Raw genomic sequence first — 57001 nt, 5'->3', positions numbered from 1 at the left:
CTTCTCGGTCGCCGGCACCCCCGCCGCCCCGGGCGTCCCGCTGGCACCGGGCGGCGGCGCGCTGCTGACCGGCTGCTCGGTGTACACCGGCGTCGACGACGACGGCGCCGGCACCCGCTCGCCCGCGTACGGCGTCAGCGCCTCGCTGCTGGCCTCCTACCACCTGGTGACGGTGACCGGCGGCCAGTTCATGGGCACCGTGCGGCCCTTCCGCGACCAGGCCGCGGCGGTGGTGCGGCACAGCGGCGCCACCGGCATCACCGACCTCGGCCCGGCCGGCGGCGGCTGGCAGCAGGACCGCTCCGACACCCACGTGGTCAACGGCGCCAAGGGCACCGACCGGGACGTGCAGTTCTGGTCCCGCGGCGCGGCCCCGCGCTGGACGCTGCGGGTGGACTCCGCCCCGGAGTCCGGCGGCAACAGCGGCTCCGACCTGCGACTGCTGCGCCACGACGACGCGGGCAACGTGCTGGACGCCCCGCTGTCCGTGGACCGCGCCACCGGCCAGGTCGCCCTGGGCCAGGGCCTGCGGGTGCGGGAGGGGGCGAACGCCCGGCTCGGCACCGTCACGCTCTCCGGCGGCCGGGCCCAGGTCGCCACCACCGCGGTGACCGCGAACAGCCGGATCCTGCTGACGGTCCAGCAGCCGGGCGGCACCACCACCGGCGCGGTCTGGGTGGCCGACCGCACCCCGGGCAGCTCGTTCACCGTCCAGGGCGCGCCGGGCGACGCCTCGCTGGTCGCCTGGATGATCGTCGAACCGGCCTGAGCACGGCGCGCCGGGGGCCGCGGCCGTCCGCGGCCCCCGGCGTCCGGTCAGTCGTTCGGGACGGTCGCGTACTTGGGGGTGCCCTCGGCCATCTGCCGCAGCGCGTCCTTGCGGTCGCGCTTGGAGAGCCGGTCGATGTACAGGTATCCGTACAGGTGGTCGGTCTCGTGCTGCAGGCAGCGGGCGAAGAAGCCGGTGCCCTCGACCCGGATCGGGTTGCCGTCCTTGTCCTGGCCGGTGACGGCCGCGTAGTCGGGGCGGGCCAGCTCCTGGTACGCGGTCGGGACGGACAGGCAGCCCTCCTGGCCGTCGTCCAGCACCCGGCGCCCGGCCGGGAGCTCCTCCAGCACCGGGTTGACCACGTGCCCGATGTGCCGGACGCCCTCGTCGTCGGGGCAGTCGTAGACGAACACCTTCAGGTCCACGCCGATCTGGTTGGCGGCCAGGCCCACGCCCTCGGCCGCGTACATCGACTGGAACATGTCGTCGATCAGCGCGGACAGCTCGGCGTCGAAGGCGGTGACGGTCCTCACCTCGCGGTGCAGCACCGGGTTGCCGACCACGGTGATCGGCCGCGCGGTGCCCTTGGACAGGTCCGGCTCCTCGCCGACCACCCGCTGGGGCTTGGTGTCCTCGTGCGCGTGGTCGTGTCCGTGGTCGTGCTCGTGGTCGTGGTGCTCGGCCATCGCTCGGTTCCGCTTTCGTCCGCATCCGCCTGGTGTACCGGTCCAGGGTACGGGGCGCGGCCCGGCCCGGGGCGCCCGCCCGGGCGCCCCGGGGTCAGCAGACCTCTTCGAGGTCCCGGTAGGCGCGGGTCGCCGGGGAGGCCGCGACCCAGCGCTCCAGCAGCGCCCGGACCAGGCCCGCGGGCGCGGCGATCCCGCACTCCCGCTCGACCTGCCAGGGGCCGCCCGCCGAGCCCTGGCTGAGGTGGCTGAGGTGGCCGGGGTGCAGCGGGTCGCCGTCGTCGTGCGGGTCGTGGTGGGCGGTGTGGCCGTCGTCGATCGCCATCCGGGACTCCGAACAGGTGCGGCACAGCAGCCGCACCGAGGACGTCCAGTCCTCCGCCGCGTACCCGGCGTCGGCGACCGTCTTCTCCAGCGCGTCGCGGTCCGCGGCGGTGGCGGCCTGCAGCAGCACCACCCAGGTCGGCACCGGCGAGGGCGCCCACAGCTCGATCTCGTCGAAGACCGGGTAGGCGACGCCGTCGGCGACCCGCTCGCCGTGCGGGGCGCCGTCGTGCAGCACCACCTCGCCCCAGCGGCGGCCGGAGGACGGCAGCGGGATGGACAGCACCTCGACCCGGGCCGGGTCCAGCCGCCGCCCCCACACCACCTCGGACTCGCCGTCCGGGGACAGCCGCACCGGGGTGGTGCCGAGGTCGAGCTCGATCGGCCCGTCCAGCGCGGGCCCGCCGGGCAGCCGCAGCCCGTACGCCTGCCAGGCGCGGCGGGCCAGCGGCCAGTCCTGCAGGGCGGTGGCGGTGATGCCGAGGTTCCACCAGTCCGGGGCGCCGTGCTGGCGGTCGAGCAGCGCGACGGCGCGCAGGCCGGCCGAGCGGGCCTGCTCCCAGTCGCGGCGGAACTTGTGCAGCAGGGCCAGGTTGAACCAGGAGTCGGACAGCCACGGCTCCAGGTCCGCGGCCATCACCAGCAGCGCCCCGGCGTCCTCGTAGCGGCCGTCGCCGATCAGCGTGAACGCACGGTCGGTGGTCTGCCGCCAGGTCGCCGACGGACGGTGCCGTGCGCGGTGGAAGATCCTCACGTTGGTCCCTTGCCGTCGGTCGTCACCGGGTCGCCCCGCCTCCGGGTCTTCCCGCCACGACCGCATCCAACCACGCCCGCCCCCGGCCGCGCGCCCCGCGCGGCCATTCAGGCCGCCGGGCGGCAGTGGCCCGCCGGACCGCGGGCCGCCCGGTGCCCGCGGCGGCCGAGCCGGGCCAGCGCGTCCAGCACCACCGGGTCGTAGCCGTGCCCGGCGTCCAGCCGCAGGTGCTCCAGCGGGTCCAGGGCGCCCGCCCGGGGGCGGTCGGCGGCGGCGGTGCGCAGGTCGTCGTGGGCGTTGGCGACCCGGATGATCCGGGAGGCCAGCGGCAGCGTCGGGTCGTGGCGGCCGTCGGCGAGGCGGCACGGGTCGGCCAGCCGGGCGACCTGCTGCCACACCTGCCGGGGCACCCCGGTGCGCTGGATCACCTCGCTGCCCAGCCGGGCGATCCGCTGCTGCTCGGCGTCCGGCAGCAGCGCCGTCGCCCCGCCCGGCACCGGTTCGACCAGCGACAGCTGCCCGATGTCGTGCATCAGCGCGGCGTACTCCAGCAGCGTCAGTTCCCGGCTGCCGAGCCCGAGTTCGCGCCCCAGCGCGCACGCCGTGTCGGCGACCCGGCGGGCGTGCCCGGGGGTGGTGTACCCGGCGATCTCGGTGGCCCTGGCCAGCGTCTCGATGGTCTGCCCGGTGGTGGCCCGGACCGCGACCGCCCGCCGGAACGAGGCCTGCGCCAGCAGCAGCGGCAGGCAGAACACCGGCAGCGCCCACAGCCCGGCCTCCCCGGCGAGCAGGCTCAGCAGCAGCCCGGTGGCGACCTGCGCCGAACCGATGCCGAGCAGCGCGTGCAGCTGGTCGTCCAGCGCGGCGGCGTACCGCAGCCCGGTCCGGGTGCACTGCTGGGTGGCCGCCAGCACCGCGTCGGCCAGTGCCGCCAGCGCCGCCACCCCCGCCAGCAGTCCCCCGTACGCGGGGCCGGGCAGCCGGTCGGTGACGCCCGCGTCGTACAGCGGCTGGAACAGCAGCGCGGCGAAGCCGACGGTCACCAGCCGTCGGGCCGCCGCGTCGAAGGGCTGCCCGGCCGCCCCGGTCGAAACGGTCCGCGCCCACGGCCGCCCGGCCGGACGGGGCGCCCCGGGCCGCGGGCGGCGCGGGCGGCGGCGGGCCGCGGCCAGCGCCGCCTGCCCGGCGCGCTGCACCGCCAGGCCGACCAGCGTGCCGCCCGCGGCGACGGCCACCACCTGCAGCGCCCCGTGCGTGGTGGGCAGCCCGTGCAGCGGCCCGAGCAGCGCGTACGCCAGCGCGACGGCGGTGGCGACCGGCGCGGGTTCGCGGTCGCCGGGCAGCGCGGGTCCGGCGCACTGGCCGAGCGCGACCAGCCCGGCGAAGGCCAGCGCCACGCCCCGCTGGGCGACGCCGTCGAGCAGGGCGTGCAGCAGGCCCGCGGCGCCGAGCGCGACGGCCGCGCCCAGCAGCAGGTCGGCCGGGACGGGGCGGCGGCGGGTGATCACGCCGCTCCCCCGGTCGGCAGACCGGTGCCGGACTGCTGCGGCAGCCGGGCCGGTTCGGGCACGCCCAGCGGGATGTCGGGCACCTCGCCGTCCCAGCCGCCGGGCGGCGGCGGCTCGGGCTGCCAGCCGTGCTCGGCGACGGCCTCGACCAGCGCCGTGACCATCACCGGGTCGAACTGGCTGCCCGCGCACCGCTCCAGCTCGGCCACCGCCTCCGGGACGGGCCGGCCGCGCCGGTAGGACCGGGTCGAGGTCATCGAGTCGAAGGCGTCGGCGACCGAGATGATCCGGGCGAACTCGGGGATCCGCTCCCCCGCCAGCCCGTACGGGTAGCCGCGGCCGTCCATCCGCTCGTGGTGGTGCAGGATGCCGTCCCGGCCCTCGCCGAGGAAGTCCAGCTGCCGCACCAGCTCGTGCCCGAACACCGGGTGGACCTCCACCGCGCGCCGCTCCGCGTCGGTCAACGGCCCGTTGCGGCGCAGCAGTTCGGTGGCCACGGCGAGCTTGCCGACGTCGTGCAGCGTCCCGGCGAAGTGCAGGGTGCGCACCCGGTCCTCGGCCAGGCCGAGCTGGCGGGCGATCAGCACCGAGGCCCGGCCGACCCGTTCGCTGTGGCCGCGGGTGTACGCGTCCTTGATCTCCACCGCCTGCACCAGCGCCTGCACGGTGGCCCGGTGCGCGGCCCGCTCGCGGTGGCCCTGCGCGGACAGCCAGGCGGTGATGGTCAGCGGCAGCAGCCCGAGCACCGCGGCGAACGCCCCGTACGGGCCCTGCCACAGCACCGCGATCATCAGCCCGCCCGCGCCGTGCAGCAGCGCCGCGGGCGCGGCCCGGCGCAGCCCGTGCAGCACGCCCGGGCCCGCCGTGCCGCAGCTCAGCCGGACCATCCCGGCCACCAGGGCGCCGTTGACCAGGCAGAACGTCAGGATCGCCACCAGCGCGCCGAGCGCCGCCCCGGGGAAGCGGGTGCCGAGCAGCAGTCGGACCCCGCCCAGCAGCCGGAACACCTCCGCGGCGGCGGCCGCAGCCAGCGCCAGCTGGGCGCCGTTCCACACCCGGCGCAGCCCGCGGGGGTGCGCGGCGGGCCCGAGCAGCGCCCCCGGCAGCGCGACCAGCGCCGCCGCGGCGGGCGGCAGCATCAGCACGCCCGCGAACAGCACCGGGAAGAAGCCGCTCCCCCGCGGGTCGGCCGCGCCCTCGTCGACGCCGCGGCCGCGCAGTCGGCGCCAGAACCGGGCGCACGGGGTGCGGGCGCCCTGGGCCAGCGACTCCAGGCACATGTGCAGCAGGGCCAGCAGCCCGATCCGCGGCCAGTCCCACCGCGGTCCGGTCACGGCCAGCGGCAGCAGCACCGCGAACGCGGCCACCAGCACGGCGGCCAGGTAGCCCACGGCCCGCCCCGGCAGGACGGCGCGGCGCTCGCGTTCGCTCTCGCTGGCGATCTCGGCCTCCCCCGCCCGTCCCGGGCCCTCCGACGTGAGGACTCGTCAGAGAATAGGGCCCGCCCGGACGGACGCGGCGCACGATCGCGCATCACCGCAGCCGGAGCAGCGGCAGCTCACCCGATCGAGTGAGCGCTACTCGGCGGTCGCGACCGCCGAGCCGTGCTCGGCCGCCCCCTCGACCGTCACCTCCACGCTCACCGCGGACACCTCGATCACCGAGGTGTCCACCTCCCCCGAGCGCTGGGTGCGGATCGAGTCGATCCGGGCCAGCACCTTCGCCCGCAGGTCGGTCGGCGTGTCGTCGCAGCCGCAGGAACGCTTGATCAGCGCCTTGATCGCCTGCTCCAGGCCGTACTTCTCCAAGCACGGCGAGCACTCGTCGAAGTGCACCCGCAGCTTGGCGCAGTCGCCCTCGGCCATCTCGTTGTCGAGGAATTCGTAGAGGTGGTCGAGCACCTCACCGCACTCGGTCTCGTGCGGATCTCCGCAGCTCATGAGCCCGCGCCCTTCGCTTCCTGCCCTGCACCGGTACCGGCCGGGACCAGCCCCCGCTCGCGGGCGTAGTCCTCCAGCATGCCGCGCAACTGACGGCGACCACGGTGCAGTCGGGACATCACCGTACCGATGGGTGTACCCATGATGTCCGCGATCTCCTTGTACGCAAAGCCCTCGACGTCCGCGAGGTACACCGCGATCCGGAACTCCTCCGGGATCGCCTGCAGCGCGTCCTTCACGTCGCTGTCCGGCAGGTGGTCGAGCGCCTGCGCCTCGGCCGACCGCAGGCCGGTCGACATGTGCGACTCGGCACGCGCCAGCTGCCAGTCCTCGATCTCCTCGGCCGCGGTGCGCTGGGGTTCGCGCTGCTTCTTGCGGTACGAGTTGATGAACGTGTTGGTGAGGATGCGGTACAGCCAGGCCTTGAGGTTGGTTCCCTCGCGGAACTGGTGGAACGACGCGTACGCCTTGGCGAACGCCTCCTGGAGCAGGTCCTCCGCGTCGGCCGGGTTGCGGGTCATCCGCAACGCCGCCGAGTACATCGGGTCCAGGTAGCCGAGCGCGTCGCGCTCGAAGCGCTCGCGCCTGGCCTCCTCGCTCTCGTTCTCGGACACCCGGAAGGTGTCCTCACCGATCGCCTCGGCCAGTTCGTCGCCGGTGAGCTGTTCGCCCTCCGGACGGCCCTGGTCGGCGCCGGCAGCGCCCGACACGGCCGCGTCATCCGTCCCGACGACCGGACCCACCTCCTCGGAAACCCGCACACGGCCCACCTCGGGCCGACCCGCAAGCGAGGATATCGGGCTGACCGGCTTCTCGCCCGCGACAACCCACTCCGACCAGTCCGGCAGGAGCGCAGACTGCGCAGCCCGCTCTTCCGGCCGCTCGCGGCACGCGATCGAACCCATGGACGCTGCCTTTCCACCGGGGGCATGTTCTGACGACTCGTGCAACCCCGCCCGCCGCCCGGACATTCCCCGGCTCCGGCCACGAGGCGCAACTCACCCGCCCGGCCGCACGATCCAGTCGGTGACCGCGGCGACCACCAGGTCCAGGGCGGCCTCCTGGGTCAGCGGGGCCCGCTTGGGGACCTTGAAGCCGTGCGAGGCGTGCGGGACCTCCACCAGGCGGTGGGTGGCGGGGAGGGCGGGGAACTCGGCCGGGGTGCCGAAGGTGTCGGCCCCGCCCTGGACCACCAGCGTGGGCAGGCCGGTGTCGAGCAGTTCGGCGGACCGGGCCTTCTCCGGCCTGCCCGGCGGGTGCAGCGGGAAGGCCAGCGCGAGGACGCCCGCCGCGCCGAGGGCCGCGGAGGTCCGGCAGGCGACCCGGGCGCCAGCGCTGCGCCCGCCCGCGTACACCGGCAGGCCCTCCTCGGCAGCGGCGGCGAACTGCGCGGGCCACCCGGCGTCGAGCGCGGCCGGGGCGGGGGCGAGCCTGCGCCCGGCCACCCGCCAGGGCTGCTCGGCCAGCACCACGCTGACCCCGGCCGCCGGGAGCGCCGCCGCGAGCGCCTGCAGGTCCGGCGCCTCGACGCCGCCGCCCGCGCCGTGCCCGAGGAGCAGGAGCGCCCGGGGACGGGCGGCCCGGAAGTGGTGGAGCCGGGCGTCCCCGGCGGGGGTGTCGACGATCCGCTGCATGGCGCCGAGCGTATAGAGGACCAGGCCCCGCCCCGGCTCCCCGCCCGGTCTCAGAACAGCGTGGTGAGGTCGTCCTCGGTGAGCGGGCGGGTCAGGCCCGGGTGGTTGTTGCGGATGCTGCCGACCTCGTCGGGGACGGCGTGGATGCGCAGGTCGCCGGGCGGGGGCGGGGTGAGGTCGGCGGTCTCGGCGTGCGGGTCGAGCCAGGCGTCCCAGCGGTCGGGGCCCAGGTAGAGCGGCATCCGCTCGTGGACGGGGGCCAGCAGCGGTTCGGCGGCGGTGGTGACGACGGTGCAGGTGACCAGCCAGGCGTCGGGGTGGTCGCCGGGGAGCCCGCGGTCGCGCCAGAACTCGTACAGCCCGGCGAGGGCGAGCGGAGCGCCGTCGGCGCGGTGCACGAAGTAGGGGCGGCGCGGCGGGCGGGAGAGGTCGTCGGTGGGGGCGGTCTGCCACTCGTAGTAGCCGTCGACGGGTATCAGGCAGCGCCGGGAGGCGTAGGCCTGGCGGTAGGCGGGCTTCTCGTGGACGGTCTCCGCCCGGGCGTTGATCATCTTGACCGCGGTGTCGGGGCTGCTCGCCCAGCCGGGCACCAGTCCCCAGCGCAGGACGTGCAGTTGGCGCACGGGGCGGCGCTGCCCCCGCGGGGCGCGGTCGAGGACGGCGTAGGTCCGCGCGGTGGGGGCGACGTTCCAGCTGGGGGCGATCGTCTCGGCCGGGTCCCACTGCCGGACGCCGAAGAGGCGGACCAGTTCGGCGGGGTCGGTGGAGGAGGCGAAGCGTCCGCACATGGCGCCCAGCTTGCCAGAGCGCGGCGGAGCAGAACCAGCGGCTACCGCGGGCCCGTCCTTCCGTGGGAGGCTGCCCGCCCCGGGCAGGGGAGGCGACGGCGAGCGGAGGTCGGCGGCGATGGACTTCGTGGGGCTGTGGGAGCGGGCGACGGCCGTGCAGCCGGACCCCCCGCACTGGCTGGTGTGGGGCACGGCGGCGGTGGCGCTGCTGGCGGTGGCGGTGCGCCCGGTGTGGGCGTGGAGCCGCACGGTGGTGACGATCGCGCACGAGGGCGGGCACGGGCTGACCGCGCTGCTGACCAGGCGGCGGCTGTCGGGCATCCGGCTGCACTCGGACACCTCGGGGCTGACCGTCTCCTCCGGGCGGCCGACCGGTCCGGGCATGGTGCTGACCGCCGCGGCCGGGTACCCGGCGCCCTCGCTGCTGGGCCTGGGCGGGGCGGCGCTGCTCGCGGCGGGCCGGACCACCGCGCTGCTGTGGATCGGCACCGCGCTGCTGGCGGCGATGCTGCTGACGCTGCGCAACCTGTTCGGGGTGGCGGCGGTGCTGGTGACCGGCGGGGCGTTCGTCGCGGTGTCCCGGTACGGCACGGCCGAATGGCAGGGGGCGTTCGCCTACCTGGGGGTGTGGTTCCTGCTGCTGGCGGGGGTCCGCCCGATGCTGGAGCTGTGGGTGACCCGGCGGCGCGGCGGCGCGCCCGGCTCGGACGCCGACCAGCTGGCGCGGCTGACGGGCGTGCCGGGGGCGCTGTGGGTGCTGGCGTTCCTGGCGGTGGCGCTGGCCTGCCTGGGGCTCGGGGCGGCCTGGCTGCTGCCCCGGTAGCGGCGCCGCGCCTCATAGACTTGGCGCCATGACCGACTCCCTGTGGCCCGCTCCCGTCGCCACCGCCGCCGTGGACGCGACCGTGACCATCCCCGGCTCGAAGTCCGCGACCAACCGCGCGCTGGTGCTGGCCGCCCTCGCGGACGGCCCGGGCTGGGTGCGCCGCCCGCTGCGCAGCCGCGACTCGCAGCTGATGGCGGACGGCCTGCGGGCCCTGGGCGTGACGGTCGAGGAGACGGTGAACGCGGCGTCCGGCGGCACCGGCGGCGGCGAGGCGTGGCGGGTCATCCCGGCCGAGCGGCTGCTCGGCCCGGCCCGGGTGGACGTGGGCAACGCGGGGACGGTGATGCGCTTCCTGCCGCCGCTGGCCACCCTCGCCGACGGCCCGGTCCACTTCGACGGCGACCCGCGCAGCCACGAGCGTCCGCAGCACGGCGTGATCGACGCGCTGCGTGCGCTGGGCGCCCGGATCGAGGACGGCGGCCGCGGCGGCTTCCCGCTGACCGTGCACGGCACGGGCGGGCTGGACGGCGGCGCGGTGGAGGTGGACGCCTCGTCCTCCTCGCAGTTCATCTCGGCGCTGCTGCTCTCCGGCGCCCGGTTCAACCACGGCGTGGAGATCCGCAACACCGGCGGGTCGGTGCCCTCGCTGCCGCACATCCGGATGACCGTGGACATGATCCGCAAGGCGGGCGGCCAGGTCGACGCGCCGGAGGACGGCGGCGAGAAGGACGTCTGGCGGGTCACCCCGGGCGCGCTGATCGGCCGCGACCTGGTGGTCGAGCCGGACCTGTCGAACGCGGCCCCGTTCTTCGCGGCGGCGCTGGCCACCGGCGGCCGGGTGACCGTCCGGGACTGGCCGAAGCACACGTACCAGCCGGGCGACCAGCTGCGCGAGATCTACACCGCGATGGGCGGTTCCTGCGAATTCACCGACGAGGGGCTGGAGTTCACCGGCACCGGCAAGATCCACGGGATCGAGGCCGACCTGCACGACGTCGGCGAGCTGACCCCGGTGATCGCCGCGGTGGCGGCGCTGGCCGACTCCGAGTCGCACCTGTACGGCATCGCGCACCTGCGCCTGCACGAGACCGACCGGCTGGCCGCGCTGGCCCGGGAGATCAACGCCCTGGGCGGCGACGTCTCGGAGACCGGGGACGGCCTGCGGATCCGGCCCCGCCCGCTGCACGGCGGCGTCTTCCACACCTACGAGGACCACCGGCTGGCCACCGCCGCCGCCGTCCTGGGCCTGGCCGTCGACGGCGTGCTGGTGGAGAACGTGGCGACCACGGCCAAGACCCTGCCGGACTTCCCGCAGATGTGGGCCGACCTCCTCGGCCAGGGCTGACGGGGGAAGGGCAGCATGCGCCGCTACGACAAGAACGCCGACGAGGACGACATCCGCAGCCGCCCGGGCCGCCGGGGCTCCCGCCCCCGCACCCGGATCCGGCCCAAGCACGAGGACGCCGCCGAGGCGATGATCCTCACCGTGGACCGGGGCCGGATGACCTGCCTGGTCGACGGCGGCACGAAGGACGAGCGCCAGGTCGTCGCCATGAAGGCCCGCGAACTGGGCCGCAAGGGCGTCGTCGTCGGCGACACCGTCAGCGTGGTCGGCGACCTGTCCGGCGAGCCGGACACCCTGGCCCGGATCGTCCGGGTCGAGGAGCGCAGCTCGGTGCTGCGCCGCACCGCGGACGACGACGACCCGTACGAGCGGATCGTGGTCGCCAACGCCCAGCAGATGGCCATCGTCACCGCGCTGGCCAACCCCGAGCCGCGGCCGCGGCTGATCGACCGCTGCCTGGTGGCCGCGTACGACGCCGGGATGGAACCGCTGCTGGTGCTCACCAAGTCGGACCTGGCGCCGGCCGACGAGCTGCTGGAGTCGTACGCGGCGCTCGGCATCGACTACGTGGTGACCCGGGCCGACGAGCTGGAGACGGTCGGCGCCGAGGCCGTCCGGGCGCACCTGCGGGGGCGGACCACCGTGTTCATCGGGCACTCCGGCGTCGGCAAGACCACCCTGGTCAACGCGCTCGTCCCGGACCGGCAGCGCAGCACCGGCCGGGTCAACGCGGTCACCGGCCGCGGACGGCACACCACCGTCTCCGCGCTGGCCCTGCGGCTGCCGCCGCCGCCCGGCGCCAGGCCCGGCTCGAAGAAGGCGCTCGACCCCGGCTGGGTGATCGACACCCCCGGCTTCCGCTCCTTCGGCCTGTCCCACGTCGACCCGTCCCGGGTCATCCACGCCTTCCCCGACCTGGAGCCCGGCACCGTCGACTGCCCGCGGGCCTGCTCGCACGACGAACCGGACTGCGCGCTGGACGCCTGGGTCGCCGACGGCCACGCCGACCCGGCCCGGCTCTACTCGCTGCGCCGCCTGCTGGCCACCCGCGAGGCCCCCGAGGGGGACTGAGCGGCGCCCGGGGTTCCCGTCGATTCCCGGCGATCACGAGTAGCTCGGGCCGCTGCACTGGGTAACGATAGGAAGGTCACACCGTCCTACCTGACAGGGAGTCAACCCGATGGCATGGGCCATGGTGATCCTCGCCGGTCTGCTGGAAACGGGATTCGCGGTCAACCTCAAGCTCAGCCACGGCTTCACCAAGCTCTGGCCCACCATCAGCTTCGCGCTCTTCGCGCTGGGCTCCTTCGGCCTGCTCACCCTCTCCCTGAAGTCCCTGCCGGTCGGCAGCGCCTACGCGGTGTGGACCGGCATCGGCGCGGCCGGCACCGCCGTGTACGGGATGGTCTTCCTCGGCGAGTCCTCCTCCACCCTGAAGCTGGTCTCCGTCTCCCTGGTCATCGCCGGGGTGATCGGTCTGCAGCTCAGCGGCTCGGGACACTGAGTCCGCTAGGGTTCCGTGCATGGCCGATTACCACGACGACCTCCGACTCGCCCACGTCCTCGCCGACTCGGCCGACTCGATCACGATGGAGCGCTTCCGCGCGCTCGACCTCAAGATCGAGACCAAGCCGGACCTGACCCCGGTCAGCGACGCCGACAAGGCCGCCGAGGAACTCGTCCGCTCCGTCCTGCAGCGGGCCCGCCCGCGCGACGCGGTGCTCGGCGAGGAGTACGGCCTGCAGGGGTCCGGGCCGCGCCGCTGGGTGATCGACCCGATCGACGGCACCAAGAACTACGTCCGCGGCGTCCCGGTCTGGGCGACCCTGGTCGCCCTGCTGGAGGAGCAGCCCGACGGCGAGCACGTCCCGGTCGTCGGCATCGTCTCCGCCCCGGCGCTCGGACGCCGCTGGTGGGCCGCGAAGGGCCTCGGCGCGTTCGCCGGGCGCAGCCTCGCCAAGGCCCAGCGCATCCACGTCTCCAAGGTCTCCCGGCTCGCCGACGCCTCGCTCTCCTTCTCCTCCCTCAGCGGCTGGGAGGAGCGCGCCCGCCTCGACGCCTTCCTCGACCTCACCCGGATCTGCTGGCGCACCCGCGCCTTCGGCGACTTCTGGTCCTACATGATGGTCGCCGAGGGCGCCGTCGACATCGCCGCCGAACCCGAGCTCTCCCTCTGGGACATGGCCGCCCCCTGCATCATCGTCCAGGAGGCCGGCGGCCGCTTCACCGGCCTCGACGGCATCGACGGCCCCACCGGCGCGGACGCGGTCGCCACCAACGGCGTCCTCCACGAAGCCGCCCTGCGCTCGCTCAGCGTGTAGCGAGCGCAGGCCAGGGAGCGCACCGCCAGGGGCGCGGGGAACTGCGCGGCCGACCGAGCACGCACAGCCGGATCGCGGCACAGGACAGTGACCTGCACCATCCCGCGACCACGCTGACGTGCGACTCCCGCAGCGCGCAGTTCCCCGCGCCCCTGCTCGCCCTTACGCGGAGAGCTCCGCGTTGAGCGCCCCCAGCAGCCGTCCCGCCCGCTCCGCGACCTCGGCCGGGCCGTACTCCGCCGCGCGCTTGCACCAGTTCTCGGCCTGGACGGCCTCGCCCCGCCGCAGCGCCAGCAGCGCGAGCCGGAGCGCCGCGCGCCCGTGGCCGGCGTCCGCGGCGCGGGTGTACCAGAGCATGGCCTCGGCCTCGCTGTCCTGGCGGGCCAGCAGCAGGCCGAGGTTGAACGCGGCGCTGCGGCTGCCGCCCTCCGCGGCGCGGCGGTACCAGCTCTCGGCGATCTCCAGGGCGCCGCGCTCCGCGGCGCGGACGCCCATCCGGACCTGGGCGCGGCGGTGTCCGGCGTCCGCCGCGGTCGCGTACCAGTGTTCGGCCTCGGTGTCGGCGTCGCCGCGGCGGTCGAGCAGCGAGGCGAGCCGGAAGGCGCCCTCAGCGGAGCCGCCGTCGGCGGCCTGGCGGTAGCGGTCGAGGGCGCCCGCGAGGTTGCCGCGCTGCTCCTGGGCGACGGCGAGTTGCAGGGCGGCCTCGCCGTGGCCCTCGGCGGCGGCGCGGGCGTACCACTCCTGGGCCTGCCGCATCTCGCCGCGGCCGGCGTGCAGGACGCCGAGGTTGAAGGCGCCGTCGACGGAGCCGGCCTCGGCGGCCTTGGAGAACCAGGGTTCGGCGCCGGACTCGTCGCCGCGCTGGAGCAGGACGATCGCGAGCGCGTTGCAGGCTTCGCGGTGCCCGGCGTAGGCGGCCCGGCGGTACCACTGCTCGGCCTGGGCCTCGCGGCCGGCGCCCGCGCACAGCAGGCCGAGGTTGAAGGCGCCGTTGTGGTCGCCCGCGTCGAGGGCGGCGCGGTACCAGCGTTCGGCGACGGCGTTCTCGCCGCGGCCCGCGTGCAGCGCGCCGAGCGCGTTGGCGGCGGTGCCGTCGCCCGCTTCGGCGGCCTCCTGCCACCACTCGGCGGCGGCGGCGAGGTCGCCGGTGTCGCGGAGCAGGAAGCCGAGGGCGCAGGCGGCCCGGGCCTCGCCGTTCTGGGCGGACTGCCGGTACCAGCGGGCGGCCTCGTCGAGGTCGCCGCGGGCCTCGAGCAGGACGCCGAGGCGCAGGGCGGCGCGGGCGTGGCTGCGGGCGGCGGCGGTGCGGTACCAGGTCTCGGCGGTGTCCTTGTCCCCGGCGGCCTCGCGCATCCGGGCGAGCCGGTAGGCGGCCTCGCGGTGGCCGGAGTCGGCGGCGGCCTTGAACCAGCGTTCGGCGCGGACGTCGCGGCGGTGCTCCATCAGGTCGCCGAGGGCGTAGGCGCCGAGCGGGTGGCCCTGTTCGGCGGCGAAGTGCAGCCAGTACTCGGCGGCCTCCTCCTCGCCCTGGTCGCGCAGTTGCAGGCCGAGGGCGTGGGCGGCCGGGGCGGACCCGGCGACGGCGGCCTGGCGCCACCACTGGGCGGCCTCGGTGCGGTGGCCCTGCTGGTGGAGCAGGACGCCGAGGTTGTTGGCGGCGGCGCGCAGGCCCGCGGCGGCGGCGGAGCGCAGGTACGGCTCGGCGTCGCGCAGGTCGCCGCGGCGCAGCAGCAGGGCGCCGAGCTGGCTGGCGGCGTTGGGGTCGCCGGCGTCGGCGGAGCCGCGGTGGCGGGCTTCGAGAGCGGCCTGTTCGCGGGCGGCGAGGGCGGTCTCGAAGCTGTCCTCGCCGTCGTCGGCGCCGTCGGCGGGGTCGGTGAGGTCGCGGGTGGAGGCGGCGGCGACCCGGTCGGCCGTCAGGTGGACCAGGCGCTCCGGGCCGTACCCGGTCACGTCGACGTCCCCGCCCGCGGTGCTGCGCTGGGCGGGCAGGTTGCCGGTGGACGGGTCGCTGGACTGGTCGGTGGGGCGGACGCCGGTGTCCGCGGTGGTGCCGGCCGCCAGTCGTTCTCCCGTCCCGCTGTTGCCGATGAGCTTCATGCCGACTCCCGCTCCCCCCGAGTGTCGCGGCATCCGCCCCGGGCCGTCGGCCGGGGGCGCGTCCCCCGAGGGGCGCGTCGCAGCGGACGGCCGGTCAGTGGCCGTGCCGCGTCCCCCTCGTGGTCCATCGTCGCATCACCCGCACACCGCGTACACCTGCTCCGTCCGTTTTGGCGGAGCGGGGCCGAAGCGCGGCGAGATCGCTTCGGCTCTTTGTCGATTTCCCGACACTTGAGCCCCACAAACCCCGGCCACGCATCGTACCGGAGTCGATCAACTCCGCGCGCCCGCAAGGACGAAGGCCCGACGGACGGAGTCCACCGGGCCTTCCTCAAAACGGTGTTGACGCAGGCTCAGCTGAGGCTGAAGTCATCGGCCTGGTAAGCACCCTGTCCGTACCAACCATGCACCCAGACCGTCACCGAGGTGACCGAGGCGCCGGTGGTGAACTTGGTGGACAGCTGCGTCCACGCGCTCCCGCCGGGGGTCCAGGTCGAGCTGTCCGCGCCGGAGCCGGTGACGCCCAGGTAGGTGTAGTTGCCCTTGACCCAGGCGGACAGCGTGTAGGTGGTGTTCGGCTTGACCGTCACCACCTGCTGGCACTGCGCGGTGTCCCCGGCGCTGACGTTGCCCTGCAGGGCGTACGAGCCGGTGTGGCCGCCGCCGACCACCGCACCGCCGCTGCCCGCGCAGGTCCACGGGCTGAGCGCGCCGGACTCCAGGCCCGGGTTGGCGACGCTGCCGCCGCCGGGCGAGCTGGGCGAGGAGGACGGGCTGGTGGACGGCGAGGTCGACGGGCTGGTCGACGGGGAGGTCGACGGGCTGGTCGACGGCGACGGGGAGGTGGACTTCGTCGGCGAGGCGCTGGCGCTGGGCGAGCCGGTCGGCGGGGCCGGGCAGGAGGCGGCCGAGCCGCTGGTGGCCGTCATCAGCGGGTTGAGCAGCGCCGCGTTCGGGTCGTCGTACAGCGAGAACACGAAGGAGCCGCCGAGGCCGTTGCAGTGCGCGTAGTCCATCTTGGCCTGGATGGACCTGGCGTTCTCGCCGGACCAGAAGTTGTTCCCGTCGTAGAAGTACGCGGCCTGCGACGCCGGGTCCCAGTAGGTGTAGCTGGGGTTGTCCACCGTCCCGAGCAGTTCCTTGTACATCCGCACGCCGTTGACGTTGCCGGAGTTCGGCGCGCCCTGGGCCGGTCCGCTGGCGGGCTGGAACAGCCCGTGGTTGGCGCCCGCCGCCACGCCCGTCCAGCCGCGGTAGTACAGCGGGACGCCCATGTTCAGCTTGTTCGCCGGGAACCCGCCGGGGATGCCGTACGAGGAGTCGCCGACCGTGTACGCCTTGACCGCCTCGTCGATCGAGTACTTGGCGTTGCCCGGCGGCACGTTGTTCATCGGGTCGTTCGGGTTCTGGTAGACCGGCGTCTGGTGGTTGGTCGGCCCCTGGGCCTCCCAGCCGCCGTGCATGTCGTACGTCATCGGGTCCGCGAAGGTCAGGTACTGCCCGATCTTGTCGGTCTCGATGTACTGGATCTTGTCCTGGCCGGCCGGGAGCGCCGCGCTCAGCGCGTAGGTCTTGCCGTCGGCGCTGCCCTGGGTGTTGAGCTGGTTGCGGAACTCGGCCAGCAGGGCGGTGAAGTTCTGCTTGTCGTTCGGCGAGGCGTGGTTGCCGAGGTGGCCGCCGCCGCCCGGGTACTCCCAGTCGATGTCGAAGCCGTCGAAGATGCCCTTGCCGGTGCCCGGACCGCCGTAGCCGCCCTGCGCGGGCAGGTTGCCCTTGATGAACATGTCGACGCAGGAGGAGACGAACTTCTTCCGCGCGGCGTCGCTGGCGGCCACGTCGGAGAAGTACTTGGAGTACGTCCAGCCGCCGATCGACATCAGCACCTTGAGCTTGGGGTACTTCGCCTTCAGCTCCTGGAGCTGGTGGAAGTTGCCCGCCAGCGGCTGGTTCCAGGTGTCGGTGGAGTTGTCGACGCTGTTGCCGTTGGCGAAGGTCTTCGCGTAGTCGGCGTAGTAGTCGCCCGCGCCGTCGCCCGCGTTCGGGTTGTTCTCGTCCTGGGAGGCCGCCGAGTTCGGCTCGAAGCAGGTCAGGTTGTTCGGGTCGATGTTGGCGAAGTCGTACAGCAGGTAGTCGAGCTTCCCGGCCATGCCGTTGGTGTCGACGTTCTTCAGGTAGAAGGCGTTCTGGTAGATCGACCACTGGTCGAAGTACGCGACCTTCATGCCGCCGCTGGTGGCGGGGGCCCCGGTGGTGTTGCCCGGTCCGGCGCTCGCGCTGGGGGCCCCCAGCAGCGACACCGCCCCGGCGAGCAGCGTGGCGGCCGCGGCCGTGACGGCCCAGGCCCTGCGGTTGTTGCGATGCATGCGGATGTGCCTCTCTCCTGTCACGTGGGGATGCAGGAACGCCGTCCGACACCCGGTCGGGGAGAGCGGCAGACGGAGCCAGAACGCGATCGACTCCCGTTGCTGGCATGCGAGTTGCAGCGCATCAGACGGGCGGTGGGGGCCGCCCGTCATGGGCATGACTCAGATTGGACTGGACCACAGGGGGTGTCAATCACCCGGAGTCCCAAGGAATGGCAAAGGCCCGGAGGCTGATGCCTCCGGGCCTTTCGCTACTGAGTAGCGGGGACAGGATTTGAACCTGCGACCTCTGGGTTATGAGCCCAGCGAGCTACCGAGCTGCTCCACCCCGCGTCGGTGAAACCACTGTATCACGATCACGGGGTGGACCAACAAACCGGTTGCCGCAGCTCAGCCGGTGGGCGACGCCGACGGCGAGGCGGGCGGCGAGGCGGGCGGCGACGCGGGTGGCGAGGCACCGGGCGAGGCCGACGGTGCGGCCGAGGGCGAGCCGCCCGGCTGGGCGCCGCCCTTCTGCTCGGCGGCCACCGCGTCGGCGATCGCCTTCTTCAGCGCCTCCTGGGCCTTGCCGTACGCCGTCCAGTCGCCGTTCTTCATGGCGGCCTGGCCCTCGTCGAAGGCCTTCTGGGCGTCCGCGAGCGCCTTCTGCAGCTCCGGGCTCTCCGGGGTGGTGGGCGTCGTCGGGGTGGTGCCGGTGCCCGGGGTCTCCGGCTGGGCCGGGGCGGTGGGCGTGGTGGCCCCGGCCGCCGCGTTGCCGAGCACCTTGGCCAGCGCCGCGTCCAGGGTGTTCTCCAGCGCCACGTTGTGGTCGCCGTACACCGCCAGCACCTTCTTCAGCACCGGCACCTTCGTGCCGCGGGCCACCAGGTACACCGGCTCCACGTTGAGGATGCCGCCGCCGACCGGCAGGGTCAGCAGGTTGCCGTACACCAGGCCCGCCTCGTTGCCGTTGCTCAGCAGGTTCAGCTGGTAGGCGACGTCGGAGTCGGAGTTGAACTTCGCCTGCGTCAGCGCCGGTCCGAGCGCGCCCGAACCGGACGGCATCCGCAGGATCCGCAGCTTGCCGTAGTCCGGGCCCGGGTCGGCGTCCACCGCCACGAACGCGGCCAGGTTCTTGCGGCCCGCGGGCACGAAGGAGGTGGTCAGCGAGAAGCTGGCCTCCTGCGCGTCCGGCATCCGCAGCGTCAGGTAGTACGGCGGCTGCACCTCGTGGGTGTTGACCGTCGGGTCCTCCGGCACCTCCCAGATGTCGGTGCCGTTGAAGAACGCCGTGGCGTCGGTCATGTGGTACTGCCCGAGCAGGTCGCGCTGCACCTTGAACAGGTCCTGCGGGTAGCGCAGGTGCGGCAGCAGGGCGGACGGGATGTCCGCCTTCGCCCTCACCGTGCCCGGGAACGCCTTCATCCAGGTCCTCAGCACCGGGTCGGCCTCGTCCCACTGGTAGAGCGTCACCTCGCCGGTGTACGCGTCCACGGTGGCCTTCACCGAGTTGCGGATGTAGTTGACCTGGTTGGCGGTGGTCAGGGTGCGGCCGCGCTGGTCGGTCAGCGAGTCCTTGGTGGCGTCGCCGAAGGTGGTCTTCGAGGAGAACGGGTAGCCGTCCGAGGTGGTGTAGCCGTCCAGCACCCACACCAGGCGGCCGCCCTGCACCACCGGGTACGGGTCGGCGTCGATCGACAGCCACGGCGCGACCTTCTCGACCCGCTCCTTGGGGGTGCGGTCGTACAGGATCTTCGCGCCGTCCTTGATCGCCCCCGAGTAGAGCAGCTGCGGCTCGGCGAACTTCACCGCGTACGCGGCCCTGGTCAGCGGGTTGTCCATCGAGACGCCGCTGCCGCCGCCGTACTGGGAGGTCTGGTCCGGCTGGCCGTCCCGGGTGTAGTCGATCTCGTCCATGCCGGGGCCGACGACCGAGTACATCGTGGTCTTCTCGCCGTAGTACACCCGCTGCTCGTAGTCGCCCAGGTCGCCGGTGGTCGGCAGCGACTGCTCGGTGTAGACCGGGTTGCCGTTCTGGTCGACCTGGTTGCCCCTGGCGGCCACCACGCCGTACCCGTGGGTGTACTTGAAGTGGTCGTTGATGAAGTTGCGCTGCTGCACGCCCGCCATGTCCAGCTCGCGCACGCCCAGCACGGTGTCCTGCTTGCCGTACCGGTCGACGTCCAGCGTCTTGGGGAAGGCGTAGTAGTTGCGCAGCGCCTGGTTCTGCTGGAACGTCGGCATGACCACGTTCGGGTCCAGCAGCCGGATGTCGGCGATGGTCTGCGCGTCCTGCTTCAGCTTCTCGGCGTCCGTCGAGTCGGTCGGCGCGTACTGCTGCTCGGCCGCGCCCGCGATGCCGTACGCCTGCCGGGTCGCGTCGATGTTCTGCTGGATGTAGCGGGTCTCCTTGGCCTGCTCGTTCGGCTTGACCTGGAACTGCTGCACCAGCGCCGGGTACACCCCGCCGACCAGGATCGCCGACAGCGCCATCAGCCCGAAGCCGATCAGCGCCGGGGCCCAGGTCCGCCGGATCGGCGTCAGGAAGAACAGCAGCGCGCAGATGACCGCCACGAAGAACAGGATCGTCTTGGCCGGCAGGAACGCGTTCGCGTCCACGTAGCGCAGGCCGGTCCAGCCGTCGACGTTCTTGTACGACTCGCTCTTCACCGCCAGCGCGTACCGGTCCAGCCAGTACGCGACCGCCTTCAGCAGCACGAACACGCCGAGCAGCACGGCCAGGTGGCCCTGCGCCCCGGCGCTCGCCCGCCGCCCGGGCCCCTGCAGCCGCAGGCCCCCGTACAGGTAGTGCACGGCCGCCGCGGCCAGCAGCGAGACGATCACCGCGCTGAACGCGAAGCCCAGCACGAACTCGTACCAGGGCAGCTTGAACGCGTAGTACGAGACGTCCTTGTGGAACTGGCTGTCCTTCACCCCGAACGGGGTGCCGTTGACCCACAGCATCCACGTCCGCCACTGCGCGCCCGCGGCGGCGCCCGCCGCCAGGCCGACCAGCAGCGACAGGCCGATCAGCAGCCACTTGCGGAACGGCGCGACGCCCATCCGGTAGCGGTCCAGGCTCTGCTGCTCCACCGACATCGCGGCCAGCGGGGGCCGCAGCCGGTGCGCCAGCCACAGGTTGAAGCCGACCACCAGCGCCATCAGCAGCCCGAACACCGCGAACAGGCCGACCTTGGCGCCCAGTTGCGAGGTGAACACCGAGCCGTAGTGCACCGAGTCGAACCACAGCCAGTCGGTCCACAGCCCCGCGAACATCACGAACAGCAGGAACAGCGCCGCCAGCACGCCGAACGTCAGCAGCAGCACCTTCGCCCGGCGCGACGGCGGGCCGACTCTCGCTCGGGAGCCCGGACCTGAGCGGTCCGGCATCTGGAAGGTCAAGGCGCCACCTCAGCTGTCGTCGTCGGAGTTGCGTGCCGCCGCACCATGGCGGACAGCGGTCTCCCATGCAACTTAATCAGTCTTTACCTGAGTTCCCGGACGCTGCGTCGGAGTTGGAGGGCGGCCCCTCGGGCATGTGAGGATTGGCCCATGTCCGACTCCCCTGACCTGACCGCCGCCGCCTCCGGCCTCCCCGCGGCCACCCCCCTGACCCGGGCCGCCCTGGAGATCGACGAGCACGTCGCGACCCTCGGCTGGGACCTCCCCGCCCGCCTGTTCGCCCTGGTCGACAACGCGCAGATGCGCAGGGCCAACCCGCGGCTCGCCTCGCAGCTCGGCCTGGACGACAACCCGACCGGCCTGACCCCGGTCGAGCAGGAGGAGATCCCCCCGGGCACCGAGCTCGACCGCTTCCTCGGCACCATCGCCTGGCCCGACGGCGTGGTCGGCTGCGCCCTGGTGGTCGAGCGGCTGATGCTCCCGCCCGGTGCGGAGGCCTCCCGGCCGAAGAACGCCACCGAGAAGGAGATCAACGAGTGGGTGGCCTCCCACCCGCAGCGCCAGGAGGTCCGGATCACCGCGGCCGTGCTGCGCGACGGCTCCAAGGAGGTCGCCCTGCGGCTGCGCGAGAAGGACGTCGCCCGCGAGGTGCTCACCGGCCCGGAGCTCGTCCCCAACCTGACCGACGCCCTGCTGGCGACCTTCTCCTGAGCGTCCCGCCACACCCGCCGCCGCTGCGCTGCCGCTACTTGCCGCAGCTGGGCAGGGCCGCCCTGTCGCCGCTGCGGATGCTGTCGAGCGCCTTCACCGCGCCGTCCAGGTTCTCGACCTTGACCAGGGTGAGGCCGGAGGGGGTGCCCTTGGTCGCCTCGGCGCAGTTGTCCGCGGGGGTGAAGAAGTACTCGGCGCCCTTGTCGCGGGCGGCGATCAGCTTCATCTGGATGCCGCCGATCGGGCCGACCGCGCCGTCGTCGTCGATGGTGCCGGTGCCTGCCACGAACTTGCCGCCGGTGAGGTCGGTGGGGGTCAGCTTGTCGACGATGCCGAGCGCGAACATCAGCCCGGCGCTGGGGCCGCCGACGTCCTGCAGACCGATGTCGATCTTGAACGGGTAGACGTGGTCGACGCTGGGCGTGATCCCGACGACCGCCCGCTCGGGGCCCTCGTCGTCCGACTTCGCGGTGACCACCGGCACCTGCACCTCGTCCGCCGGGTCCGGCGTCGCGCTGGCCTTGGCGTGCGGGACGACGGTGAAGACCACGCTCTCGCCGGGCTTGTGCCTGGTCACCTGCTCGGCGACCTGCGCCCGGTCGGTGATGGCGACCCCGTCCACCGCGACGATCTGGTCGCCGGCGTGCAGCTTGCCCTCGGCGGGCCCGCCCGCGCTCACCGCGGAGACGATGACCTCGGTGCCGACCGGGATGTTCAGCTGCTTGAGGGCCGCGGTCTTGGCGCTGTCCTCGGAGGAGGCGAACTGCTCCGCGTTCTCCTGCTGGGCCTCCTGGTCGGTCTGGCCCTGCGGGTAGACGTTGTCGTGCGGGACGACCAGGACGTCGTCCCGGACCCAGCCGACGATCGCCGAGACCAGGCTGGGCTGGTAGTTCGCCCCGGTGACCTGGACGGTGGTCATGTTCAGGTGCCCGCTGGTCGGGTAGGTCTCGTGCCCGGTGATGGTGATCACCGGGGTGCCCGTCTTGTCCTGCACGCCGAGGGTGTTGTACGTCGGCCCGGGGCTCATCTCGGTGAACGGCACCTTGAACAGGACCGAGGCGCAGAGCAGACCTATCAGCAGCAGGGTGGCGGCGAGCATCGTCGCCGATCGGCGTGGCATGCCACGACAGTACGGGAAGTGCGGGACGGGGTGTAGCGCCGGACCGCGCCCCGCACCGCCGATCGGGGCGGGGGCGGGACGGGGCCGCGACGGGCCCGTCCCGCTCCCCCGCGGTCAGTCGCGGACGCCGGTACTGCGCTCCATCGCGGCGCGGAAGCGCTCGTGCTCGGCGAGCGAGGACGGGTCGGTCATGGCACGGGGCGGGCGGGCGGCCCAGGTGGCCCAGACCGCGGCCAGGACCCCGGCCACCACAGGAATGATCAACCAGGCGAGCGCAGCCATCTTCGAACTCCCCACAGGCTCGTCATGCGTATCAGCAGATTAACCGCCTGCAGAGGGAACGGCGCGCCCGGCATCCGGGTTACGGGACGGGCCCGGTCTTCACCGTGAGGAGGTACCGCCGAACGGGGAACGAGCGGCGCCCCGCACGGACACGGGGGCCTCAGCAGGAGCCCGCGCCGACCCACTCCTCCTCGCCGTCGGTGAAGACCTGGTGCTTCCAGATCGGCACCTCGTGCTTGAGGTCGTCGATCAGCCGCCGGGAGGCCGCGAACGCCTCGCCGCGGTGCGGGCAGGACACCGCGACGATCACCGCGACGTCCCCGATCTCCAGCCGGCCGGTGCGGTGCACCGCGGCCAGCGCCCGGACCGGGAAGTCCGCGCAGACCTTCTCGGCGATCCGGCGCAGCTCGCGCAGGGCGGTCGGGTGGGCGCTGTACTCCAGCGCGGCGACCGGCTTGCCGCCGTCGTGGTCGCGGACCGTGCCGACGAACAGGGTGGTGCCGCCGGCCGCGTCGTCGCCGACCGCGGCGTGGACCTCGTCCAGCGAGAGCGGGGTCTCGCGGACGGCGAGCAGGCGGATCGGGTCGTGGTTCTCGGACATGCCCACCATCATTCCGCATCTCCGTCGACCGGCCGCAAGGATTTTCGTATCACGATGCGGTAATTCCGTGATGCGAAAAGACGGTGATCAGATCCGGCGGTGCCTGCGGGCCCGGCGCACCAGCGCGGCGGTGCCGATCAGCGCGACCGTCGCCCCCGCCGCGCCCAGGCTGGTCGCGGCCTCCTTGCCGCCCAGCCGGCGCCCGGCCACCGCGTGCTTGCCCGACACCTGGGCCAGCAGCTCGGCCAGCACCTCCTCGTTGGTGTACCGCGGCCGCCAGCCCGCCTCGTGCAGGCGGCTGCCGGACACCACCCACGGGTACATGGTGTACGCCAGGTCCCCGGCCGGGGCCGGGGTCAGGCCCAGCCGGTGCAGCCGGGCCGCGGTGCCCAGGGCCAGCGAGGCGGGCAGCTCCATCCGGCGGATCCCGGACAGCTCCTCCACGTCCTCCTGCTCCAGCCAGCCGTCGCAGCCGACCGTCACCTCGCCCTCCACCAGCCCGAGCGCCGCGTACTCCAGCGCCGCCGCCAGGTCGTCCAGGTGGCAGAACTGCCAGCACGGCCGGGAGCCCGCCACCACCAGCAGCCGCGGGGCCTCGAAGTGCCGGGTCAGCACGGTGTCGATGCCGGGGCCGACCACCACCGCCGGGCGCAGCACGGTGATCTGCAGCCCGGGGTGGGCGCGCGGGGCGCGCCGGGCGAGGCGCTCGATCTCCAGCAGGTCGCCGACCAGCGAGGCCTCCTCGGTGGCCCGCAGCTCGGAGTCCTCGGCCAGCGGGACCTCGTTGTCGGGCAGCGCCCCGTAGACCATCGCGGAGGTGCACAGCACCACCCGGTGCACCCCGGCGGCCGCGGCGGCGGTCACCACGGTCTGCGCGCCGCGCACGTTGTACGCGCTGCGGGTGCGCGGGTCGGACTCCATGCCGAGGTCCATCGCCAGGTGCACCACCACGTCCACCCCGGCCAGCCGCTCGGCCACCGCCGGGTCGCGCACGTCCAGCACCCGCCACTGCACGCCGGGCACCTCGCCGCGCCGCTCGTCCACCGCCAGCACCCGGCGCACGTGCGGGGAGTCCACCAGGCGCTGCGCGACGCGCTCGCCGAGCACGCCCGCCGCCCCGGTGACGGCCACGGTCAGCGGCCTGCCGCCGTAGGCTGGAGTCGGCGATCCGGCGTCGGTCGGCACGCCCTCGCCCTCGGTCAGCCCAGAGCGAACGTCCGAAGGCGGGGAACTCACCGGCCATCCTCCACGGTTAGCTTAAGTGCGGACGTACGAGTGTCACGCACTCGACCATCCTGCCCGAGGCTCGGCCCCGGCGGTGCACCCGGCGCGGTCGCCGCGAGACCATTGAAACCGCTCGGAGCCCCCGGGCGGCAGACTTTCCCGCCACACCACCCGCGTGACGGCCGATCAGATCGAGGACCCCCGTGAGCGACCTCCCCTTCGGATTCGGCGTTCCCCCCGAGGAGCCCGAGGACGGCAAGAACAAGGGCAAGAAGGACGGCGAGCAGGGCGACTCGACCCCGCAGCAGCCCTTCGGCTTCGGCACCGGGAACCCCTTCGGGGCGCTCTTCGGCGCGGGCGGCCCCGGCGGCCAGGGCGGGGACAACCCGTTCGCCGCGATGATGGGCGGCTTCAACCCCAACGACCTCGGCGCCGCGTTCCAGCAGCTCGGGCAGATGCTCTCCTTCGAGGGCGGCCCGGTGAACTGGGAGCTCGCCAAGAACATCGCCCGGCAGACCGTCGTCGCCGAGCAGCCCGAGGGGAGGAGCAAGGACCGCTCGGTCGGCGCGGCCGAGCGCACCGCCGTCACCGAGGCCGTCCGGCTCGCCGACCTCTGGCTGGACTCCGCCACCGAGTTCCCCTCCACCTCCTCCGCCGCGGTCGCCTGGAGCCGCGCCGAGTGGATCGAGGCCACCCTCCCGGTCTGGAAGGACCTGGTCGACCCGGTCGCCGAGCGGGTCGGCAACGCCATGGGCGGCGTGCTGCCCGAGGAGATGCAGGCCATGGCCGGGCCGCTGATGGGCATGATGCGCTCGATGGGCGGCGCCATGTTCGGCACCCAGATCGGGCAGGCGCTCGGCGCGCTCGCCGCCGAGGTGCTCGGCTCCACCGACGTCGGCCTGCCGCTGGCCCCCGCCGGGAAGGCCGCACTGCTGCCGCAGAACGTCGCCGAGTTCGGCGAGGGCCTGAACGTGCCCGCCGAGGAGGTCCGGCTCTACCTCGCCCTGCGCGAGGCCGCCCACCAGCGCCTGTTCGCCCACGTGCCGTGGCTGCGGGCGCACCTGTTCGGCGCCGTCGAGGCGTACGCCCGCGGCATCAAGGTCGACACCTCGCGGATGGAGGAGCTCGTCGGCCAGATCGACCCGGCCAACCCGGAGGCCCTCCAGGAGGCGCTGGCCGGCGGCCTGCTCCAGCCCGAGGACACCCCCGAGCAGAAGGCCGCGCTGGCCCGGCTGGAGACCGCGCTCGCCCTGGTCGAGGGCTGGGTCGACGCCGTGGTGCACACCGCCGCCGCCCCGCACCTGCCGCACGCCGCCGCCCTGCGCGAGACGCTCCGCCGCCGCCGCGCCTCCGGCGGCCCCGCCGAGCAGACCTTCGCCACCCTGGTCGGCCTCGAACTGCGCCCCCGCCGCCTGCGCGACGCCTCCCGCCTGTGGGCCTCGCTCGCCGACGCCCGCGGCGTCGAGGGCCGGGACGCGCTGTGGAGCCACCCCGACATGCTGCCCACCGCCGCCGACCTGGACGACCCGGACGGCTTCGTGCACCGCGACACCGCGCCGGTGACCGAGGGCGGGTTCGACTTCGACGCGCTCGACAGGCTGCTCGGCGAGGCGGCGGGCGGGGGCGCGACCGGCGGTGCGACCGGCGGCGGCAAGGCGGACCTGACGAAGGACGCCGAGGGCGCCTCGTCGGACGACGCCCCGAAGACCGCTCCGGGCGAGGCTGCCGAGGACGGCGGGGGTGCCGAGGACGGCGAGGGCGGCGAGCAGGGGCCGGAGGGCACCGCCAAGTGACCGCGACCGCCCTGCACGAGGACGCCGTCCGCGCCCTGACCGACTGGACGCCCGACGGAGCCGACCAGGACGGGCTGCGCCGCGACTACCTGGCCCACCTGGCCGACCGCCCCGACGGCATGTGGCGGGCCTGCCTGCCCGGGCACGTCACCGCCAGCGCCCTGGTGGTCGACCCCGAGGGCGGGCGGGTGCTGCTCACCCTGCACCCGAAGGTCGGGCGGTGGCTGCAGATGGGCGGCCACTGCGAGCCCGGCGACGCCACGCTGGCCGCGGCCGCGCTGCGCGAGGCCGTCGAGGAGTCCGGCATCGCGGACCTCTCCCTGCTCGCCACCGACGGCCGCACCGCGCCCGTGAAGCTGGACCGGCACCAGGTCCGCTGCGCCGGGAAGGACCGGCCGGAGAACACCCACCTGGACGTGCAGTACGTGGCCCTGGCCCCGGCCGGGGCGCGCGAGCTGATCAGCGAGGAGTCGCTGGACCTGCGCTGGTTCGGCTGGGACGCGCTGCCGGCCGACACCGACCGCTCGGTGCGCGACCTGGTGGCGCGGGCCCGCACGCTGCTCTGATCCGCTCCGCCACCGGCCCCGGTCACCGCTCGAAGCGGCCGGGGCCGCGCCGTCACCCGCCACCCGTCGTCCGGGGGCGCGGGCTCGGGCTCAGGTGGTGCGGGCGGGCGGGAGGTGCGGCAGCCGGGCCGCGGAGGCGACACCCTCCAGGTAGCCGCGGGCCCGCTCGGTGCGCGGGTAGGCGTCCAGCAGGGCCCAGAACCGGGGGCCGTGGTCGGGGACCAGCAGGTGCGCCAGCTCGTGCAGCAGCACGTAGTCGACCACGTACTCGGGCATGCCCTGGAGCCGGTGGGAGAGCCGGATGGTGCGCTCGCTGGGGGTGCAGGAGCCCCAGCGGGAGTTCTGGTTGGTGACCCAGCGGACCTGCTCGGGGACGGCCCGGCCGTCCAGGTAGAGCCGGGAGAGCTCGCGGGCCCGGGACTGCAGGGCCTCGTCGCCGAGCATCCGGCGGCTCTCCTGCGCGGCCAGCTTGTCGAGCATCTGCGCCACCCAGCGCTGCTCCTCGGCGTGCGACATCCGGGCCGGGATCAGCACCACGGTGCGGTCGCCCTCGCGGTAGGCGGAGACGGTGCGGCTGCGGCGGGCGCTGCGGCGGACCTCGACCTTGCTGCGGTCGATGCCGGGGTGCTCGGGCGGGCGGGCCGGGTCGGGTGCGCGGCCCGGGCCGGGGGCGCGGCGCGGATCGGACGCGCGGCGCGGATCGAGCGAGCGGCGCGGGTCGGACGCGCGCTCGCGGTCGGAGGTGTACTCGCGGTCGGCCCCGGTGCTGGCGTGCGCACCCGGCGCCGCGGCCGCCGGTCCGGAGGCTGCCCGGGCGCGCCGACGCGACGCCGACCGGTGGGAGTCCCGTTCGGCTGCCATGGCACAGGACGTTACCCCGTCCCCGTGACAGAAGTCCGGCACCGGGGCGGCGCGGCACCCGGGACCACCCGGGCGCGTTGTCCACAGGCTGTGCACAGTGATGAGCGGATCGTCCTACCGGGGCTGTGGACAACGGATTTCCGCACGTCCGGACGGGCGGGCAAGCTGCGGTCACCAGCGATCCCGACGCCGGGATCCCGACCCTGGGAGGAACCCGCATGCGCCCCGTGATCAAGCCCGCCCTGTCCCGGCTCTGGCGGGAGAAGCAGACCCTGCAGTTCGGCACCGTGCGGCGGCACGCCCGGCTGATCGAGGGCGTCGACCGGAGACTGGCCGGTTTCCTGGAGCTGGTCGACGGCAGCCGGGACGGCCCCGCGGTGATCGCCGCCGGGCAGCGGCTCGGCCTGAGCGCCGAGTACTGCCAGGCGGTGCTCGACTCGCTCGGCAGCAGCGAACTGCTGGACGACGCCCAGGCCCTGCGGGACGTGCTGGAGCTGTACCCACCGGCCCGGCGCGACCTGCTCGGCCCCGACCTGGCCTCGCTCTCCCTGGTGCACCCGGCACCGGGCGAGGCCGCGGCCGTGCTGCACGGGCGGGCCCGGGCCCGGGTCGAGGTGCGCGGGGCCGGGCGGGTCGGGGCCGCCGTCGGGGCCGCGCTGGCGGCCGGCGGGATCGGCGAGGTCGCGGTGCTGGACCGCGGCCGGGTCGCCGCCCGGGACTGCGCGCCCGGCGGCCTCCCGCCGGGCGACATCGGGCGGCTGCGCACCACCGCCGCCCGCGAGCTGGTGCACCGCGCCACCGGCGCCCCGGTCGGCGAGCGCTACCGGCGGCCGCCCGCCGCTCCCCCGCCGCCCACCCTGGTGGTGCTCGCCCCGCGGGACGGCTCCGCCGCCTACACCGGGGCCGCCGTCGACGCCCAGGAGCTGATGCGGGCCGGCATCCCGCACCTGTACACGGGGGTGCTCGAACACCTCGGCGTGGTCGGCCCGTTGGTCGTCCCGGGCGCCTCCGCCTGCGGCAGCTGCGCCACCCTGGCCCGGCGCGACGAGGACGAGGCCTGGCCGCGGCTGCTGGCCCAGCTGATCGACGAGGGCCCCGGCCGGGCCCGCCTCCCGGCCTGCGACGGCGCGGTGGCGGCCGCGGTCGCCGGGCTCGCCGCCCTGCACGTCCAGCTGTACCTGGACGGGGCGCCGCCGCCGAGCGTGGACGGCTGGTGCGAGCTGTCCGCCGCCGACGGCATGGTGCGGCGGCTGCGGCTGCGCAGCCACCCGGACTGCGGTTGTCTGTGGCAGTCCTCCGCACCGGGGCGAGCGGGCACAATGGCCTAGGACGAGCCCTGGGCCCGTCCGGTGGTCCACGACCGATCCGCCCGCCGCCGCCCGCCCGGGGCACCGACCCCGGCCGGGTGGCGGTGCCCGGCGGCGGCGGGGCTGCCGGGCCGGGCTCCGGGACGCCGCTGTACCGACCGCCGGCGGGGCGCCGGTCGGTCCGGAGGATCAGGAGGTCCGGTGAGCGATCTACCGCGCAAGGCAGGATCCGGCACGGCACGGCCGGTCGCCCGCCCACGCGCCGGGGCGGCCCCGGCCGGCACCGGCCGCACCGACCGGACGGGGGCGGCGGATGTCTGAGATGCCGCGCAAGGCGGTCTCCCGGACGGCCCGGCTGGCGGCGCTGCCGCTGAGCTTCGCCGGGCGGGCCACCCTCGGCCTGGGCAAGCGCCTGGGCGGGCGGCCCGCGGAGGAGGTCGCGGCCGAGCTGCAGGCCCAGACCGCCGAGCAACTCTTCGCGACCCTCGGCAAGTTGAAGGGGGGCGCGATGAAGTTCGGGCAGGCCATGTCGGTCTTCGAGTCCGCCCTCCCGGAGGACGTCGCGGGCCCCTACCGGGCCGCGCTCACCAAACTCCAGGAGTCCGCCCCGGCGATGCCGACCCGCACCGTGCACGCGGTGCTCGCCGACGACCTCGGGGCCGACTGGGCCGACCGCTTCCGGTCCTTCTCCGACCAGCCGTCCGCCGCCGCCTCGATCGGCCAGGTGCACCGCGCCGTCTGGAAGGACGGACGGGACGTCGCGGTCAAGATCCAGTACCCGGGCGCGGGCGACGCCCTGCTCAGCGACCTCGGCCAACTCTCCCGGCTGGCCCGGGTGCTGGGCCCGCTGATCCCGGGCGTGGACATCAAGCCGCTGATCGCCGAACTGCGCGAGCGGGTCACCGAGGAGCTCGACTACCGGCTGGAGGCGGAGTCCCAGCAGGTGCACGCCGAGGAGTTCACCGGGGACGCCGACATCCTGGTGCCCCGGGTGGTCGCCCAGTCCGGGCGGGTGCTGGTCACCGAGTGGCTGGAGGGCAAGCCGCTCTCCCAGGTCGTCTCGGACGGCACCCGCACCGAGCGCGACCGGGCCGGGCAGCTGCTCGCCCGCTTCCTGTTCGCCGGCCCGACCCGCACCGGCCTGCTGCACGCCGACCCGCACCCCGGCAACTTCCGCCTGGTCAAGACCGGTCGCAGCGCGGCCAGTTGGAAGCTCGGCGTGCTCGACTTCGGTACCGTCGACCGCCTCCCCGGCGGCCTGCCCCTCCCGATCGGCACCTCGCTGCGGCTGGCCCTGGCCGGTGACGCGGCGGCGGTGTACGACCTGCTCCGGCAGGAGAACTTCATCCGCTCCGGCATCACCCTCGACCCGGACGCGGTGCTCGACTACCTGCTCCCGATCATCGAGCCCACCCGCGCCGAGCAGTTCACCTTCAGCCGCGACTGGATGCGCACCCAGGCCGCCCGGATCGCCGACCCGCGCTCCCCCGCCTACAACCTCGGCAAGCGGCTCAACCTCCCGCCCTCCTACCTGCTGATCCACCGGGTCACCCTCTCCACCATCGGCGTCCTGTGCCAGCTCGGCGCCACCGTCCGCCTGCACGAGGAACTGGTCCGCTGGCTGCCCGGCTTCGCCGACCCGGAGACCTACTGACCGGCCGGGCCGCGGCGTTGCGGCACGAGCGCCCCGGGCCGGGCCGGGCCGCCGAGCGCCTTGCCCGGCCCGGGCGGGCGAGGCACGCTGGGCGCTCCTGACGAGAGGGGCGAGGGTTGTCGGACCAGGTGCGGATGGACCAGGCGCGGGCGGAGAACCACGCCCGGTGGGACCGGCCGTTCCCGGTGCGGTACCTCCTCGTCGCCGAGGACCGGGACGGCCACGACGGGCACCTGCTCGGCCGGTGCGCGGCCGTCGAGGGCCTGTTCACCGACCCGCCCCCGCCGCCGCGCGAGGTGCTGGTCATGCGCGGCTGCCCGCCGGGGGTGGCGGCCGGGTGGCTCGGGTCGGCCTGCATCGAGGGGCGGACCGGCTCCGGGCGGGAGTTGGCCGCGGAGAACGACCAGGCCACCGGCCCCGGTTACCCGGAGGACGTGGCCCGGATGCCGGAGCGGTACGGGGTGACGTCGTCCGGGCCTGAGCGGTCCGGCCCGGCCCGGGGCCGTCAGGTCCGTTCGGTGGTGAGCGGGCCCGCGGCGGGCCAGGTGGTGCGGGCGCGGGCGGCGAGGGTGGCGCAGAAGCGGCCGAAGACGGGGAGGGCGGTGTCGGCGTCGGCCAGTTCGGCGACCGCCCGGAGGCGGTGCAGGAGGCGGCGGCGGGCGGTGGCGTTGCCCCAGGTCCAGTCGCCGTGGTGGAGCCGGGCCAGGTGGTCGGCGGTGCCGCGTTCGGCCGCGGGGACGAGGGCGTCGCCGCGGATCAGCCAACCCGCGCAGGCGTCGGCGAGTTCGGCGGCGCCGGCCGCTTCGGTACCGGTGGCCGCGCGCCAGGCCGTGCGGTAGGCGGCCTCGGCGTCGGCCAGTTCGGCGGCGGGCTGGGTGGTGGAGCACCAGCAGGTGGGGAAGCCGATCCGCAGGTAGGCGAACTCGACCGCGCCGGGGCCGAGCGCGGACTGCTCGAAGTCGACGAACCGGACGCCGTCGGCGGTGTGCAGGTCGTTGCCGGGGCAGGGGTCGCCGTGCAGCAGCGCGTGCCGGACGGGGGTGGCGGAGAGCCGGTCGACCAGGGCCTCGGCCTCGGCGCGGGCGCCGGGCGGGGCGGGCACGTCGAGGGTCCGGGCCAGCGCGATGAAGCAGCCGAGGTCGCGTTCGGTCGGGCCGGTCCAGGCGGGCAGGTCGGTGCCGGGGGCCGTCCCGGCGAGGTCGTCGAGGTCGGCGGGGGCGCTCGCGTGCAGCCCGGCGAGCGCGGTGGCGTAGTCGGTCCGCCAGCCGGGGCCGGGGGTGCGGTCCTCCAGGCGCTCCAGCACCAGCAGCCGGTTGGCCGGGTCGGTGGCGATCAGCGCGGGCACCACCGGTCGGCCGGGGCGGCCGGGCCGGGCGGCGAGGGCCAGTGCGGCGGCCTCGCGGGCGTAGCGCTGTTCGGCGCCGGGCGAGTCGACGAGTTGCTTCACCACCACCGGGCGGCCGGAGAGTTCGGCCCGCCAGACCCGGGAGCGCGGGCTGCTGACCAGGCGGCGGACCTTGCGCGGCGGGCCGAGGACGGTGCGCAGTTTCTCGCCGAGCGGGAGGGAGGGCCACATGGCGCCCATCCTTGCACGATCCATTCGAATGGCGAACAGCCGTGCGGAAGTGCGGTTTTAGGGCCGGGGAATGAATGCGACGGAACGGGGCAGACGGTGCCCGGGTTCGCCCAGGGGTCGTTCCGGCCCCGCTCCGCACCCGCCCGGCGGGCGGTGGGAAGAGCGGTGCCGGAACGCGCCGACGGCCGGCTCCCCGGGTGCGGGGAGCCGGCCGTCGGCGTTCAGGGGTGGGTCACCGGCGGGGCCTCACGGCCGACCGGCGGGGTGGTGCATCCGTCACATCAGGGCGACGGCGAGGGCCTTGCGGGCGCGCAGGGAGGCACGTTCGGCCTTGCGGCGCAGTCGCGCCGCGCGCATCACCCGCAGGCCGAGGCGTTGCTCCTCGGCCTCGTGGAGGCGTTGCTGCATATGCGCACGCGCCAGGGATTCTTGGAGGAGATTCATCTCGAGGGTCCTGTTCTGGATCTGGAGTTCAGTGGTCTGCTCGGAGCGGACGGTCGGATCGATGCCGGCGGGGTTCATGTGGTGGTCCTGCTCGTGGTGCGTGCTCGGGAAGGGACGGGTCAGTTCTGCGTCGGCCTTGGCGGCCGCGATGCGTACCGAGTGGCGCAGAGCGGTGTCCAGCGGGGGCTGCTCTCCCCTGCGGACGGCTCCGTTGCCGCTGCGGACGGCCGTGGCTGCGGGGTTCACGCCATGACCTCGGTCTTGCGCGGACGGCCACGCGGACGCTTCCGGGCGACGACGACGCCCTGGACGAAGAGCTCGCCGCCCCAGACGCCCCACGGCTCGCGGCGCTCGATGGCACCGGTGAGACAGGCGGCCTTCACGGGGCAGGTGCCACACAGGGACTTGGCGTACTCGACATCGGCGGGGGTCTCCGCGAAGAAGACCTCCGGGTCGAAGGCCCGGCACGGGATCGGGAGCCCGAGCGAGTCAGCCTCGTCGATGGCGGTGAGCTGCATGAGTGTTACCTCCGGGGGGTCGGCCTGGTCGGCCTTGACGGTCTTGTCGGTCGGTACGGACGGGAGGGGCGGCGGTGTGATGACCGTGGACACTGTGGGCGTCTTCCTCGTCTTCGATGTGGATCCGGCCGTTCCGTCGTTCGGATCGGTCCGGAGGCCCCGGAGGGCCTGGGTGGGTCTTGCGTACCGGACAAAACAGAAGGGCCGCGGAACCCGGTTGCTGGGTTTCCGCGGCCCTGGAGGCACCGCCCGTGACTGACTCAGTCAGGGTCGTTCGCTCCAGGGTCCAGGCCCGCGAAAAGCCTGCTTCCGGCCGGCTCCGGCGCCGCGAACGGCGGCCTCGGCCAGGGAGATCTGCTGGTCCTGCTTGTTGGTTCCGGCACCGGAGGCGGCCGCATAGCGCCCATGCAGGGCCTCTGCCGCTACTGCCTTCGGTGCCTGGGTCGGTCGCTCGTCGGACAGCGAAATGCCGTCGCCGAACATCGCCCAGTCACGGGACAGACCTGCCTCGACACGGGTGCCCTCAGCATTGCCCAGATCACTGACAAGGCAGTGCTCGGACAGCTGGACCCCGGCGTTGCCGCCGGCCGTGCCAAGACCCAGACCCGACGCGCTGACGCGCGAGGGCATGGCGAGGGTGGTCATCAGGTCGGTCACTTTGGTGATCATCTTGGTCTCCACTGAACTCGCCTCCTCTCGGCGTCTCGCGGAGCCCGGTCGCCCGGGCTCCGATATCTGGTTGATGGTCAGCGCACGCAGAAACAAGCCCTCTGCGAGCTTCGCGGCCTCGTCCCCTTGACCGCTCCGGCAGGCTATTGCGCCGTACACGCGGCGCGCAAACTATTTTTCCGGCGAGTTCTCAGCCTCGTTCTCAGCCTTGTTCCCGGCTTCGCTCTCGACCTCGCCCTCGGACGGGGCGGGCACCGGCTCCCGGTCGGTCTCCCCCACCGGCTCCGGACTCTCCCCCGCACACAACAACAGCACGTCGGCGCCGTACTTGTCCAGCTTCATGGCGCCCACTCCCGAGATCCGGGACAACTCCGCGAGGCTGCCCGGCACGTCCTCCGCGATGGCGGTCAGGGTGGCGTCGGTGAACACCACGTAGGCCGGGGCGCCCTGCTCCTTGGCCTTGACCGAGCGCCACTCGCGCAGCCGCTCGTACAGCGCCTCGTCCATCGTGGAGGGGCAGTCCTCGCAGCGGCGGAGCTTGATCTCGCGGCCCTCGGTCAGCGTCCGGTCGCAGACCCGGCACTTGACCGGGCCGCGCGCCCGGCGCGCGGCGGAGCGCTCCGCGCCCGGCTCGACGCCCCCGCGCCCGCCGCGGGTGCGTGCGCCGGGGCTGCCGGAGCCGGGCCGCAGCCCGTCCAGGAAGCGGGTGGGCTTGCGGGAGGCGCGGCCGCCCGGGGAGCGGGAGAGCGACCAGGAGAGGGTGAGGAAGCGGCGGGCCCGGGTGACGCCGACGTACAGCAGGCGGCGCTCCTCCTCGATCTGCTCGTCGGTCTTGGCGTAGATGATCGGCAGCGTGCCCTCGCTCAGGCCGACCAGGAAGACCGCGTCCCACTCCAGGCCCTTGGCGGCGTGCAGCGAGGCCAGCGTGACGCCCTCGACGGCGGGGGCGTGCTGGGCGGCGGCCCGGGCGTCCAGCTCGGCGACGTAGGCCGCCAGGTCGGTGCGCTCGCCCGCGGCGGCGCGGGCGGCCTCGAACTCCTCGGCGAGCCGGACCAGCGCGTTCAGCGACTCCCAGCGCTCGCGGACGGCGCCGGAGCCGGCCGGCGGGGTGGCCGCGAAGCCCCGGGTGGCCAGCACGGCGCGGACCTGGGCGGCGAGGTCGGGCGCGCCGGAGGTCAGCGGGTCGTCGGCGGCCCGGGCGGCGCCCTTGAGCAGCACCCCGGCCTCGCGGACCTCGGGGCGCTCGAAGAACCGCTCGGCGCCCTTGAGCTGGTAGGCGATGCCGAGGTCGGCGAGGGCCTGCTCGTACACCTCGGACTGGCTGTTGGTGCGGAACAGCACCGCGACCTCGCTGGCCCGCACGCCGGTGCCGAGCAGGTCGCGGATCAGGCGGGCGGTGGACTCGGCCTCGGTCGGCTCGTCCTGGTACTCGCGGTAGACCGGCTCGGGGCCCGGCTCGCGCTGCGAGACCAGCTCCAGCCGGTGCTGGGCGGCCTGGCCGCGGGCCTGCGCGAGCAGCCCGTTGGCCAGGTGCACCACCTGCGGGGTGGAGCGGTAGTCCCGGACCAGCTTGACCACGGTGGCGCCGGGGTGCCGGTGCCGGAAGTTCAGCAGGTGGTCGGGGGTGGCGCCGGTGAAGGAGTAGATGGTCTGGCTGGCGTCGCCGACGACGCAGAGGCTGGCGCCGCCGTCGCCGCCCGTCCACTGCTCCAGCAGGCGCTGCTGGAGCGGGGAGACGTCCTGGTACTCGTCGACGGTGAAGTGCCGGTACTGGGAGCGGACCCGCTCGGCGACCTCCGGGCGCTCCTCCAGGATGGCGGCGGTGAGCAGCAGCACGTCCTCGAAGTCGATCACGTTGCGCTGCTGCTTGGCGGCCTCGTAGGCGGCGTAGACCCGGGAGACCTCCGCCGGGTCGCGCGGGGCCTCGCGGCCGGACTTGGCCAGGGCGGCCGGGTAGTCGTCGGGGACGACCTGGGTGACCTTGGCCCACTCGATCTCGGCCGTCAGGTCGCGCAGTTCGGTGCGCTGGACCCGCAGGCCGCTGCGGCCGGCCGCCTCGGCGACCAGCTGGACCTTGCGCTCCAGCAGCCGGGGGAACTCGCCGCCGACGGCGCGCGGCCAGAAGTACTGGAGCTGGCGCAGCGCGGCGGAGTGGAAGGTGCGGGCCTGCACGCCGTCCGCCCCGAGCTGGCGCAGGCGGCCGCGCATCTCGCCGGCCGCGCGGGCGGTGAAGGTCACGGCGAGGACCTGCGCGGGGTGGTAGACGCCGCTGCGCACGCCGTAGGCGATCCGGTGGGTGATGGCGCGGGTCTTGCCGGTGCCGGCCCCGGCCAGCACGCAGACCGGGCCGTGCAGGGCGGTGGCCACGGCGCGCTGCTCGGGGTCCAGCCCGGCCAGCACCGCGTCCGCTCCGACGGGGGCGTGGCCGTACTGCGCGTGCGGGTCGTCGAACCCGAGGAGGTCTTCCTGCATGCCCTCCATCCTCGCAGGCGCGCCGGACAGTTCGGACGGGCTTGTCCACAGGCGGCCCGTGATGGTCGGATCGTCGCACCACCACCCACCCCGGAATGGGCCCGGGCCGCCGGACGTTGCACCGGGCGGCCGCCCGGCCACCGTCCGTCGACCGAAGGAGCACCTCGCCATGTCCGGCACCGTCACGATGTACAGCACGACCTGGTGCGGCTACTGCAACCGCCTCAAGAGCCAGCTGGACCGCGAGGGCATCGCCTACAGCGAGATCAACATCGAGCAGGACCCGGCCTCGGCCGCGTACGTGGAGTCGGTCAACGACGGCAACCAGACGGTGCCGACGGTCGTGGTGGTCTCGGCCTCCGGCGAGCAGAGCGTGATGACCAACCCGAGCCTGCGCCAGGTCCAGGCCGCGCTGGCCTGACCGGGAGCGGGCCGCCGCCTGCGGGGACGGCCCGGCCGGGCTCAGCCGGCCGCCGGGGCGCCCTCGCCGAGCTCGTAGAGCAGTCGGGCCCGGTCGGCGGCGTAGCGGGTCTCCACCACCCGGATCGGACCGCGCCGGTCGCTGCTGACCCGGGTGTTGACCAGCAGCGGCACGCCGGGGCCGAGGCCGAACCAGGCGATCTCGGCCGGGTTCGGCATCCGGGCGGTGAGGTGGTCGGTGGCGGCGGTCTCCGCCCGGCCGAGCTCGGCCAGTATCCGCTCGTCGCCGCCGGGCACCGGCCGGTCCTGCATCAGCGGCGTCCCGGCGGCCAGCCCGGCCCGGTAGTGGCTCTCCTCGATGGCGTACGGCTCCTGGTCGACCCGGCAGAGCCGGCGGCGCATCATGACGGTGTCCTCGGGGCGCAGTCCGAGCCAGGCGGCGATGTCGCGGCGGGCCCGGACGGCGGCGACCTCGAAGTCGACGGTGAGCTGCCGCCCGGCGGCCTCGGCCTCGGCGGCGTACACCTCGCCGCTGGGGGTGAGCGGGCCGCGGCGGGCGGGGCGGGCGTGCACCCGGTGGTCGTGCCGGGAGGGTTCGCGCAGGTAGGTGCCCTTGCCCTGGACGCGCACCACCCGGCCCTCGTGGACCAGCGCGTCCACGGCGAGCCGGACGGTGTTGCGGGCGACCCCGTACTGCCCCTCCAGCTCGGTCTCGACCGGGAGCCGGCCGCCGTCCGCCCACTCGCCGGACTCGATCCGGCGGCGCAGGTCGGCGGCGAGCCGCTGGTACTTGGGCGGGTGCGCGGTGCCGCCGCGGTGGATCCTCACGCGAGCGAATCTAGCCAGTGGGCCCGCGCGGTTTCAGCGAAATCCCCCATCCCCGCCACGATTTGGGGCACGGGGAACCCCCGCGGCCGTCCGCGTCCCGCCGCCCGACCGACGCACGACGGGGGCGCGCGGAGCACCTCCGCACGCCCCCGTCGTCGGGCGGTCACCAGCGGGCGGCCGCCGGGAGCGGTTCGCCGTACCAGAGTTCGACCAGGTGCCGGGCGATCGAGATGCCGGACGGCGGCAGGATCTCCCCGGCGGCCATCCCGGCCCGCAGCTCCTCCCGGCTGAACCAGCGGGCCTCGGAGATCTCCTCGCCGTCCACGGTGATCCCGGTGCCGTCGGGCAGCGCCCGGCCGAGGAAGCCGAGCATCAGGCTGGACGGGAACGGCCAGGGCTGGCTGGCCACGTACTCGACCTCGCCGACCCGGACGCCCGCCTCCTCCCACACCTCGCGGACCACCGTCTGCTCGATCGCCTCGCCGGGCTCGACGAACCCGGCCAGCGTGGACCAGCGGCCCTCCGGCCAGAGCGCCTGGCGGCCCAACAGGCAGCGGTCCTCGCCGTCGGTGATCAGCATGATCACCGCGGGGTCGGTGCGCGGGTAGTGCTCGGCCGCGCAGGAGGTGCAGCGGCGCAGGTGGCCGGCCCCGGCCTTCTCGGTGGGGTGGCCGCAGCGGGAGCAGAAGGAGTGCAGCCGGTGCCAGTGCTCCAGGGCGACGGCGTGCACCAGCAGCCCGGCGTCGCGGTCGGAGAGCGTGCCGCCGACCTCGCGCAGGCCGGCCGGGCGGGCGTCGCCGTCGAGCCGGCCGGGCAGCGACTCACAGTCCAGCGCGAAGTAGTGGGTGCCGTCCTCGTCGGTGCCGAGGAAGTAGCGGTCCCCGCTCTGGGGGGCCTCGAAGGAGGGCAGCAGCACCAGCTCGCTGCCGGTGGCGGTGTCCACCACGAAGGCCTCGCCGCCGGCGATCGGCAGCACCCGGGTGGTGGGGTGGCTCCAGGCCGCGGCCAGCCACGGCTCGTCCAGTCGGCGGTGCGCCGCCCGGTCCACCCCGGCGCGGGCCAGCGCGAGGTGCTTGGTCTCGGGTGCGCTGCTCAACTCGTCCATCCCCGTTCGCGTTCGATGCGGCTGTGGTGCCAGTGCGGAACGGTCATCGCCGGAAGTTCTCCGCGAGGTCGCCCCACAGGTGGGCGGAGGTCTCGACGCCCTTGCGCAGCAGGTCGAGCTCCACCTTCTCGTTGATCGAGTGCCAGCCGTCCGAGGGCACCGAGATGCCGAGGAACAGCACCGGCGCCCCCAGCACGTCCTGCAGGTCGGCGGCCGGGCCGGAGCCCCCCTCGCGGGTGAACAGGACCTTCTGCTCGAAGGCCCGCTCCATCGCCCGGACCACCGACCGGAGGGCGGGGTGGTCCAGCGGCGTCAGGCAGGGGCGGGTCGCGCCGGGGAAGACGATCTCGTACCGGATGCCCTCCGGGACCTGCGCGGAAACCCAGGCGGCCACCGCCTCCCGGACCTTCTCCACCTCCTGGCCGGCGACCAGCCGGAAGGACAGCTTCAGGTGCGCCTCGGCGGGGACGATGGTCTTGCCGCCGGGGCCGGTGTAGCCGCCCCAGATGCCGTTGACCTCGGCGGTCGGCCGGGCCCAGACCCGCTCCAGGGTGCTGTAGCCGGCCTCGCCCTGGGTGCCGTACGACTTGGCGACCCTCAGCCACTGCGCCTCGTCGAAGGGCAGGGCGGCGAACAGCGCCCGCTCCTCCTCGGTGAGCTCGACCACGCCGTCGTAGAAGCCGGGGACGGCGACCCGGCGGTCGGCGTCGTGCAGGCCCGCGACCAGGGCGGCGGCCACGTCGGCCGGGTTGGGGACGGCGCCGCCGAAGGAGCCGGAGTGGATGTCGTTGTCCGGGCCGTACAGGTCGATCTGGCAGTCGGCCAGGCCGCGCATGCCGGTGCACACGGTCGGGGTGGTCTCGGACCACATGCCGGTGTCGGAGATGATCACCACGTCGGCGGCCAGCCGCTCGGCCTCGCGGCGCACCAGGGCGGCGAAGTTCGGCGAGCCGGACTCCTCCTCGCCCTCGACCAGCAGCTTGAGGTTGACCGCGGGCGCGGTGCGGCCGGTGGCGGCGAGGTGGGCGCGCAGGCCCAGGGTGTGGAAGAAGACCTGGCCCTTGTCGTCGGCGGCGCCGCGCGCGTACAGGCGGCGGCCGACCACGGCGGGCTCGAACGGGTCGGTGTCCCAGCCGTCCTCGCGGGCGGCGGGCTGCACGTCGTGGTGGCCGTAGACCAGCACGGTCGGCGCGCCCGCGTCGCCGGAGGGCCACTCGGCGAAGACCGCGGGCAGCCCGTCCGTCTCCCACACCTCGGCGACCGGGAAGCCGGTCGCGCGCAGCTTGTCGGCCAGCCACTCGGCGGAGCGGCGGACCTCGCCCGCCCGACCCGGGTCGGCGGAGACCGAGGGGATGCGCAGCCAGTCGGCGAGGTCGGCCAGGAAGGCGTCCTCGTGCTGGTCGATGAAGGAGCGGACGGCGCTGTCCGGCGTTTTCGTCATGCGGACGACTTTAGTTCGCCCGGACGGGTGCGTGCCCACGGCCTCCCCCGGCCGTGAGCACGGTCACCCGCCGCGGTCCGCTTCCCCGCGGCCCGCCCCCGCCGCGGTGGCGGCTCAGCCGGCCCGGCGGGCCAGCCCGATCCGGGAGCGGGTGAGCAGCGCGGCCAGCAGCACCGCCACCGCCGGCAGGCCGATCAGCAGGGCGGCCAGGTCGGCCCAGGGGACGGCGATGACCGCGTCCTCGTGGCCGGCCGGGACGCCGTTGATCCAGACCAGCGAGTTGCGGGCCTCCAGCAGCCGCAGCGCGACCGCCGGCACGGCGCCGCAGAGCAGGCCGAGCACCGCTCCCATCGCGGCGATCACCCCGCACTGGAAGCCGGACAGCCGTCGCCGGATGCCGCCGGAGGCTCCGACCGCGGCCAGCGTGGCCAGGTCCTGCTGGGAGTCGGCGGCGGCCAGGCCGGTGGCGATGCCGGCCGCGCCGAGGGCGACCAGGGCGGCGAAGACGGTCAGGCCGACCATCTTGACGCTCCGCTCGGCCTTGAAGCCCTGCTCGACGTCCAGGTAGACGGTGTCGTCGAGCTTGGCGAGGTGGGCCTCGACCTTCTGGACCCGGGCGTCGGAGAGCTGCGCGGCGGGCTTCCACAGCGATCCCTCGGCGCGCAGGCCCAGCCCGGCCTTCTGCGCGGCCTCCGCGCTCATCACGACGGTGCCGAACGGGAGCGGCGCGCTGACCTCCACGGCGTCCACGGTGACGTCCCGGGTCGTGCCCCGGTAGTCGCCCGCGTCGATCTGCGCCCGGGTCGGCTGTTCCTCGGCCCGCAGGAACGCCTTGCCGTCGGCGACGTGGTCGGGGCGGAACACCAGGGCCTTGCCCGCGGCCAGGGCCTGCTCGGCGGCCGGGTCGTGCAGGTCGAACAGGTTGTGCAGCAGCGCCGGGTCGCCGATCAGGACGTCGCCGAACATGCTGCTCAGCTGGGTGGGCAGGCCCCGCTCCGCGGCGCACCGCGGGTCGCCCGCCAAGCGTTCGCGCTCCTCGTCGGACTTGGCGTCCTGGGCCGGGCAGCGCTTCTCGGGCGTCTTCAGCGCCTGGACGAACCCGCAGTCGTAACTGGCCCCGCAGTCCCGCGGGACGGCGGTCGGGCTCAGCACGTCGGCGCGCTCGCCGAGGGCGCCGAAGTCCTTCTCGACGGCCTCGCGCAGGGCGGCGTACCGGTCGGTGTCCGACCTGCCGCCCTGCAGCAGGGCGACCGCGCCCGCGGGCAGGGTGGGCCGGTAGTCCTGGCGCTGCTTCTCGACGTCGCTGGCGTGGTAGATGCCGACCGCGACGGCACCCGCGACGGCGGCCATCACGGCGGCCACGGCGGGGGCGGTGCGGCCGCGGTTGCGCACCGAGTCGCGCAGCGCCAGGCGCGGGCTGAGCGGCAGGTGGCGGCCGAGCCGGCCGAACAGGCCGATCAGCAGCGGGGTGCACAGCAGCATGCCGAGTTCGGCGATCACCGAGCCGCCGAGCAGGCCGGGCACGGGGGCGGTGTTGGTGACCGCGCAGAGCAGGGCCAGCCCGGTGCCGCCGACCACCATCACGGCGCCGAGGACGGCGACCAGCCGGTTGGCGGGCTTGCTGCCGCCGCGGCCGGTGAGCGCCTCCACCACGTCCTGCCGGGAGGCCTGGACGGCGGGGACGACGGCCGCGAGCAGGCCGGTGACCAGGCCGACCAGGGCGACGGCGAGCAGGTCGAGGGGCTGCACGTCGAAGTGGCCGAAGCGCTGCCCGCCGTACACCTCCAGCCGGTCGCGCAGCAGCGCGACCAGGCCGGTGCCGCCGAGCAGACCGAGCACCGCGCCGCCGGTGCCGAGCACCGCACCGCCCGCCAGCACCACGGCCCGCACGTGCGAGCGGTCGCCGCCGCCGGCCGCGAGCAGGCCGAGCTGGCGGCGCGAGCGGCGGGCGCCGACCGCGAAGGCGGGCCCGGCGAGCAGCACGATCTCCAGCAGGGCCATGCCGGGCACCAGCGCGGCGAGGGCCAGCAGGCTCTTGTTGACGTGGCCGGAGGAGTACCTGGCCTCCGCCTCGTAGTAGGGCACCTCACTGCGGGCCGGCGGGTGCAGCAGGACGGCCCGGGAGGCCGCCGTGAAGCCGTACTCGTTCAGCTCCTTCACCTTCGGCCAGTCGATCGCGCCCCCGGCCGGCAGCTTGACCAGCCAGGAGGTCGAGTTCCGCGGCCCGCTGCCGGCGGAGTCCGGGTCGGCCTGCGCCAGCGCGCCGACCACCGCGCCGGGACGGCCGTACAGCTCGTTCATGTCCAGGCTCGCGGGGTCCTCGACGACGGCGGTGATGGTGTACGGGCGGGAGTCCAGGCCGCGCAGGGCGGTGCGGTCGCCGATCCGCAGGCCGGAGCGCTCCAGGAACGCCCGGGTGGCGGCGACCTGGTCGGGCTCGGTGGGGGCGCTGCCCCGCACCACGTTCAGCTTGCCGCGCCACACCGGGTCGGTCAGGTCGACCTCCTCGACGGTGGTCGACATCCGGCCCTCGACGGTGGTGGCCGAGGTGCTCTTGTACTGTCCGGTGGGCACCAGCACCGCGCCGGGCAGCAGTTCGGTGAGCAGCTGCGCGGGGTCGGTCGCGGCACTGCGTTGCTCGGCGGGGGTCTTCGGACCACCGGGTCCGGGATCCCGACCGGTGCTGTCCTTGCCGTCGGGGCTCTGCAGGAGGGCCTGGCCGGGCGTGTTCATGGAGACGTACGCCTGGGCGGTGCCCATCGTCCGGGCGGCCTGCTCGGCCGGTTCCAGCTGGGTGCTGCGGGCGATCACGTCCACGCCGGCCACGCCGAGCACCGGCAGGGCGATCATCGCCAGCACGAGGGCGCTGCGGCCCTTGGCCCGGACGGCGTCGCGGCGGGCGATCCGGAGGGCGGCGCGCCAGGCGCTCGGCTTCACGGCTGCCCGTCCTTCCGGGCGTTGGTGGCGGCGGTGAGGAGCAGGCTGCCGGCGTCCTGCCGGGCGGTCTCGTCGACCAGCAGGCCGTCGCGCAGGAAGACCACCCGGTCCGCCCAGGCGGCGTGCCGGGCCTCGTGGGTGACCATCATGGCGGCGGCCCCGGCGTCGCAGCGGGCGCGCAGCACGGCGAGGACGGACTCGCCGGTGGTGGAGTCCAGGGCGCCGGTGGGTTCGTCGGCGAGCACCAGGCGGCGGTCGCCGATCAGGGCGCGGGCGATGGCGACGCGCTGCTGCTGGCCGCCGGACATGTCGTCGGGGAAGCGGTCGGCGAGTTCGCCGATGTGGAGTTCCTCCAGCGCGGCCAGCGCCTCGCGGCGGGCGGCGCGGGCGGAGACGCCGTCGAGTTCGCGGGGCAGCGCGATGTTCTCGGCGGCGGTGAGCGCCGGTATCAGGTTGTAGTCCTGGAAGACGTAGCCGACCGAGCGGCGGCGGACGGCGGCCAGCTTCTTGCGGTCCAGGTCGCCGAGGACGGTGCCCTCGACGACCACCCGCCCGTCGGTGGGGCTGTCCAGGCCGCCCGCGAGGGTCAGCAGGGTGGACTTGCCGGAGCCGGAGGGCCCCATCACGGCGACCAGTTCGCCGGGGTACACCCGCAGGTCGACGGCGCGCAGCGCGTGCACCTCGGCCGCGCCGTGGCCGTGCGTGCGGCTGACCCGGTCGAGGTGCAGGACGGGGTCGGCCGGCTTGAGTTGTTCGGTCATCGCTCCCCCAGGGGGTTCATCGGGTGCGGCCGCGGTCGCGGCTCTTGACGGCGCGTCGGGCGGTCGGCGCGGCGGGTCCGGACGGCGCGGCGGTGGCGGCGCGTTCGGCGTGCTGGGCGAGCCGGGCCTCGCAGTGGTCCAGCCAGCGGATCTCCGCCTCGGTCTGGAAGATCAGCTGTTCCAGCACCAGCAGCCAGGCCAGGTCGCCGCCGGAGCCGCTGTCGGCGGCCAGCGCGCGGCCCTTGAGCCGGGTGTAGTCCTGCAGGGCCTGCATGCTGTGCCGGCGCTGGCCGTGCACCACCGCGGCGACGTCGACGCCCGGGACGGTGACCGCCATCGCGAGCTTGATCGCGAGTTCGTCGCGGGGCGGGTTGGTGCGCGGCACCGGGGTGTCGAACCAGCGGCGCAGTTCGGCGCGTCCCTCGTGGGTGACGGCGTAGAACTGGTGGCCCTCGTCGTCCTCGCCCGCGGCCTCGACCAGGCCGTCGCGTTCCAGGCGGCCCAGCGTGGTGTAGACCTGGCCGACGTTCAGCGGCCAGGTCGCCCCCGTGCGGGCCTCGAACTCGGTTCTCAGCTGGTAGCCGTAGCGCGGGCCCTGGTCGAGCAGGGCGAGCAGGCCGTGACGGATCGACATACCGAGTATGTATACCGGGTATGTGGCGCTCGGCTCAAGCCGCCGTCCCGTCCGCACCGGCCCGGTACGGTCGACGGCGTGACCACACTGCGGATCGCCACGTACAACCTGCTGCACGGCCAGCCGCTCGCCCCCGACGGCAGCCCGGCCCCCTACCCGGCCGAGCCGGGCGGGCCGTTGGCCGACGCCGTCGCCTCGCTCGACGCCGACGTGCTCGCCCTCCAGGAGGTCGACCGGTACCAGGAGCGCTCCGGGCGCACCGACCAGGCCGCCGTCGCCGCGAAGGCCACCGGCGCCACCGACTGGCGCTTCGCCGCCGCGCTGCACGGCACCCCCGCCCCCGGCGCGGGCTGGCTCCCCGACCCCGGGCGGCCCGGCCTGGCCGTCTACGGACCGACCGACCTGGACGACGACTCCCGGCCCTCGTACGGGACCGCGCTGCTCACCCGGCTCCCGGTGCTGCACTGGCGGGCCCGCCGGTTCGCGCCCGCGCCCTTCGGCCTGCCGCTGCGGGTGGCCGGGCGGCGCGGACTGACGCCCGTGCCGGACGAGCCGCGGGCGGCGCTGGCCGCGGTGCTGGCCGGTCCGGGCGGGGAGTTCACGGTGGTGGCCGCGCACCTGTCCTTCGTGCCGGGGTGGAACGTCGCCCAACTCGCCGCGATCCGGCGCTGGATCGCCGACCTGCCGCAGCCCTACCTGGTGCTCGGCGACTTCAACCTGATCGGCGCGGTGCCCCGCACGGTGCTCGGCTCGGCGCACGCGATCCAGCGCACCGCGCGGCGCGAGCGCGTGCGCACCGCCCGGCGCACCCGGCTGCAGGGCTGGTACGACCTGGCCCGCACCCCCACGTACCCCTCGCACCGCCCGGCCGTGCAGTTCGACCACATCCTGGGCATCGGCGTCCCGCGCAGCTCCGTCGGCTCGGTCTCGGCGCCCCGCACGGGGGTGTCGGACCACCGGCCGCTGGTCGTCGACATCGAGGTGTAGGGGCGGCATCGGGGGCCGGGCGAGAACGGCGAGGACCGCATCGGGGGCCCGGGGGACGGCGGGCCCCGGCCGTCAGCAGCCCGAGCCCGCCGTTCCCCGGGCCACTGCCGGAGCGCCCGCGTACCCGCTGCCCCAGTACGCGCCCTGCGCGGGCATGGCGACCGGGTCGAACTGGAGCAGCAGCATCGCCGCGTCGTCGCCGAGCCGGTGGCCGACGTGGCGGACCACGTCGTCGTGCAGGCGCTGCAGCACGTCGCCGGGGCCGTCGTCGGCGAGCAGCGGGAGGCGGTCGGTGAGCGGGTAGAAGGCGCCGGAGCCGTTGCGGGCCTCGATGACGCCGTCGGTGTAGAGCAGGATCCGGTCGCCGGGCTCCACGTCGAGCAGTTGCAGCGGGGGCCGCACGTCCGCCGGGTCCAGCACGCCCAGCGGGGGGACGCTCTCGTCGGCGGCGAGCAGCCGCGGCGGGGCGTCGCCGCGGAGCAGGACGGGTGCGGGGTGGCCGCAGTTGGCGATCTCCAGGACGCCGTCGGGGCGGACGCCGAGCAGCACCAGGGTGACGAACTCCTCCTCGACGCCGGGGTGCTCGTTCTCGTGCAGGGCGCGGTCCAGGCTGACGGCGAGCCAGCCCGCGACCTTGTCGAGGGCGGCCTCCTGGTGCGCGGCCTCGCGGAACGCGCCGAGCACCGCGGCGGCGGTCTCCACCGCGGCCAGGCCCTTGCCGCGGACGTCGCCCATCACGGCGCGCACGCCGTAGCGGGTGTGGACGACCTCGTACAGGTCGCCGCCGATGGAGGCGTGGGCCGCGGCGGCGGCGTAGCGGACGGCGGCGCGCACCGGGCCGACCCGCTCGGGGACGGGGCGCAGCAGCACCCGGCGGGCGATCTCGGCGACCAACTGGGCTTCGGCGAGGGCGAGTTCCTGGCGCAGCCGGAGGGTGGCGCTGAGGTGGCCGATGCCCGCGATCAGGACGATCGCGGCGACGGTGGCGGTGTGCACGGACTGGCCGAGGATGCCGTGGTACCAGGCCATGCCGAAGGCGCAGACCTCGGCGAGGGCGCCGATCAGCAGCGGGTACCAGGTGCGGCGGGAGACCACGGCGGCGAGGGCGGGGACGGCGGTCAGGGCGGGCTCGACGGTGACCCGGCTGTCGGTCAGCAGGTCCAGCGAGAGGATCAGCACCATGCCGATCAGCGGCAGGGCGTGCGAGGTCTTGGGCCAGGTGCCGGTGACGGTGCCCGGTACCGGGCCTGGGGTGGGGCCGTGGAGGACGTCCCTGATCCATCCGGTCGCGCTCAACGTCGGTCTCTCCAGCGGAAGGTGCGGGTGCTGCTCGGCACCTGCGGGTCTGACGGGAGGTCAGGGGGTCGGGAGGCCCTGACGGCGGCCGGAGTACGAGGGATGACCGGTTACCGACCCCACAATAGGCGCGAAACGTGCAGGGCGCACAGGTTTCGCGTGATCTCGTGACGGGTTGAATGCTCTGAGTGACTCTTTTCTACCTATTCCCGATCAGAAGATCGCTCAACTCTTTTCGGCCGGGAAGTCCTGACGGGGTTTCGACCCGGCCGGAGCGCACGTAGCAGAACGAGGCGGTGACCTCCTGGGGCGGGACGCCGACCTGCTCGGCCCAGGCCAGCCGGTAGATGGCGAGTTGCAGCGGATCGCCGCTCTCCTCCCGCCCGGTCTTCCAGTCCACCACCTCGTACCGCGGTGACCCAGCGCCACGACCCGCGTCCCGGTAGACCGCGTCGATCCGGCCGCGCACCACCCGCCCCGCGAGCACCAGCTGGAAGGGCGCCTCGACCCGGTGCGGGGTGCGGCGGGCGTAGGGACCGCGCAGGAACGCCTCCTTGAGCCGTTCCAGGTCGCGCTCGTCCTCGATCTCCTCGGCGTCCAGGCCGGGCAGCGCGTCCGGGCCCAGCAGCAGCGGCTGGTCGTAGCGGGACTGCACCCAGGCGTGGAAGCGGGTGCCGCGGCGGGCGGCGGGCGCGGGCGGGCGGGGCATCGGGCGGGCCAGGTCGCGGGCGAAGCCGTCCGGGTCGGCGGCCAGCCGCATCAGCTGGGAGGCGGAGAGCGAGGCGGGCAGCTCGACGTCCCGGACGGTCCGCCGGGAGCGCTCCAACTCGCCCAGCAGGGCGGTCAGGTCGCGGTCCCAGGAGGCCAGCAGCCGCTGGTCCTCGACGCCCATCGGCTCGGCCGCGGGCGCGGGGGCCCCGGCCAGCCGCTGCCGCACCACCCGGGCGACCTGCCGCCGGGCCTGCTGCGCGGCCGGGTCCAGCGGCAGCGGCCAGGGGGTCTCCACCGAGACGTCGAACGCCGGGTTCCGCGCGTCCGGCGCGGGCTCCTCGGCCCAGTGCTCGACCTCGCCGTCGCCGGGCCGCTCGCAGTGCTCGCGCAGCGCGGTCAGGAACTCCGACGGCCCGCGGCGGCGCTTCTGGGACGGCCCCCACCAGTGCCCGGAGGCCAGCAGCAGCGAGCGCGGCCGGGTGAAGGCGACGTAGCCGAGCCGCAGTTCCTCGACCGCGGCGTGCTCGGTCATCTCCTTCTTGAACAGGCCCATCCCCTTCGAGGTCCAGGCCGGTTCGGCGGGCAGGGTGGCGGCGTCGCCGCGCAGGGCGTGCGGGAGCACCTTGCGGTTGGCGGTCCAGCTGTCGCGCCCCTTCCTGGACGGGAAGGCGCCCTTGACCAGGCCGGGGACGGCGACCACGTCCCACTCCAGGCCCTTGGACTTGTGCGCGGTGAGCACCTTGACGGTGTCCTCGCCGCCGGGCAGCCCGGCGTCCAGGCCGCGCTCGTACTCCTGGGCGGCGCGCAGGAAGGCCAGGAACGCGGCCAGGCCGGGGTCGCCGTCCAGGTCGGCGAAGGAGGCGGCGATGTCCAGGAAGGAGTGCAGCGTCTCGCGGCGGCGGGCGGCCAGCGCCAGCGGGGAGGCGGAGAGCTCGACCTCCAGGCCGGTGACGGTCAGCACCCGGTGCAGGACGTCCATCAGCGGCTCGGCCAGCGCCCGGCGCAGCTCGCGGATCTCCCGGGCGAAGCGGGCGAAGCGGACCCTCGCCTCGGGCGAGAACGGCAGGTCGTCGGGCTGTTCGGCGTCGACGAAGGTCTCCAGCGCGTCGGCCAGCGAGACCACCTCGGTCGGGTCGGTCTCGGCGACGGCTGCGGCCAGCGCGTCCTGCTCGCCGGGGCGGGCGGTGCGGACGAGTTCGGCGGCGCGGCGGCCGAGCAGCGCCAGGTCGCGCGGGCCGGTGCGCCAGCGCGGGCCGATCAGCAGCCGGACCAGGGCGGCGTTCGCGGTCGGGTCCTGCAGCACCTCGCAGAGCGCCACCAGGTCGGCCACCTCGGGCAGTTGCAGCAGCCCGCCGAGGCCGACCACCTCGACCGGGACCTTCCGCTCGACCAGCGCGGCGTGCAGGTCGGCGAAGGAGCTGCCCGCCCGGCAGAGCACGGCGATCCGGCCGGGCGCGGTGCCGGTGCGCACCAGGTGGGCGACCGAGTCGGCCAGCCAGGCGACCTCCTCGGCGTGGGTGGGCAGCAGCGCGACGCGGGCGTAGCCGTCGCGTTCGGCGCCGGGGGCGGGCCGCAGCGCCTCCACGCCCTCGTGCATGGCGCGCAGCGGCTCGGCCAGCCGGTTGGCGAGGTCGAGCAGGCGGCCGCCGCTGCGGCGGTTCTCGCTGAGCGCGAAGCGGTGCGCGTCGCTGCCGTCGGCGCGCGGGAAGTGCCGGGGGAAGTCGTCCAGGTTGGCGACCGAGGCGCCGCGCCAGCCGTAGATCGCCTGGCAGGGGTCGCCGACCGCGGTGACCGGGTGCCCGGCGCCCTGCTCGCCGCCGAACAGGCCCGCCAGCATGAGGCGTTGGGCGACGGAGGTGTCCTGGTACTCGTCCAGCAGCACCACCCGGTACTGCTCGCGCAGCAGGCGGCCGACCTCGGGGCGCCGGGTGGCGAGCCGGGCGGAGGCGGCGATCTGGTCGCCGAAGTCGAGCAGGCCGAGCTGCTGCTTGCGGGCCCGGTAGTCCTCGACCAGGCGCAGCAGTTCCTGCCGGCCGCGGGCGGCCTTCGGAACGGCCCGCAGGTCCTCGTTGGTGAGCTTGACGCCGGCCAGCCGGTCGAGCAGCTCCTCGTCGTACGCCCGCAGTCGCTCGGGTTCGACCAGGTGCTCGGCGAGTTCGGAGTCCAGCGCGACGATCTCGGCGACCAGCGCGGAGAAGGTGCCGGTGAGCGCCGGGAAGGGGCCGCGGGCCTGGCGCAGGACGCGGGCGGCGAGCTGGAAGCGGGTGGCGTCGGCGAGCAGCCGGACGTCGGGCTCGATGCCCAGGCGCAGGCCGTGCTCCTTGAGCAGCGTCCCGGCGAAGGCGTGGTAGGTGGAGATCTGCGGTTCGCCGAGGGCGTCCTCGTCCGCCTCGCCCGTCCCGGCGCGCAGCAGGGCGGCGCGGACGCGTTCGGCGAGCTCCCCGGCCGCCTTGTTGGTGAAGGTCAGGCCGAGCACCTGCTCGGGGCGGACCGCGCCGGAGCCGACCAGCCAGACCACCCGGGCGGCCATCACGGTGGTCTTGCCGGAGCCCGCGCCGGCCACGATCACGCCGGGCTCCATGGGGGCGCCGATGGCCGCCAACTGCTCGTCGTTGAACGGGATCCCGAGCAGTTCGCGGAGCTGGGCCGGGTGCTGCAGCGGCTCAGTCGACGACATGCCGGCCGTCCCGCTGCGCGGAGCAGCTGCCGCGGAAGGCGCAGCGGCCGCAGCGCTCGCCCGCGGTGGGGGTGAACTTCTCGGCGAGCACCTTCCCGGCGGTCTCCACCAGCAGGTCCTCGATCCAGGGGGTGCTCTCCTCGGGCAGCTGCCGCTGCACCTTGGGCGACTCGGGGTCCTTCCGGTCCGGCTCGCGCAGGTGCACCAGTTCGGCCCCGCCGGGGGTGGCGCCGCCCTCGAAGCCGGGCAGGTCGTCGAGCGCGCCGCGGCTCACCGCCAGCTGGTAGACCGCGAGCTGGCGGTTCTCCGGCAGCGAGCTGTTGGCGGGCGGGGTCCTGCCGGTCTTGAAGTCGACGACGTACGCCCGTCCCGCGGCGTCCGCCTCGACCCGGTCCATCGAGCCGCGCAGGCGCACCGCGACGCCGCCGACCTCCAGCGTCAGGTCGAAGCCGTGCTCGGTGGCGACGGTGGTGCGCTCGCGCTCCAGCACGTGCCAGCGCAGGAAGCGCTCCAGGGCGGCGCGGGCCTCGCCCTTCTCCTGGGTGGACTTCCACGGCGCGTCGAAGGCGAGGGCGTCCCAGACGGTGTCCAGGCGCTCCATCAGGACGGCCAGGTCGGCGGGGGTGCGGCCGGAGCCGACCTCGTCGGCGAGGGCGTGCACCACGTTGCCGAAGCCCTGGGCGGCGGAGGCGGTGCTGCCCGCCCTGACGTCCTTCTCCAGGAACCACTGCAGCGCGCAGGACTCCAGCTGCTCCAGGCCGCTGCCGGAGAGCCGGACGGGCTGCTCGGCCCCGCGCAGCGGCTGCGGGGCGGCGGTGAGGTCGTCCAGGCCCCACCACTGGTCGGGGTGGGCGGCGGGGACGAGCGGGCGGCCGTCCTCGTCGAGGGCGGCGGCGAGGGTGGCGAGGCGTTCGGCGGCGGCCCGGCGCAGCTGCGGGGAGCGGGCCGGGTCGACGGTGACGGCGCGCAGCTCGGCGACCAGCGCGGGCACCGACAGCGGGCGGCGCGGCCGGGAGGTGACGTCGGCGACCTTGACCCGGGGGGTGCGCTCCAGCACCCGGCCGGTGCGCGGGTCGACGCTCTCGCGGTAGAGCTCGCGCAGGAACCGGGAGGGCTCGTCGCCGTCCTCGGCGGGCGCCTTGACGGCGGTGACCACGAGGCGGTCCTTGGCCCGCGTCGCGGCGACGTAGAACAGCCGCCGCTCCTCGGCGAGCAGCGCGGCCGGGGAGAGCGGTTCGGCGAGGCCGTCGCGGCCGATCCGGTCGGCCTCCAGCAGCGAGCCGCGGCGGCGCAGGTCGGGCCACAGGCCCTCCTGGACCCCGGCGACGACGACCAGGCGCCACTCCAGGCCCTTGGAGCGGTGCGCGGTCATCAGCCGGACGGCGTCGGGGCGCACCGCGCGCACGTGCAGGGTGTCGGCGGCGATGTCCTGGGCCGCTATCTCGGCGAGCAGGTCGAGGGCGCCGCGGTGGCCGGTGACCCGCTCCTCGGCGCGGGCGGCGGTCTCGAACAGGGCGCACAGCGCGTCGAGGTCGCGGTCGGCGTTGCGCCCGGCGGGGCCGCCGCGCAGGGCGGCCCGTTCCAGCCGCTCGCGCCAGCGCCGGGAGCCGTCCCACAGCTCCCACAGCGCGTCCTCGGCGCTGGCGCCGCCCGCCAGCAGTTCGCGGACCTTGCGCAGCAGCACGCCGAGCTCGTACGCGCGGCGGGCGTAGGGGGCGTCCAGCAGGGCGAGCAGTTCGGGGTGGGCCAGCGCCTCGCGGAGCAGCTCCTCGGCGGGGCGGACCACGCCGGGGGCGCCGTCGGCGGCCAGTGCGCGGCGCTCCTCCTCGCGCAGGGTGCGGCCCAGGCGGCGCAGGTCGGAGCCGTCGAGGGCGGCGAGCGGGCCGGTGAGCAGGGTGTGCGCGAGGTCGGCGGTGAGCGCGTCGGGGCCCTCCGCGCACACCCGCAGGGCGAGCAGCAGCGGGGCGACGGCGCTCTCCTCGCGCAGCGGCAGGTCGTCGCCGTCGATCTCCAGCGGGACGCCCGCGGCGGCCAGCGCGCGGCGCACCGCCGGTATGGTCCGGGCCCCGGCCCGGACCAGGACCGCCATCTCGCCCCAGGGGACGCCGTCCTCCAGGTGGGCGCGCCGCAGCAGGTCGGCGACCGACTCGAGTTCGGCGCCGGGCGTCGGGTAGGTGTACACCTCGACGAAGCCGCCCTCGCGGGAGGGCAGCAGGGCGCGGTGCGCGGCGAGCTTGTCGGCGGGCAGCCGGCCCATCGGCATCCGGCGGGCCAGCTCGCGGGAGGCCGCCAGCAGCACCGCGCCGGAGCGCCGGGAGACCCGCAGCACCTTGACCTCGGCGGGGCTGCCGTCGGCCCGCCGGAAGGCGTCGGGGAACTCCAGGATGCCGTTCACGTCGGCGCCGCGGAAGGCGTAGATCGACTGGTCGGGGTCGCCGACGGCGACCAGGTCGCGCCCGTCCCCGGCCAGGTGGTGCAGCAGCCGGACCTGCGCGGGGTCGGTGTCCTGGTACTCGTCGACGAACACCACGTCGTAGCGGGCGCGCAGCTCGGCGGAGACCTCCGGGCGCCCGGCGAGCAGCACGGCGCGGTGGACGAGCTCGGCGTAGTCGAGGACGCCGCGCAGGTCCAGCACGTCCAGGTACTCGGCCAGGAAGTGCGCGGCGGCGGCCCAGTCGGGGCGCTGCACGCCCGCCGCGAAGCGCTCCAGCTCCTGCTCGCCGAGGCCGAGCTCGCGGCTGCGGGCGAGCACGGCGCGGACCTCGTCGGCGAAGCCGCGGGTGGTCAGGCAGGCCCGCAGGTCCAGCGGCCAGGCGATGGTGCCGACGCCCGCCTTCGCGTCCTCGGCGCCGCCCGCGAGCAGTTCGCGGACCATCACGTCCTGCTCGGGGCCGGAGAGCAGGCGCAGCGGTTCGGCGTACTCCTCGGGCGGCTGGTGGGCGCGCAGCAGGGCGTAGCAGAACGAGTGGAAGGTGGTGGCCTGCGGGGCGGTGGCGCCGATCCGGGCGGTCATCCGGTCGCGCAGTTGCATCGCGGCCTTGCGGCTGAAGGTCAGCACCAGGACGCGCTCGGGCGCGGTGCCGTCGGCGACCCGCCGGGCGACCGCCTCGACCAGGGTGGTGGTCTTGCCCGTCCCGGGGCCCGCGAGCACCAGCAGCGGCCCCGAGGCGTGCTCGACGACCGCCCGCTGGAAGGCGTCCAGCTGCGGCGGGTCGGGCTGCGCGAGGGGGCTGCGCACCAGGCGGAACGGTGAGGTCACTGCGGTCCAGGGTCGTACGGCGGTTCAGCGGCGGGCCGTGGGGTGGCCCGCCGCGACGAGCCTACGATGGTGCACCCACAGACCCCTCCGGCGCACATCGCCCGGTCAGGGCGTCCCGTCCCAGCGGGCGGCCCGCAGGTCGACCCGCGGCTCGCCCGCGACGGTGCGCAGCGGGGTGCCCTCGGCCCGGTACTCGGGCAGCGCGCGGTGCTCGTGGCCGGGCAGCGGCCGCCCGTCCGCCCGGATCACCCGCCACCAGGGCACCGGCGCCCCGTACAGCGCCATCACCCGGCCGACCTGCCGGGGGCCGCCGCGGCCCAGGTACTCGGCGACGTCCCCGTACGTCATGACCTTCCCGGGCGGGATGCGTTCGGCGAGCTCCAGCACCGCCTCGGCGTACGGCGGGATCGCGGGGACGTCCTCGGGCTCGGTCATCCGCCGCATTCTTCCCCATCCGGTCGATTTCCCGCACCCCGTGCGGGCGACCCGGCGCGCGGGATGCCGCCCCTGGACCGCACCCGGGTGGCGGGCATGGCAGCATCTTCGGGGCAGTGCGACGCACGAGGACGAAGACCATGACGACCGGGACGGCCGAATTGAACGTGGACGAGGGCTCCGACCAGCCCGCCACCGACGGTTCCGCCGAACGGCCGGTCGACCTGCGCCACCGGGGACGGGACGCGCACCACACGGGGGAGGCAACGGTGGCCGCACAGCTGCCGTCGGAGGACGGTCCGGACCGTCCGGACGCACCGGACCGGCCGCCGGAGCCGGAGCCGGCACCGGAGCCCGAGCCGGAGGAGGGACCACCCGCCGAGGAGCCGGCCGGCGAGTACCTGGCCGTCGACGAACCGCTGCTCGCCCCGCGTGCGCACCGCCCGTCCGACCTGCTGAAGTTCCTGGGCGGGCTGTTCCTGATCATCCTGGTGTTCGTGCTGGCGCAGGTGGCGGTCTCCACCACCACCGGCATCGAGAAGGACATCACGGTCAACGCCGACCGGATCCCCGGCGTGCTGTCGAAGATCTCCGCGCTGGTCTCCTCCGTCGCGGTGCTCACCGTGCCGCTGGCCTTCGCGGTCGAGCGGCTGATCAAGCGCGACGGCCTGCGGGTCGCCGACGGCGTGCTCGCCTCGGTGCTGGCGTACGGCGTCTCGCTGGGCGTCGACTGGTGGGTCGCGGCCAGCGCCCCCGAGGAGATCCGCAACGCGCTGACCCAGTTCCCGCCGGGCGGCGGCGAGACGCTCACCGACCCGGTGCACGGCTACCTGGCGCCCGTGATCGCCTACATGACGGCGGTCGGCATGTCGAGCCGGCCGCGCTGGCGGGTCGCCCTGTGGGTGGTGGTGGTGCTCTCCGGCGCGGCCGAGCTGATCAACGGCAACACCACCCCGCTGTCCCTGGTGCTGACCGTCCTGATCGGCTGGTCGGTGGCCTACGGCACGCTGTACGCGATCGGCTCGCCGAACATCCGCCCCACCGGGCAGCACCTGATGATCGGCCTGCGCAAGGTCGGCTTCGCCCCGTCCGCCGCCCACCTGGCCCCCGCCGCGCCCGGCGGCACCCGCCGCTACCTGGTCACCCAGCAGACCGGGCCGCTGCTCGACGTCCACATCATCGACCGCGAGCAGCAGGCCTCCGGCTTCTTCTACCGCGCCTGGCGCCGCCTGCGGCTGCGCTCCGTCGCGGTCCGCCGCAGCCCCCAGTCGCTGCGCCAGGCCCTGGAGCAGGAGGCCCTGATCGCCTACGCGGCCGCCGCCTCCGGGGCCCGCGCCCCGCAGCTGGTCGCCACCTCCGAGCTCGGCCCGGACGCCGCGATCCTGGTCTACGAGAACGTGGCCGGGCGGACCCTGGACGAGCTCGCCGACGAGGAGGTCTCCGACGCGGTGATGGCCTCGTTCTGGGGCTCGGTCGCCACCCTGCACGAGCGCCGGATCGCCCACCGCCGCCTCACCGGCGAGTCCCTGCTGGTCGTCGACGAGCACACCGGCTGCCTGGTCAACCTCTCCGGCGGCGACATCGCCGCGGGCGACCTCACCCTGCGGATCGACGTCGCCCAGCTGCTCACCACCTTCGCCCTGCGGACCGGCCCGGAGCGCGCGGTGGCCGTCGCCACCGACGTCCTCGGCCCCACCCGGATCGCCGAGGCGCTGCCGCTGCTGCAGCCGGTCGGCCTGAGCCGGCAGACCCGCGGCGACCTCCAGCGGATGACCAAGGAGCGCAAGGCCGCCGCCCAGGCCCTCGCCCTCAAGCAGGTCGCCGCGGGTGAGCGCACCCAGCAGCAGGCCGAGGAGGACATCGCCCAGGCGGGCGAGGACCTGCTCGCGAAGATCCGGGCGCAGATCCTGCAGATCGCCCCCGAGGCGCCGCTGGCCCCCGCCAAGCTGGAACGCCTCAAGCCCAAGACCCTGATCATGGTGGTGGCGCTCACCTTCGCCGCCTACCTGGCCCTGACCACCATCCGGCCCGACCAGTTCAAGGTCTCCCAGATGAACTGGGCGTGGGCCTCGGTCGCGCTCTCCGCCTCCGCGTTCTCGTACGTGGCCGCCGCGATGAGCCTGACCGGCTTCGTCCCGGAGAAGCTCCCGTTCTGGCGCACGGTGGCCGCCCAGCTGGCCGGCTCCTTCGTCAAGCTGGTCGCCCCGGCCGCGGTCGGCGGCATCGCCCTGAACACCCGCTACCTGCAGAAGGCCGGCATCCGCCCGGTCCAGGCCGTCGCCTCGGTCGGCGCCTCGCAGCTGGCCGGGCTCGGCGGCCACCTGCTGCTGCTGTTCGCCTTCGGCCTGATCACCGGCTCCCAGACCAACGGCGACCTCGGCGCCTCCCGGGCCGTCATCATCGGCGTGCTCAGCGCCGCCGTCCTCGCCCTGGTCGTCGCCGCGGTCGCGCCGCTGCGCCGCTTCGTGGTGACCCGGGTCCGCTCGCTGCTGTTCGGCGTCATCCCGCGGATGCTCGACCTGATGCAGACCCCCCGCAAGCTGGTCACCGGCTTCGGCGGCATCGTCCTGCTGACGCTCTCCTTCACCGCCTGCCTGGACGCCTCCGTGCACGCCTTCGGCGGCGGCGCCAACGTCACCTACGCGGCCGTCGCGGTGGTCTTCCTCACCGCCAACGCGGCCGGCTCCGCCGTCCCCACCCCGGGCGGCATCGGCCCGGTCGAGATCGCCCTGATCACCGCCCTCACCGTCGCGGGCGTCCCCGCCACGGCCGCCACCCCCGCGGTCTTCCTCTACCGCCTGCTCACCTTCTGGCTCCCGGTCCTCCCGGGCTGGATCGCCTACAACATCCTCCAGCGCAGGAACGCCCTCTGAGGGAGGGCACGACGACCGGGGAGGCGCGATCAGGGGCTCGCGGTTCCCCGGGCCCCCGGATGGCGGCTCCCGCTACGGGACCAGCTCCGCGAGGATCCGCTCC

At 74.9% G+C, this 57001-nt stretch carries 45 protein-coding genes, 1 tRNA gene and 1 pseudogene (2 of these 47 running past the window's edge); 14 read left to right on the top strand and 33 right to left on the bottom strand.

Translation table 11 applies throughout. The features are described from left to right. A protein-coding gene (locus tag QSK52_RS06870; protein WP_285734723.1) for a glycoside hydrolase family 55 protein crosses the window boundary here: on the top strand, window positions 1–769 show its 3' portion. 968 nt of this gene lie to the left of the window's left edge; 769 of the gene's 1737 nt are visible here — the last part of the coding sequence; the start codon falls outside the window, past its left edge; the stop codon is at window positions 767–769. Between the two features lie 47 nt (window positions 770–816). Here QSK52_RS06870 and def read toward each other — a convergent pair. From def to QSK52_RS06830, 8 genes and pseudogenes are all read right to left on the bottom strand, one after another. Continuing rightward, a pseudogene (gene def, locus QSK52_RS06865) lies at window positions 817–1353 on the bottom strand (peptide deformylase); the annotation flags it as partial. A gap of 196 nt (window positions 1354–1549) precedes the next feature. Next, the gene (locus QSK52_RS06860; RefSeq protein WP_285734721.1) at window positions 1550–2533 is read right to left on the bottom strand and encodes a tetratricopeptide repeat protein; all 984 of its coding nucleotides are present in this window, start codon (window positions 2531–2533) and stop codon (window positions 1550–1552) included. A 107-nt stretch (window positions 2534–2640) separates the two neighbouring features. Then, the gene (locus QSK52_RS06855) at window positions 2641–4041 is read right to left on the bottom strand and encodes an HD-GYP domain-containing protein (RefSeq protein ID WP_352230274.1); all 1401 of its coding nucleotides are present in this window, start codon (window positions 4039–4041) and stop codon (window positions 2641–2643) included. After that, entirely contained in the window at window positions 4038–5432 is a 1395-nt protein-coding gene (locus QSK52_RS06850; protein ID WP_285734719.1) for an HD-GYP domain-containing protein, read from the bottom strand. Before QSK52_RS06850 ends, QSK52_RS06855 begins: the two co-directional genes overlap by 4 nt. 186 nt (window positions 5433–5618) lie before the next feature. Beyond that, window positions 5619–5981 carry a mycothiol system anti-sigma-R factor gene (gene rsrA / locus QSK52_RS06845; protein WP_285734717.1) on the bottom strand — a complete coding sequence of 121 codons (363 nt, stop codon included), beginning with the start codon at window positions 5979–5981 and terminating at the stop codon, window positions 5619–5621. Next, window positions 5978–6691: a sigma-70 family RNA polymerase sigma factor gene (locus QSK52_RS06840; RefSeq protein ID WP_100836424.1), complete on the bottom strand. Its 714-nt coding sequence runs from the start codon at window positions 6689–6691 to the stop codon at window positions 5978–5980. Before QSK52_RS06840 ends, rsrA begins: the two co-directional genes overlap by 4 nt. Before the next feature lie 288 nt (window positions 6692–6979). Next, complete coding sequence (locus QSK52_RS06835) at window positions 6980–7615, bottom strand: alpha/beta hydrolase family protein (protein ID WP_285734712.1); 636 nt, start codon at window positions 7613–7615, stop codon at window positions 6980–6982. 50 nt (window positions 7616–7665) lie between these two features. Beyond that, the gene (locus tag QSK52_RS06830; RefSeq protein WP_285734710.1) at window positions 7666–8403 is read right to left on the bottom strand and encodes an SOS response-associated peptidase; all 738 of its coding nucleotides are present in this window, start codon (window positions 8401–8403) and stop codon (window positions 7666–7668) included. Between the two features lie 118 nt (window positions 8404–8521). Between QSK52_RS06830 and QSK52_RS06825 the strand changes: the two genes are divergently transcribed. The 5 genes from QSK52_RS06825 to hisN all read left to right on the top strand — a co-directional run bounded on the left by QSK52_RS06825 (window position 8522) and on the right by hisN (window position 12895). Further along, a complete protein-coding gene (locus QSK52_RS06825) occupies window positions 8522–9226 on the top strand; it encodes a M50 family metallopeptidase (RefSeq protein WP_285734708.1) in 705 nt (234 codons plus the stop codon). 28 nt (window positions 9227–9254) lie between these two features. Beyond that, window positions 9255–10574, top strand: a complete 1320-nt coding sequence (gene aroA / locus QSK52_RS06820; RefSeq protein ID WP_285734706.1) for a 3-phosphoshikimate 1-carboxyvinyltransferase — start codon at window positions 9255–9257, stop codon at window positions 10572–10574. Between the two features lie 15 nt (window positions 10575–10589). Then, window positions 10590–11645, top strand: a complete 1056-nt coding sequence (gene rsgA, locus QSK52_RS06815) for a ribosome small subunit-dependent GTPase A (RefSeq protein WP_285734702.1) — start codon at window positions 10590–10592, stop codon at window positions 11643–11645. A gap of 109 nt (window positions 11646–11754) precedes the next feature. Next, window positions 11755–12078: a DMT family transporter gene (locus QSK52_RS06810; RefSeq protein ID WP_033251477.1), complete on the top strand. Its 324-nt coding sequence runs from the start codon at window positions 11755–11757 to the stop codon at window positions 12076–12078. A gap of 19 nt (window positions 12079–12097) precedes the next feature. Next, window positions 12098–12895 (top strand): histidinol-phosphatase, encoded by a 798-nt coding sequence (hisN, locus tag QSK52_RS06805; RefSeq protein ID WP_285734700.1) that lies wholly within the window; start codon window positions 12098–12100, stop codon window positions 12893–12895. 162 nt (window positions 12896–13057) lie between these two features. Here hisN and QSK52_RS06800 read toward each other — a convergent pair whose 3' ends face one another. The 4 genes from QSK52_RS06800 to QSK52_RS06785 form a co-directional block, all read right to left on the bottom strand. After that, window positions 13058–14992: a tetratricopeptide repeat protein gene (locus QSK52_RS06800; protein WP_285734698.1), complete on the bottom strand. Its 1935-nt coding sequence runs from the start codon at window positions 14990–14992 to the stop codon at window positions 13058–13060. 353 nt (window positions 14993–15345) lie between these two features. Beyond that, on the bottom strand, window positions 15346–17355 hold the full coding sequence (locus QSK52_RS06795) for a glycosyl hydrolase family 18 protein (RefSeq protein ID WP_285734697.1): 2010 nt from the start codon (window positions 17353–17355) through the stop codon (window positions 15346–15348). A 259-nt stretch (window positions 17356–17614) separates the two neighbouring features. Next, window positions 17615–17688, bottom strand: a tRNA-Met gene (locus QSK52_RS06790). Between the two features lie 57 nt (window positions 17689–17745). Next, window positions 17746–20724: a UPF0182 family membrane protein gene (locus QSK52_RS06785; protein ID WP_285735084.1), complete on the bottom strand. Its 2979-nt coding sequence runs from the start codon at window positions 20722–20724 to the stop codon at window positions 17746–17748. Window positions 20725–20886: 162 nt separating this feature from the next. Between QSK52_RS06785 and QSK52_RS06780 the strand changes: the two genes are divergently transcribed. Continuing rightward, on the top strand, window positions 20887–21447 hold the full coding sequence (locus QSK52_RS06780; protein WP_285734696.1) for a PPA1309 family protein: 561 nt from the start codon (window positions 20887–20889) through the stop codon (window positions 21445–21447). Window positions 21448–21481: 34 nt separating this feature from the next. On the opposite strand, the gene QSK52_RS06775 is transcribed toward QSK52_RS06780, so the two are convergent. The 4 genes from QSK52_RS06775 to QSK52_RS06760 form a co-directional block, all read right to left on the bottom strand. Beyond that, a complete protein-coding gene (locus QSK52_RS06775; protein WP_285734694.1) occupies window positions 21482–22567 on the bottom strand; it encodes a YlbL family protein in 1086 nt (361 codons plus the stop codon). Window positions 22568–22681: 114 nt separating this feature from the next. Next, window positions 22682–22849, bottom strand: a complete 168-nt coding sequence (locus QSK52_RS06770) for a hypothetical protein (RefSeq protein WP_285734692.1) — start codon at window positions 22847–22849, stop codon at window positions 22682–22684. A 160-nt stretch (window positions 22850–23009) separates the two neighbouring features. Next, entirely contained in the window at window positions 23010–23450 is a 441-nt protein-coding gene (locus tag QSK52_RS06765) for a molybdenum cofactor biosynthesis protein MoaE (RefSeq protein WP_285734691.1), read from the bottom strand. Window positions 23451–23537: 87 nt separating this feature from the next. Next, window positions 23538–24686, bottom strand: coding sequence for an NAD-dependent epimerase/dehydratase family protein (locus QSK52_RS06760; RefSeq protein ID WP_435053177.1), 1149 nt, complete (start codon window positions 24684–24686; stop codon window positions 23538–23540). 191 nt (window positions 24687–24877) lie between these two features. On the opposite strand from QSK52_RS06760, the gene QSK52_RS06755 reads away from it, so the two are divergent. After that, a complete protein-coding gene (locus QSK52_RS06755) occupies window positions 24878–26467 on the top strand; it encodes a zinc-dependent metalloprotease (RefSeq protein WP_285734686.1) in 1590 nt (529 codons plus the stop codon). Then, on the top strand, window positions 26464–27033 hold the full coding sequence (locus QSK52_RS06750; protein WP_285734684.1) for an NUDIX hydrolase: 570 nt from the start codon (window positions 26464–26466) through the stop codon (window positions 27031–27033). Before QSK52_RS06755 ends, QSK52_RS06750 begins: the two co-directional genes overlap by 4 nt. A gap of 90 nt (window positions 27034–27123) precedes the next feature. On the opposite strand, the gene QSK52_RS06745 is transcribed toward QSK52_RS06750, so the two are convergent. Next, window positions 27124–27651, bottom strand: coding sequence for a M48 metallopeptidase family protein (locus QSK52_RS06745; RefSeq protein ID WP_285735082.1), 528 nt, complete (start codon window positions 27649–27651; stop codon window positions 27124–27126). A 461-nt stretch (window positions 27652–28112) separates the two neighbouring features. Between QSK52_RS06745 and QSK52_RS06740 the strand changes: the two genes are divergently transcribed. Both QSK52_RS06740 and QSK52_RS06735 read left to right on the top strand, forming a co-directional pair. Next, the gene (locus tag QSK52_RS06740) at window positions 28113–29222 is read left to right on the top strand and encodes a ThiF family adenylyltransferase (RefSeq protein WP_285734682.1); all 1110 of its coding nucleotides are present in this window, start codon (window positions 28113–28115) and stop codon (window positions 29220–29222) included. A gap of 292 nt (window positions 29223–29514) precedes the next feature. Next, complete coding sequence (locus QSK52_RS06735) at window positions 29515–30855, top strand: ABC1 kinase family protein (protein ID WP_285734679.1); 1341 nt, start codon at window positions 29515–29517, stop codon at window positions 30853–30855. A 505-nt stretch (window positions 30856–31360) separates the two neighbouring features. Here QSK52_RS06735 and QSK52_RS06730 read toward each other — a convergent pair. The 5 genes from QSK52_RS06730 to QSK52_RS06710 all read right to left on the bottom strand — a co-directional run bounded on the left by QSK52_RS06730 (window position 31361) and on the right by QSK52_RS06710 (window position 36534). After that, the gene (locus QSK52_RS06730) at window positions 31361–32431 is read right to left on the bottom strand and encodes a phosphotransferase (protein WP_285734677.1); all 1071 of its coding nucleotides are present in this window, start codon (window positions 32429–32431) and stop codon (window positions 31361–31363) included. A gap of 276 nt (window positions 32432–32707) precedes the next feature. Then, the gene (locus tag QSK52_RS06725) at window positions 32708–32953 is read right to left on the bottom strand and encodes a hypothetical protein (protein ID WP_033212161.1); all 246 of its coding nucleotides are present in this window, start codon (window positions 32951–32953) and stop codon (window positions 32708–32710) included. Window positions 32954–33117: 164 nt separating this feature from the next. Next, window positions 33118–33486, bottom strand: coding sequence for a WhiB family transcriptional regulator (locus QSK52_RS06720; RefSeq protein ID WP_285734674.1), 369 nt, complete (start codon window positions 33484–33486; stop codon window positions 33118–33120). Between the two features lie 171 nt (window positions 33487–33657). Further along, window positions 33658–34074 carry a hypothetical protein gene (locus QSK52_RS06715; protein ID WP_285734672.1) on the bottom strand — a complete coding sequence of 139 codons (417 nt, stop codon included), beginning with the start codon at window positions 34072–34074 and terminating at the stop codon, window positions 33658–33660. Between the two features lie 159 nt (window positions 34075–34233). Beyond that, window positions 34234–36534 carry an ATP-dependent DNA helicase UvrD2 gene (locus tag QSK52_RS06710; RefSeq protein WP_435053176.1) on the bottom strand — a complete coding sequence of 767 codons (2301 nt, stop codon included), beginning with the start codon at window positions 36532–36534 and terminating at the stop codon, window positions 34234–34236. A gap of 169 nt (window positions 36535–36703) precedes the next feature. Here QSK52_RS06710 and QSK52_RS06705 point away from each other — a divergent pair, with 169 nt between their 5' ends. After that, a complete protein-coding gene (locus tag QSK52_RS06705) occupies window positions 36704–36955 on the top strand; it encodes a mycoredoxin (RefSeq protein WP_285734670.1) in 252 nt (83 codons plus the stop codon). A 41-nt stretch (window positions 36956–36996) separates the two neighbouring features. On the opposite strand, the gene QSK52_RS06700 is transcribed toward QSK52_RS06705, so the two are convergent. From QSK52_RS06700 to QSK52_RS06675, 6 genes are all read right to left on the bottom strand, one after another. Beyond that, entirely contained in the window at window positions 36997–37782 is a 786-nt protein-coding gene (locus tag QSK52_RS06700) for a GntR family transcriptional regulator (protein WP_285734668.1), read from the bottom strand. Window positions 37783–37945: 163 nt separating this feature from the next. Next, window positions 37946–38887, bottom strand: coding sequence for an NAD(+) diphosphatase (gene nudC / locus QSK52_RS06695; protein ID WP_285734666.1), 942 nt, complete (start codon window positions 38885–38887; stop codon window positions 37946–37948). 43 nt (window positions 38888–38930) lie between these two features. After that, window positions 38931–40328 carry a dipeptidase gene (locus QSK52_RS06690; protein ID WP_285734664.1) on the bottom strand — a complete coding sequence of 466 codons (1398 nt, stop codon included), beginning with the start codon at window positions 40326–40328 and terminating at the stop codon, window positions 38931–38933. A gap of 114 nt (window positions 40329–40442) precedes the next feature. Then, a complete protein-coding gene (locus tag QSK52_RS06685) occupies window positions 40443–43265 on the bottom strand; it encodes an FtsX-like permease family protein (protein WP_285734662.1) in 2823 nt (940 codons plus the stop codon). After that, a complete protein-coding gene (locus QSK52_RS06680; protein ID WP_285734660.1) occupies window positions 43262–44026 on the bottom strand; it encodes an ABC transporter ATP-binding protein in 765 nt (254 codons plus the stop codon). The genes QSK52_RS06685 and QSK52_RS06680 overlap by 4 nt, the downstream gene beginning before the upstream one ends. 16 nt (window positions 44027–44042) lie before the next feature. Then, a complete protein-coding gene (locus QSK52_RS06675) occupies window positions 44043–44660 on the bottom strand; it encodes a PadR family transcriptional regulator (RefSeq protein WP_285734658.1) in 618 nt (205 codons plus the stop codon). A gap of 78 nt (window positions 44661–44738) precedes the next feature. Here QSK52_RS06675 and QSK52_RS06670 point away from each other — a divergent pair, with 78 nt between their 5' ends. Next, the gene (locus tag QSK52_RS06670; protein ID WP_285734656.1) at window positions 44739–45647 is read left to right on the top strand and encodes an endonuclease/exonuclease/phosphatase family protein; all 909 of its coding nucleotides are present in this window, start codon (window positions 44739–44741) and stop codon (window positions 45645–45647) included. 72 nt (window positions 45648–45719) lie between these two features. Here QSK52_RS06670 and QSK52_RS06665 read toward each other — a convergent pair whose 3' ends face one another. The 4 genes from QSK52_RS06665 to QSK52_RS06650 form a co-directional block, all read right to left on the bottom strand. After that, window positions 45720–46943: a PP2C family protein-serine/threonine phosphatase gene (locus QSK52_RS06665; protein ID WP_285734654.1), complete on the bottom strand. Its 1224-nt coding sequence runs from the start codon at window positions 46941–46943 to the stop codon at window positions 45720–45722. Window positions 46944–47142: 199 nt separating this feature from the next. Next, window positions 47143–50331, bottom strand: coding sequence for an ATP-dependent DNA helicase (locus QSK52_RS06660; protein WP_285734651.1), 3189 nt, complete (start codon window positions 50329–50331; stop codon window positions 47143–47145). After that, the gene (locus tag QSK52_RS06655) at window positions 50318–53590 is read right to left on the bottom strand and encodes an ATP-dependent helicase (protein WP_285734649.1); all 3273 of its coding nucleotides are present in this window, start codon (window positions 53588–53590) and stop codon (window positions 50318–50320) included. Before QSK52_RS06655 ends, QSK52_RS06660 begins: the two co-directional genes overlap by 14 nt. A gap of 105 nt (window positions 53591–53695) precedes the next feature. Beyond that, a complete protein-coding gene (locus QSK52_RS06650; protein ID WP_435053175.1) occupies window positions 53696–54034 on the bottom strand; it encodes an MGMT family protein in 339 nt (112 codons plus the stop codon). Between the two features lie 131 nt (window positions 54035–54165). On the opposite strand from QSK52_RS06650, the gene QSK52_RS06645 reads away from it, so the two are divergent. Then, window positions 54166–56898 carry a lysylphosphatidylglycerol synthase transmembrane domain-containing protein gene (locus QSK52_RS06645; RefSeq protein WP_285734645.1) on the top strand — a complete coding sequence of 911 codons (2733 nt, stop codon included), beginning with the start codon at window positions 54166–54168 and terminating at the stop codon, window positions 56896–56898. Between the two features lie 72 nt (window positions 56899–56970). On the opposite strand, the gene QSK52_RS06640 is transcribed toward QSK52_RS06645, so the two are convergent. Next, a protein-coding gene (locus QSK52_RS06640) for an NAD-dependent epimerase/dehydratase family protein (RefSeq protein WP_285734644.1) crosses the window boundary here: on the bottom strand, window positions 56971–57001 show its end. 881 nt of this gene lie beyond the right edge of the window; only the last 31 of its 912 coding nucleotides appear in the window; the start codon falls outside the window, past its right edge; the stop codon is at window positions 56971–56973.

This window comes from Kitasatospora phosalacinea (assembly GCF_030268885.1).
GTDB lineage: Bacteria > Actinomycetota > Actinomycetes > Streptomycetales > Streptomycetaceae > Kitasatospora > Kitasatospora phosalacinea_C.
Note: the sequence above shows the minus strand (reverse complement) of the source record. Positions and strands in the feature narration are given on the sequence as shown.

Excerpts from the sequence above, each read along its gene's own strand:
- rsrA (WP_285734717.1), bottom strand. The coding sequence starts at position 5,981 with ATGAGCTGCGGAGATCCGCACGAGACCGAGTGCGGTGAGGTGCTCGAC.
- QSK52_RS06835 (WP_285734712.1), bottom strand. The coding sequence starts at position 7,615 with ATGCAGCGGATCGTCGACACCCCCGCCGGGGACGCCCGGCTCCACCAC.
- QSK52_RS06830 (WP_285734710.1), bottom strand. The coding sequence starts at position 8,403 with ATGTGCGGACGCTTCGCCTCCTCCACCGACCCCGCCGAACTGGTCCGC.
- QSK52_RS06825 (WP_285734708.1), top strand. The coding sequence starts at position 8,522 with ATGGACTTCGTGGGGCTGTGGGAGCGGGCGACGGCCGTGCAGCCGGAC.
- aroA (WP_285734706.1), top strand. The coding sequence starts at position 9,255 with ATGACCGACTCCCTGTGGCCCGCTCCCGTCGCCACCGCCGCCGTGGAC.
- rsgA (WP_285734702.1), top strand. The coding sequence starts at position 10,590 with ATGCGCCGCTACGACAAGAACGCCGACGAGGACGACATCCGCAGCCGC.
- QSK52_RS06810 (WP_033251477.1), top strand. The coding sequence starts at position 11,755 with ATGGCATGGGCCATGGTGATCCTCGCCGGTCTGCTGGAAACGGGATTC.
- hisN (WP_285734700.1), top strand. The coding sequence starts at position 12,098 with ATGGCCGATTACCACGACGACCTCCGACTCGCCCACGTCCTCGCCGAC.
- QSK52_RS06800 (WP_285734698.1), bottom strand. The coding sequence starts at position 14,992 with ATGAAGCTCATCGGCAACAGCGGGACGGGAGAACGACTGGCGGCCGGC.
- QSK52_RS06795 (WP_285734697.1), bottom strand. The coding sequence starts at position 17,355 with ATGCATCGCAACAACCGCAGGGCCTGGGCCGTCACGGCCGCGGCCGCC.
- QSK52_RS06785 (WP_285735084.1), bottom strand. The coding sequence starts at position 20,724 with ATGCCGGACCGCTCAGGTCCGGGCTCCCGAGCGAGAGTCGGCCCGCCG.
- QSK52_RS06780 (WP_285734696.1), top strand. The coding sequence starts at position 20,887 with ATGTCCGACTCCCCTGACCTGACCGCCGCCGCCTCCGGCCTCCCCGCG.
- QSK52_RS06775 (WP_285734694.1), bottom strand. The coding sequence starts at position 22,567 with ATGCCACGCCGATCGGCGACGATGCTCGCCGCCACCCTGCTGCTGATA.
- QSK52_RS06770 (WP_285734692.1), bottom strand. The coding sequence starts at position 22,849 with ATGGCTGCGCTCGCCTGGTTGATCATTCCTGTGGTGGCCGGGGTCCTG.
- QSK52_RS06765 (WP_285734691.1), bottom strand. The coding sequence starts at position 23,450 with ATGTCCGAGAACCACGACCCGATCCGCCTGCTCGCCGTCCGCGAGACC.
- QSK52_RS06740 (WP_285734682.1), top strand. The coding sequence starts at position 28,113 with ATGCGCCCCGTGATCAAGCCCGCCCTGTCCCGGCTCTGGCGGGAGAAG.
- QSK52_RS06735 (WP_285734679.1), top strand. The coding sequence starts at position 29,515 with ATGTCTGAGATGCCGCGCAAGGCGGTCTCCCGGACGGCCCGGCTGGCG.
- QSK52_RS06730 (WP_285734677.1), bottom strand. The coding sequence starts at position 32,431 with ATGTGGCCCTCCCTCCCGCTCGGCGAGAAACTGCGCACCGTCCTCGGC.
- QSK52_RS06725 (WP_033212161.1), bottom strand. The coding sequence starts at position 32,953 with ATGAACCCCGCCGGCATCGATCCGACCGTCCGCTCCGAGCAGACCACT.
- QSK52_RS06710 (WP_435053176.1), bottom strand. The coding sequence starts at position 36,534 with ATGCAGGAAGACCTCCTCGGGTTCGACGACCCGCACGCGCAGTACGGC.
- QSK52_RS06705 (WP_285734670.1), top strand. The coding sequence starts at position 36,704 with ATGTCCGGCACCGTCACGATGTACAGCACGACCTGGTGCGGCTACTGC.
- nudC (WP_285734666.1), bottom strand. The coding sequence starts at position 38,887 with ATGGACGAGTTGAGCAGCGCACCCGAGACCAAGCACCTCGCGCTGGCC.
- QSK52_RS06690 (WP_285734664.1), bottom strand. The coding sequence starts at position 40,328 with ATGACGAAAACGCCGGACAGCGCCGTCCGCTCCTTCATCGACCAGCAC.
- QSK52_RS06680 (WP_285734660.1), bottom strand. The coding sequence starts at position 44,026 with ATGACCGAACAACTCAAGCCGGCCGACCCCGTCCTGCACCTCGACCGG.
- QSK52_RS06675 (WP_285734658.1), bottom strand. The coding sequence starts at position 44,660 with ATGTCGATCCGTCACGGCCTGCTCGCCCTGCTCGACCAGGGCCCGCGC.
- QSK52_RS06660 (WP_285734651.1), bottom strand. The coding sequence starts at position 50,331 with ATGTCGTCGACTGAGCCGCTGCAGCACCCGGCCCAGCTCCGCGAACTG.
- QSK52_RS06650 (WP_435053175.1), bottom strand. The coding sequence starts at position 54,034 with ATGCGGCGGATGACCGAGCCCGAGGACGTCCCCGCGATCCCGCCGTAC.
- QSK52_RS06645 (WP_285734645.1), top strand. The coding sequence starts at position 54,166 with ATGACGACCGGGACGGCCGAATTGAACGTGGACGAGGGCTCCGACCAG.